The organism is Streptomyces sp. NPDC002994 (assembly GCF_040611155.1).
Lineage (GTDB): Bacteria > Actinomycetota > Actinomycetes > Streptomycetales > Streptomycetaceae > Streptomyces.
The window spans coordinates 1-54,738 of record NZ_JBEXNQ010000034.1 but is presented as its reverse complement, the minus strand read 5'-3'; the positions used below and the strand labels follow the sequence as shown (position 1 = coordinate 54,738).

Here is a 54,738-nt window from a genome sequence, read left to right as displayed (position 1 = left end):
GTACGGGCGCGCGGGGCTGCTGCACGATCGAGGACTCGCGCGACGCGCGCCGGGCCGCCGACGTCATCGGCATCCCCTTCTATGTCGAAGGCCCGTGCACCGCGTGCGGTTATGTCGGCAGAGGTCAGACGGCGAGCGCCTGGGCGCGCCGCTTCACCTCCGTGCCGCGATTCTCACTCAACGCCTGCGCCGGGCTACCGGGCAGGGTCGGGTCGGGAGTGAAGAGCCACTCGAGCATCTCTTCGTCGGAGAAGCCGTCGTCCCTCAGGAGCGTCAGGGTCCCTGCGAGACCCTTGACCACCTTGTCGCCGTCAATGAAGGCGGCAGGCACCTGAAGCGCCCGGTTCTCTCCACGGCGTACGGCGATCAGCTGGCCTTCCTTGACCAGCTGCCGGACGCGCGTCACCTCGACACCGAGCATTTCGGCGATGTCGGGGAGGTGGAGCCAGGCGGGGACGAGAGCATCGATCTTTGCGTCAATCTCGGTCACGGGACAAGCGTGCCACCTGGGACTGACAGCCGGTAGTCGGGGCCAGCCGTCCGGGCCGAGGTGACCGCCTAAAGGGTGGCGGACTTGAGCGGGACGGCCGGATCCGCGGCCCGCTCCGGGTCCAGCCGGACGCCCGACGCGATCAACCTGCGGCCCTGCGCGAGGTCGCGCGGCCGAGCCACGGTGAGCAGTGCGACGAGCGCCCCTTCGCGCAGCCAGCACACCGTCCAGGCGGCCTCGGCCGGGTCGCCGCGCCACACCGTCGTGTCGGCGTGGGCGTGGTGGCCCGCGTATTGCACGAAGCGGCCGAACTGCTCGGACCAGAAGTACGGGACGGGGTCGTAGTCCTGCGGTGTCTCGCCGGGGCTGTTCGCCGCGACGATGTTCGCCGCGACCGTGCGCGGCCCCTGGAGCGCGTTGTCCCAGTGGTGGACGAGCAGGCGTTCGCCGTAGCGGGCGGAGGGGAAGGAGGCGCAGTCCCCGACGGCGTACACGTCGGGCTGCGAGGTGCGCAGGCGCGCGTCGGCGGTGACGGAGCCGTCCGGGCCGAGCGCGATGCCGGAACCGGCGAGCCAGGCCGTCGCGGGCCTGGCACCGATGCCGACGACCACCGCGCCGGCCGCGAGCCGCCTGCCGTCGGCGAGGACGACCGTGCCGGGTTCGATCGCCGCGACGAGCGCGCCGGTGAGCAGTTCGGCGCCGCTCTCGGCGTACCAGGCGGCCATGGGCGCGGCGACCTCGGCGGGCATGGTGCCGGCGAGCGGCCGGTCCGCCGCCTCGACGACGGTCACCGCACAGCCGGCCTCGCGGGCGGCCGTGGTGAACTCAGCGCCGATCCAGCCGGCCCCGACGACCACGATGTCGTGCTTCCGGTCGAGCACGGGCCGCAGCCGGGCGGCGTCGTCGAGGGTGCGCAGGAGATGCACTCCCTGGATGCCTTCGCTGCCGGGCAGCGTGATGGGCACCGCTCCGGTGGCGAGGACCAGTACGTCGTACGGAACCGGGCCCGAGGGAGTGTCGATTTCGTGCGCCCCGGGGCGTACGCCCGTCACTTCGCGCCCCAGGTGGAGTTCGACGCCGAGCGCTTCGAAGTCGACGTCGAAGGCCGACTCCTCGGCCGTGCCGAGGAGCACCGCCTTGGACAGCGGCGGCCTGTCGTACGGCTGATGCGGCTCGGCGCCGATCAGCGTGACGGAGCCGTTCCAGCCCTGCTCGCGCAGGGCCACAGCGGTCTGCACGCCGGCCATTCCCGCGCCGACGATGACGACGCGCCGCTCTGCTGTCTGCCTCTGCCTCTGGTCGCTCACCCGGTCACTGTAGGGCGGCGTGTCCCGCTGCTCTCAAGACCACGAAGGAGAGATCTCTGACACACCGTCACACGGGCGGGGACGGCAGCTCCTCGACGACGCTCGTCCCGCTGCCCTCCTGGGACTCCCACGCCCAGGTCTCCTCCAGGCGCAGGCGCCCGTCGGGGAGGGCGACGACGGTGGACGTGCAGTGGCCCGACGAGGTGGTGCCGTCCTGCTTCAGCTGTACGTACCGGAAGTCCAGCGCGTCGCCCTCGCGCGTGCCGACAAGATGGCCCTGTACGACGTCGCCGCCGGCGTAGTCCGCCCAGATCCGGCCGTCCTGCTGGTGATACGTGAATCGGGTCTGTGTGCCCACCTGACCGGGGGCCTGGTCGGCGACCGGCGAGAGGACGAGTCCGTCGAGCGAGCGGGCCACTGGAGTTGCTCCCTTACAGCGCGTCGGGGCCGGGCATTAGGGTGGCCACGGTAAAGCACTCGCGGGAGTCCGGGCGTACCGGGCTGAGAGGGAGGCTGGGCGGCCTCCGACCGTACGAACCTGATCCGGGTCATGCCGGCGAAGGGAGGGGCTGGACGCCCATGTCGCGTACATCGGATACATCCGACACATCAGACGTCCTCGTCATCGGGGGCGGAATCATCGGCCTGGTCACGGCCTGGCGGGCGGCGCAGCGGGGGTTGCGCGTCGCTGTGGCCGATCCGGAGCCGGGCGGCGGGGCCGCGTGGGTCGCAGCCGGAATGCTCGCCGCCGTCACCGAGCTGCATTACGGCGAGCAGACGCTGCTCGGGCTCAATCTCGCGTCCGCGGAGCGCTATCCGGCGTTCGTCGCCGAGCTGGAGGCGGCGAGCGGGCAGGACACCGGTTACCGCTCGTGCGGCACGCTCGCGGTCGCGCTCGACACGGACGACCGCGCCCATCTGCGCGAGCTCCACGGGCTGCAACGCCGTTCCGGCCTGGAGTCGGAGTGGCTCACGGGGCGCGAATGCCGCCGCCTGGAGCCGATGCTCGCGCCGGGCGTGCGCGGGGGCCTGCGCGTGGACGGCGACCATCAGGTCGATCCGAGGCGGCTCGCCGCTGCCCTCCTGGCGGCCTGCGAGCGGGCCGGAGTGGCATTCCACCGCTGCTGGGTGGATCGGCTCTCTGTCGTACGGGAACGGGCCTGTGGGGCCGTACTGGCCGACGGGACGGACCTCGCGGCCGGCCAGGTGGTGCTGGCGGCCGGAAGCCTCAGCGGCAGGCTCGCGGGCGTACCCGAGGAGGTGCTGCCGCCGGTACGGCCGGTGAAGGGGCAGGTGGTGCGGCTGGCCGTGCCACCGGCGTACGCACCCTTCCTGAGCCGGACGGTGCGTGCGGTGGTGCGGGGCAGTCACGTTTATCTCGTGCCGCGCGAGAACGGCGAGCTGGTCGTCGGCGCGACGAGCGAGGAACTCGGCTGGGACACGACGGTCACGGCGGGCGGCGTGTACGAGCTGCTGCGCGACGCGCACGAGCTGGTGCCCGGGATCACCGAGCTGCCCCTCACGGAGACCCGCGCGGGGCTGCGGCCCGGCTCCCCGGACAACGCGCCGCTGCTGGGGCCGACCGCACTTCCGGGGCTTCATCTGGCCACTGGGCACTACCGCAACGGGGTACTGCTCACGCCGGTCACGGGCGATGCGATGGCCGCTGTGCTGACGGGCGGGGAGCTGCCTGAAGAGGCACGTGCGTTCAGCCCGCTGCGTTTCGCGCCGACACCGTCCGCCTTGACCCCCGCCTCCGTACCGCAGGAGCAGCCCGCATGACCATCTCCGTGAACGGCGAGACCCGTGAGGTCGTCGCCGGTACGACGCTGGGCGCGCTCGTCGCGACCCTCACCAAGGCCCCTTCGGGGGTCGCCGCAGCCCTCAACGAAACCGTCGTACCGCGGGGGCAGTGGGATGCCACCGAGCTCGGCGACGGTGACCGTATCGAAGTCCTCACCGCAGTCCAGGGAGGCTGAACCATGGCCGACGACCTTCTGACCATCGGCGACACGACGTTCTCCTCACGTCTGATCATGGGAACGGGCGGGGCGCCGAGCCTCGACGTACTGGAACGTTCACTTGTCGCGTCCGGGACCGAGCTGACGACCGTCGCGATGCGGCGGCTCGATCCGACGGTCCAGGGATCGGTACTTTCCGTTCTGGAGAAGCTCGGAATACGTGTGCTGCCGAATACGGCGGGGTGCTTTACGGCGGGCGAGGCCGTGCTGACGGCTCGGCTGGCGCGGGAGGCGCTGGGGACGGACTGGGTGAAGCTGGAGGTCGTCGCCGACGAGCGGACGCTGCTGCCCGACCCGATCGAGCTGCTGGAGGCGGCGGAGACGCTGGTGGACGACGGCTTCACCGTGCTGCCGTACACGAACGACGATCCGGTGCTCGCGCGGAAGCTGGAGGACGTGGGGTGTGCGGCGATCATGCCGCTGGGGTCGCCGATCGGGTCGGGTCTTGGCATCCGTAACCCGCACAATTTCCAGCTGATCGTGGAGCACGCGCGCGTGCCGGTCGTTCTGGACGCGGGAGCGGGTACGGCGTCGGACGCGACGCTGGCGATGGAGCTGGGGTGCGCGGCGGTGATGCTGGCGTCGGCGGTTACGCGGGCGCAGGACCCGGTGCTGATGGCGGAGGCGATGCGGCACGGGGTGGAGGCGGGGCGGCTGGCGTATCGGGCCGGCCGGATTCCTCGGCGCCACTTCGCCGAGGCGTCGTCGCCTGCGGCGGGCATGGCGACCCTGGACCCGGAACGCCCGGCGTTCTGACCGGTCCCCGGCCAACCGCTGCGCGGGGCCGTGACTGGGGCGCTGCCCCAGACCCCGCTCCTCAAACGCCGGAGGGGCTGGATAGTGCCCGCGTTGCGGCGACCATCCAGCCCGTCCGGCGTTTGAGGACACGCCCGTAGGGCGTCAGGGGGCCTGGGGGGCTTGCCCCCCAGTTCGGGAAGGGGCGGGGTGGGGAACAGGGCCGCCGCAGGCGTCAGCCCGGCCGCTGTCACAGGCGCGCTGCAATACCGCCCCGACCTCACCGCACCGGCAAGACCTGTCAGCGGCGGCTCGTAGACTCCACTCCGTGGATACGACCCTCCAGGACCCGCTCGTCGGGCACGTGCTCGACGGCCGCTACCGCATCGACGCGCGCATCGCCGTCGGCGGCATGGCCACGGTCTACCGGGCCGTCGACACCCGCCTCGACCGCGTGCTCGCCCTCAAGGTGATGCACCCCACCCTCGCCGCCGACGCCTCCTTCGTGGACCGGTTCATCCGGGAGGCGAAGTCGGTCGCCCGCCTCGCGCACCCGAACGTGGTCGGCGTCTTCGACCAGGGCACGGACGGGTCGTACGTCTACCTCGCGATGGAGTACGTCGCCGGCTGCACCCTGCGCGACGTCCTGCGCGAGCGCGGCGCCCTCCAGCCCCGCGCCGCCCTCGACATCCTGGAGCCCGTACTGGCCGCGCTCGGCGCCGCGCACCGCGCCGGCTTCGTGCACCGGGACATGAAGCCCGAGAACGTCCTCATCGGGGACGACGGGCGCGTCAAGGTCGCCGACTTCGGTCTCGTACGGGCCGTGGACACCGTCACCAGCACCACCGGGTCCATCCTCGGCACCGTCTCCTACCTCGCGCCCGAGCAGATAGAGCACGGCACCGCCGACACCCGCGCCGACGTCTACGCCTGCGGTGTCGTGCTGTACGAGATGCTGACCGGTGCCAAACCGCACACCGGCGGCACCCCCGCGCAGGTGCTCTACCAGCACCTGCACGAGGACGTGCCCGCCCCGTCCGCCGTCGTGCCCGGACTCGCCGTCGAGCTCGACGAGCTGGTCGCGGGCGCCACCGCACGCAACCCCGAGATCCGTCCGTACGACGCCGTGGCGCTCCTCGCGCAGGCCAGGGAAGCGCGCGCCACGCTCAGCGACGAACAGCTCGACGCCGTGCCGCCGCAGGCCCACGCCCAGGCGCACAACGGCGCGGAGGACCGTACGAGTGTCATTCCGCGGGCGATCACCGCAAGGCACGGCGAAAGGCACGGGGACGGCAACAGCGACGCCGCCGGCCTCAATCGCACCAGCCGGCTCCAGATGCCCGCGCCGCCGCCCGCGCCTCTGCGCCGGGCCCTCCCGCCCCGGCGCGGCGTCCTCGCGGCCGTCGTCGCCGTCCTGCTGCTCCTCGGGGGCGGCACCGGCGTCTGGTACATCAACTCCGGGCAGTTCACCCGCGTCCCCTCGCTCCTCGGCCAGACCGAGAAGGAGGCCGCCAAGCGGCTGTCCGCCGCCGGTCTCGACGTGAAGAAGGTCGAGCGCAAGTACAGCGCGACGTACGAACGCGGCACGGTCATGAACAGCGACCCGGCCTCCCGCGCCCGTATACGCGACAACGGGTCGGTCACGCTGGTCGTCTCACGCGGCCCCGAGACCGTGAAGGTCCCCGACGTCGAGGGCCTGCCGCTGGCCAAGGCCAAGAGTGAACTCAAGAAGGCCGGTCTCGCGCCCGGCATCGTCACCAGGACGTTCAGCGAGGACGTCCCGCAGGGCTCTGTCGTCAGTACGGACCCGGCCGCCGGCACCGAGCGGCGCCCGGACTCCGCGATCGCCGTCGTCGTCAGCAAGGGCTCCCCCGTGGAGGTCCCCGACGTGACCGGCGAGAGCGTGCAGGACGCCACCTCCGCACTGGAGGAGGCCGGATTCACCGTGAAGGTCGCGCCCGGGCGCATCACCTCCCAGGAGGAGGCAGGATCCGTCGCCAGGCAGTCCGCCGCCGAGGGCGCGGAGCTCGCCGAGGGCGACACCATCACGCTGACGGTCTCCAAGGGACCGCGCATGATCCCCGTGCCCGATGTGGTCGGTGACGACGTCGACGACGCGAAGAGCACGCTCGAAGAAGCCGGCTTCGAGGTTGAGGTCGACCGCCCCTTCCTCTCCTTCAGCGACAAGATCGCGAGCCAGTCGGTCGAGGAGGGCGACGAGGCTCCGGAGGGCAGCACCATCACCATCAGGACCAAGGGCCTGTAGGGGACAGGGGTACAGGGCGACAGGGAGACAGGGGCCACGCACCGTCCTGGCATGCTTGACGGCGATGAGCAACGCACCTTTCCCCTCCCGAAACCCCGTCGGCGGCCACGTCCCGGTGGCCGGCGGCCTCGCCACCAACGGTCTCGCGTACGCCCGTGAAATGGGCGCCGAAGCCGTTCAGGTCTTCGTCGCCAACCCGCGCGGCTGGGCGACGCCCTCCGGAAACCCGGCCCAGGACGAGCTGTTCCGCGCGGCGTGCGCCGCCGAACGGATACCGGCGTACGTCCATGCCCCGTACCTGATCAACTTCGGCTCGCACACCGAGGCGACCGCCGAGAAGTCCGTGGAGTCGCTGCGGCACTCGCTGCGCCGCGGTCGCGAGATCGGCGCGCTGGGCGTGGTGGTGCACACCGGCTCGGCGACCGGCGGGCGGCCGCGCTCCGAGGCGCTCGCGCAGGTACGCACCCACCTGCTGCCACTGCTGGACGAGCTGACGCACGACGACGACCCGTTCCTGCTGCTCGAATCGACGGCGGGGCAGGGCTCTTCGCTGTGCTCGCGCACCTGGGACTTCGGCCCGTACTTCGAGGCGCTCGACGCGCACCCCAAGCTGGGCGTGTGCCTCGACACGTGCCACATCTACGCGGCGGGACACGATCTCGCGGAGCCCGGCGGGATGAAGCAGACGCTGGACCTGCTGGTGGACACGGTCGGCGAGGGCCGGCTCAAGCTGATCCACGCCAACGACTCCAAGGAAGGCGTCGGCGCCCACAAGGACCGGCACGAGAACATCGGCTCCGGACACATTGGCGAGGAGCCGTTCCGGGAGCTGTTCTCGCACCCGGCGACCGAGGGCGTACCGCTGACGATCGAGACGCCGGGCGGCAAGGAGGGCCATGCGGCCGATGTGGCGCGGCTGAAGGAGCTGCGTGATTTCTGAGGGCTGCTGAAATCTCTTGAGGAATACCCCAGGGGGGTATAGCGTTCCTGTCTGTCGGCAGGACCGCTACCTGACTCTGGGGGATTCATGCAGCACGACGCGCACACACACGATATGCACCACGGGCACGAGGCGCAGGAGGGTCACGAAACTCACGAGGGCCACGAAGGCCACGAGGCGCATGGGGGCCACGGGGCGCATGGCGCTGACGCGGCCCACGCCGGTCACGGGGCACACGCCGGTCATGGCAAGGTCAGTTGGTCCATGGCCGCCCAGGCGACGCTCCACTGCCTCACCGGCTGCGCCATCGGCGAGGTGCTGGGCATGGTCATCGGCACCGCGCTCGGGTGGGGCAACATGCAGACGATGATCCTGGCGATCATCCTGGCGTTCTTCTTCGGTTACGCCCTGACCCTGCGCGGCATCCTCAAGGCCGGCGTCGACTTCAAGACCGCCTTCCGGGTCGCCCTCGCCGCCGACACCCTCTCCATCGCCGTGATGGAGCTGATCGACAACGGCGTGCTCGCACTGTGGCCCGGCGCGATGGACGCGCACCTGACCGACGGCATGTTCTGGGGCGTACTGGCCTTCGCGCTCTTCGCGGCCTTCATCATCACCACACCCGTCAACAAGTGGATGATCGGCCGCGGCAAGGGCCACGCGGTGGTCCACCAGTACCACCACTGACGACCTACAGCTCCGGGCCGTCCCCCGGCTCTTCCTGGTACGAGTACCGCTGCTCACGCCAGGGGTCGCCGACATTGTGATAGCCGCGCTCCTCCCAGAAGCCCCGGCGGTCCGCCGTCATGTACTCGACGCCCCGGACCCACTTGGGCCCCTTCCAGGCGTACAGATGCGGTACGACCAGGCGCAGCGGAAAGCCGTGCTCGGCGGTGAGCAGTTCACCGCCCTTGTGGGTGGCGAAAATGGTCCGCTCGGAAGTGAAGTCGGCGAGCCGCAGATTCGCGCTGAAGCCGTACTCGGCCCAGACCATGACATGGGTGACGCTCGGGGCGGGGGGCGCGAGTTCGACGAGCGTACGAGCGAGTACGCCACCCCATTCGGCCCCAAGCATGCTGAATTTCGTCACGCAGTGCAGATCGGCCTCGACCGTGGCGAACGGGAGCGCCGAAAACTGCTCGTGATTCCAGCAGTGCTTGTCACCGTCGGCCGTCGCGCCAAATATCCGGAACTCCCAGCGATCCGGCTTGAATTTGGGTACAGGACCGTAGTGGGTGACGGGCCAGCCACGCTGCAGCCGCTGTCCGGGCGGAAGCTCGGGCTGCTCTGATTCGTGACGTTCCCGGCTTTCCGGCTGACCCATGACTCCATGGTGACAGACGGCGAGGGGTGGTCATGACCAGGTGTGACCCGATTCAGGGCAACTCCTAATAAGCCTGCACTTACTGGACGCCTCTCACCCGCGATGCAAGGATGCGCGAAACCTGCCCAGTACCACGCCTGGAAGGAGCCTCTGCGATGCAGGGCGACCCCGAGGTCATCGAATTCCTCAACGAGCAGCTGACCGCCGAGCTGACTGCCATCAACCAGTACTTCCTGCACGCCAAGATGCAGGACAACTTCGGCTGGACGAAGCTCGCGAAATACACCCGGGCCGAGTCCTTCGACGAGATGAGGCACGCGGAGACACTGACCGACCGGATTCTCTTCCTGGACGGCCTGCCGAATTACCAGCGGCTCTTCCATGTGCGGGTGGGCCAGACCGTCACGGAGATGTTCCAGGCCGACCGGGAGATCGAGGTCGAGGCGATCGACCGCCTGAAGCGCGGCATCGAGGTGATGCGGGCGAAGGGGGACGTCACGTCGGCGAACATCTTCGAGGACATCCTCAAGGACGAAGAGCACCACATCGACTATCTCGACACCCAGCTGGAGCTCGTCAACAAGCTCGGCGAGTCGCTTTACATCGCCCAGCTGATCGAGCAGCCGGACAGCTGATCAATCGCTGATCAGGCCGCTTCCTGCAACGGCGCCTCGGCGAGTGCCGTCTCGCCCTGGTCGACCAGGGCGCGGCGCGGGCACGCGCCACGGCCGAGAAGCCCCTGGATCGTGCGTACGCAGGAGCCGCAGTCCGTCCCCGCCTTGCTCACCGACGCTATCTGGCGCGGCGTGCAGGCACCGGCAGCCGCGTGCTCCTTGATCTGCCGGTCTGTTACGCCGAAGCAAGAGCAGACGAACACGCGGAACACCTCCTGACACGGGTCTAGGGGTCCAGGGGGACGACTAATCGGTAAGGTCAACCTAACCTTACCCGCCGTCCCCCGCACGCAAAAGCCCCGCCCCGGATATGACTGTGGGGCGCGGATCACATTCGATCCGCGCCCCACAGGTGTTTCTTGCTTCTGCTGCTACTGCCTACTGGTCGCGGTACATCTCGGCGACCAGGAACGCCAGGTCCAGCGACTGGCTGCGGTTGAGCCGCGGGTCGCAGGCCGTCTCGTAACGCTGGTGCAGGTCGTCGACGAAGATCTCGTCGCCGCCGCCCACGCACTCGGTGACGTCGTCACCGGTCAGCTCGACGTGGATGCCGCCCGGGTGCGTACCGAGGCCCTTGTGCACCTCGAAGAAGCCCTTGACCTCATCGAGCACGTCGTCGAAGCGACGCGTCTTGTGGCCGGAGGCAGCCTCGTAGGTGTTGCCGTGCATCGGGTCGGTCACCCACGCCACAGCGGCGCCGGAGGCAGTGACCTTCTCGACCAGCTCGGGGAGCTTGTCGCGGACCTTGTCGGCGCCCATCCGGACGACGAAGGTCAGCCGGCCGGGCTCGCGGTCCGGGTCGAGCTTGTCGACGTAACTGAGCGCCTCGTCGACCGTGGTCGTCGGGCCGAGCTTCACACCGATCGGGTTGCGGATCTTCGACGCGAACTCGATGTGCGCGCCGTCGAGCTGGCGGGTGCGCTCACCGATCCACAGCATGTGACCCGATACGTCGTACAGGTGGCCCGTACGCGAGTCGACCCTGGTCAGGGCGGTCTCGTAGTCCATGAGCAGCGCTTCGTGCGAGGCGTAGAACTCGACCGTGCGGAACTCGGCGGGGTCGGTCCCCGCGGCCTTCATGAAGTTCAGCGCGTTGTCGATCTCGCGGGCCAGCTGCTCGTAACGCTGACCGGAGGGGGACGACTTCACGAAGTCCTGGTTCCAGGCGTGCACCTGGCGCAGGTCCGCGTAACCGCCGGTGGTGAAGGCGCGTACGAGGTTCAGCGTCGAGGCGGACGCGTGGTACATCCGCTTCAGCCGCTCGGGGTCCGGGATCCGGGCCTTCTCGGTGAACTCGAAGCCGTTGACCGAGTCACCGCGGTAGGTCGGCAGGGTGATGCCGTCGCGGGTCTCGGTGTTCTTGGAGCGCGGCTTGGAGTACTGGCCGGCGATCCGGCCCACCTTCACGACGGGCACGGAGGCGGCGTATGTCAGTACCGCGCCCATCTGGAGAAGGGTCTTGAGCTTGTTTCGGATGTGGTCGGCGGATACGGCATCGAAGGCCTCGGCACAGTCGCCACCCTGCAACAGGAACGCCTCGCCCTTGGCGACGGCTCCCAGTCGGGCGCGCAGCTGATCGCACTCGCCCGCGAAGACGAGCGGCGGATACGACTCGAGGTCCGCGATCACATCGCGCAGAGCCTCGGCATCGGGGTACTCAGGCTGCTGCGCCGCGGGAAGGTCTCGCCAGGTGTTGCCACCGTTAGGGGTGGTCTTAGCGTTCACGGTCACCTCGCCAACATTACGTCCTCAGCCCCGCTGTCCACGCCCTGGCCCACCAGATGAGACAGACGTGACAGACGTTACAGACGCGACAGTCCTGACAGCCGTGGCGCGCTCCCCCGCGCTGGGCGCGGCCAGCGCCAGCCTGCGGTGGGTGCGGCGCACCATGGCGCGGGCCATGAGGGGGTGCACCCGGCGCACGACACCCCAGTAGAGCCGCCCGCGCACGGTGTCGGCCTTCGCCACCGTGCTGAGCGTCACGTACCGCTCGTCGACCAGGATCGAGGCCCGCGCTTGCACGCCCGCCGTGTCGACATTCATCAGCAGCTCGCCGCCCTCGCGCGCCACGACGGGGAAGGCGTCCCGCAGGATTCCCGTCCAACTGTCCGGATCGCGCGGCATTCCGGGCAGCAGCTCCATCCGGTACGCGTCCTGATAGCCGGGCCGGTCGATGGCCGTCCGGATCAGCCGGGCGCTCTCCGGGATCTCGACCGCGACCGCCCTGCCCCATGCCAGCCGGTTGAGCAGCCGCACCCAGGGCGACCACCGCACGGGACGCTCCACGCCACCGGCCGCGACCCGCTCGATGTTGTCGAAGACCTCCTCGACCACCGTGCCGTGGACCGCCTTGACCACGGTCAGCCACAGCAGAAACTTGCCGCCCCGCAGGTCCTGCTCCAGCACGTGCCGTACGACGCAGCGCTCCGGGCCGAGCGGCTCCACCGTCATCTCGTGGAAGCCGTTGTCGGGCGCCGCGAAGGTGAAGCGGACATGGCGGCCCGGTTCGTACGCCGAGACGCTGTAGCGGACGGGACCGTGGCCGCCGACGGCGCCCAAGGCGAGCGGGCGGTCGAAGCGCATCGGTTCCCAGGCCGGCGTGGGAAAGATCGGGTCGCCCTCGGCGGAGAGTCGGTCGAGCAGGGCGCCCACCGCTTCCGCGGGGGCCTGGACGGTGCGTTCGTGGACATCGCGGATCGCACTCATGACGAACCTCCATACGCTGGCGTATGGTCAACCGTACGGTACCGTACGGTCATGGCACAACGGCAGCAGAGGAAGCCCCGGCTGAGCGCGCAGGACTGGGCGGACGCGGCGCTCACCGCGATCGGCGAAGGCGGTCTCGCGGCCGTCGCGGTGGAACCGCTCGCCGCCCGGCTCGGCACCACCAAGGGCAGCTTCTACTGGCACTTCACCAACCGGGAAGCGCTCATCGAGGCCGCGCTCGCCCGCTGGGCCGAGACCGACACCGAGGCGGCCATCGCCGAGATCGAGACCGAGCCCGACCCCGCCTCCCGCATCCGCCGGCTCTTCACCGAGGCCATCAAGTCGGCCGTCGCAGACCCCCTGGAGGTCTCCCTGCTGGCCACCGCCTCCCACCCGCAGGTCGCGGCGGCGCTGCGACGGGTGACCGAGCGCCGGGTCGGCTACGTGGCCCGGCTCTTCGCCGACCTCGGCTTCCCGGAGCCGGAGGCACGCCGCCGCGGACTTCTGGCGTACAGCGTCTACCTCGGACACAGCCAGCTGGGACACGCCGCCCCTTCCGTACTTCCCGAGGGCGACGAGCTGGCCTCGTACCTGGACGCGGCGCTCGACGCCCTGATGAGGCCCTGATGAGACGCCGACGCCTCGGTGAGACACGCGTGACGCGCCTGGTCGATTCCGCTAGGGTGCGGAGCATGTTCGCGCAGACGACTCAGACCTGGTGGTGGACCGCTCATCCGGCGGCCCACTGACAATCGCGCGCACACTGAATCGCGAAGGCCGCCCGAGGGGCGGCCTTTGGTGTTTCCAGGGGCTGTTCCTCTCCACCCGGACTCCACATCGGGCTCCACCCGGAAGGAACACCACCGATGCTCATCAGCACCCTCCTCGACGACACCCGCCCCTTCGCGCTGCTGCGCAGGCGGACCCCCGGCCATGACCACGACACGGTCGAGCTGCTGATCGGCGACGTGCACGAGGCCGCGCGCCTCGCCGACATCCCGGCCGGCGCCGACGACATGCCCGTGCTCGCGCTGGTGCCGTTCCGGCAGATCAGGGAGCGCGGGTTCGACGTACGCGACGACGGGACGCCACTGAGTGTGCTGGTCTCCGACGAGACCTACGCGCTGCCGCTCGACGACGTCCTCGCGCAGCTGCCCACCCACGACGTGCGCGTGCGGGGCGGGGCCTTCGACGTCGGCGACGAGGAGTACGCCGGGATCGTACGGCGGGTCATCGAGGACGAGATCGGGCGCGGCGAGGGCGCGAACTTCGTCATCCGTCGTACTTTCGAGGGCGAAATCCGGGGCTTCTCGCGAACGGACGCACTGGCGCTCTTCCGGCGACTGCTCGCCGGTGAGCGAGGCGCGTACTGGACCTTCGTCGTGCACACCGGGGAACGCACGCTGGTCGGCGCGAGCCCCGAGGTGCACGTGCGGATGAGCGGCGGAACAGTCGTGATGAACCCGATCAGCGGTACGTACCGCTACCCGGCGGACGGGCCGAGCACAGAGGGTCTGCTGGACTTCCTCGACGACGGCAAGGAGACCGCCGAGCTCTCGATGGTCGTCGACGAAGAGCTCAAGATGATGTGCACCGTCGGCGACAGGGGCGGGGTCGTGATCGGTCCCCGGCTCAAGGAAATGGCCCATCTCGCGCACACCGAGTACGAGTTGCGGGGCCGGTCTTCCCTCGATGTGCGCGAGGTACTGAAGGAAACGATGTTCGCGGCGACGGTCACCGGGTCGCCGGTGCAGAACGCCTGCCGGGTCATCGAGCGGTACGAGCCCGGGGGCCGGGGCTATTACGCGGGCGCGCTGGCCCTCATCGGCCGTGACGCGGGCGGGGCCCAGACCCTGGACTCGCCGATCCTGATCCGCAGCGCCGACATCGCGGCCGACGGCCGGCTGCGGGTGCCGGTCGGCGCGACGCTGGTGCGCGACTCGGACCCGCGCAGCGAGGTCGCCGAGACGCACGCGAAGGCGGCGGGGGTGCTGGCGGCGCTGGGGGTGCGTCCCGGCAGGCCGGCGGGCGAGGGAGTACGGCCGAAGCTGGCCGACGATCCGCGCGTGCGGGAGGCGCTGGACTCGCGACGGGCGTCGCTCGCGCCGTTCTGGCTGCGGATGCAGGAGCGTACGCCGGCCCTGAGCGGGCACGCGCTGGTGATCGACGCGGAGGACACCTTCACGGCGATGCTCGCGCATCTGCTGCGGTCGTCGGGGCTGGAGGTGAGCGTACGACGGTACGACGAGCCCGGCCTGCGGGAGGCGGCGCTCACGCACGAGGGGCCTGTGGTGCTCGGCCCGGGTCCCGGTGACCCGTCCGACGCGGGCGATCCCAAGATGCGGTTCCTGCGGGGGCTGGCTGCGGAACTGGTGCGCGGGCATCGCCACGGAGTGCTCGGGGTGTGCCTGGGGCATGAGTTGCTGGCGGCGGAGTTGGGGCTGGAGATCGTGCGTAAGCGGGTGCCGTACCAGGGGGCGCAGACCCGGATCGATCTCTTCGGGCGGCCGGAGACCGTCGGCTTCTACAACAGCTTTGTCGCTCACTGCGACGGGGAGCAGGCGGCGGAGCTGGCGGCGCACGGGATCGAGGTGGCGCGCGACGAGCACTCCGGCGAGGTGCACGCGCTCCGTGCGCCTGGCTTTGCGTCCGTACAGTTCCACCCGGAGTCGGTGCTGACGCTGCGCGGCGCGACCCTGCTCACGGACCTGCTGACGCCGTCGCTGCTGGGCCGGCGGTAGGGACCTGCCGTTGGGCCGCTGCGCGGGGCTTTCCCCAACCCGCCCCTTCCCGAACTGGGGCTCCGCCCCAGACCCCGCTCCTCAAACGCCGGAGGGGCTGGATAGTGCCGCGTTGCGGCAACCATTCAGCCCGAAGGGCGTCCCGGGGGTCTGGGGGCTTGCCCCCAATTCGGGAAGGGCGGGTCGGGGAAAGCCCGCGCAGCGGCAGCGGCACGCTCAGCCGAAGAAGACGCCGACCTCCGCGTAGAGCTCCGGATCCACCGTCTTCAGACGCGCCGTCGCCTCCCCCATCGGCACCCGCACGATGTCCGTCCCCTGCAGCGCGACCATCTTCCCGAAGTCCCCGTCCCGCACGGCCTCGATCGCGTGCAGCCCGAACCGCGTCGCCAGCCACCGGTCAAAGGCGCTCGGCGTACCGCCGCGCTGCACATGCCCCAGCACGGTCGTGCGCGCTTCCTTCCCCGTCCGTTTCTCGATCTCCTTGGCCAGCCACTCCCCCACGCCCGAGAGCCGCACGTGCCCGAACGAGTCGAGCGTGCCGTCCTTGAGCACCATCTCGCCGTCCTGCGGCATCGCGCCTTCCGCGACCACGACGATCGGCGCGTACGACGCCTTGAAGCGGGACGTGATCCAGCCGCACACCCGCTCGACGTCGAAGCGCTGCTCCGGGATGAGGATGACGTTCGCCCCGCCCGCCAGGCCCGAGTGCAGGGCGATCCAGCCCGCGTGCCGGCCCATGACCTCGACGACCAGGACGCGCATGTGCGATTCGGCGGTCGTGTGGAGGCGGTCGATCGCCTCGGTCGCGATGCCGACGGCGGTGTTGAAGCCGAAGGTGTAGTCGGTGGCGGACAGGTCGTTGTCGATGGTCTTCGGTACGCCGACACACTGGATGCCGTACTCGTCGGACAGCCGGGTGGCCACGCCCAGCGTGTCCTCGCCGCCTATCACGATGAGCGCCTCGACCTCGTGCTTGGCGAGGTTCTCCTTGACCCGGCGGATGCCGTTCTCCGCCTGGAGCGGGTTGGTGCGCGAGGAGCCGAGGATGGTGCCGCCACGGGGCAGGATGCCGCGTACGGCCGGAATGTCGAGCCGTACGGTGTCGCCTTCGAGCGGTCCGCGCCACCCGTCCCGGAAGCCGGTGAAGTCGTAGCCGTACTCCTGGACGCCCTTGCGGACGACGGCGCGGATGACCGCGTTGAGCCCGGGGCAGTCGCCACCCCCGGTCAGTACTCCGACCCGCATGAAATTGTCCCTTCGCCACATTCAGCGGAAGTGCCGTGTCGCCGCCACGCTAGTGGTGACTCAGGTCACAGCGACATGGGGCGTCGGGCAATTCAGGGCTCGTACTAAGCGTCGTCGAGGCCGCGTTCGATCGCGTAGCGGACGAGCTCCACGCGGTTGTGCAGCTGGAGCTTGCCGAGGGTGTTCTGCACGTGGTTCTGAACGGTGCGGTGCGAGATCACCAGGCGCTCGGCGATCTGCTTGTACGACAGGCCCTTGGCGACCAGCCGCAGCACCTCGGTCTCGCGATCGGTGAGCTGCGGCGCCTTCGGCTCGTTCGAGGAGGAGGCGGGGAGGGGATCCGAGGCCAGCCGCCGGTATTCGCCGAGGACCAGGCCCGCCAGCCCCGGCGTGAAGACCGGGTCGCCGGCGGCCGTGCGCCGTACCGCGTCGATGAGCTCGTCGGGCCCCGCCGACTTCAGCAGATAGCCCGTCGCCCCCGACTTCACCGCTTCCAGAACGTCGGCGTGCTCGCCACTCGCGGACAGCACCAGGACACGCAGGGCCGGGTCGGCGCCGACGAGCTCCTTGCAGACCTGGACGCCGGGCATGCCAGGGAGGTTGAGGTCCAGGACGAGGACCTGGGGTCCGACGGCCAGGGCGCGGCGTACCGCCTGTGGCCCGTCGCCCGCCGTGGCGACCACGTCGAAGCCCGCCGCGTCGAGGTCGCGGGCGACCGCGTCCCGCCACATCGGGTGGTCGTCGACCACCATGACCCTGATCGCCTGCTGTTCGTCGCTCATCGCGCCTGTCCTGCCTTCCCCCGTGGAACCTTCAGTTCAACTTCCGTGCCCTGACCCGGTACGGAGATCAGCTCGGCGGTGCCGCCGATGTCCCGCAGCCGCCCGCGGATCGACAGGGCGACGCCCAGGCGCCCCTCCCCCTCGGCCTGCGCGAGCCGCCCTTCCGGAATCCCCGGACCGTCGTCCCGTACCGTCACGATCACTTCTTCCGGCCAGTCCTCGACCAGAATCCACGCCTGGGCGTCTTCCCCGGCGTGCCTGCGCACATTGTCCAGTGCGGCACTGACAGCCGCCGCGAGCTCCATGGCCGCCGCCGCGTCCAGCAGCACCGGAGCGCCCGGCTCGGCGAAGCTGACCTTCGATCCGGCGTGCGGGGCGAGCAGGGAGCGCAGGTCGCAGGGGCGCGCGCCGCGCCCACCGCCGTCGTCATCGTCGTCGACCTCGACCGTACGGACCACCGCACCCTGCGCCGCATCCTCCGAAGCGCGCGTCGCCGGTACAAGCCCGCTCGACACCAGGGTGCGCAGGGCCACTTCCTGCTCCCCGGCCATCCTGCCGAGCTCGGCCGCCTCGCCGCCGAGCGCGGTGCCGCGCCGCTGCACCATGGCGAGCACCTGGAGCACGCTGTCGTGGATGTCGCGGGCGAGGCGTTCGCGCTCGCGGGTCGCGGCCTCGATCTCCAGGGCGCGGGCGAGGGTGCGTTCGGAGGCGCGGGCGACCTCGACGACGTAACCGATCGCGATGGAGGCGACCCACACCAGCAGGACGTTGTGGAGGGTGTCCTGGCTGGGGTGGCCGCGTTCGACGATGTTGGCGGCGGCGACGAAGGAGGAGGCGAAGGCCGCCCAGCGCCAGCCGCCCTTGATGGCGAACGCGAGGACGGAACCGGCGGTCCATATCGACGGCAGGGTGGGGCCGTCGATCTGCTGCGCGTGGAAGTCGGCGACCGGGGTGAGCATGACGCCGGTGAGGGCGATGGTGAGATCGGCGACGAGGAAGGGCTTGGTGCAGCTCGCCGCGTTCGCCACCTTGGGAAGCGTGACGAGGGTCCAGACGAACATCACGGCGAGGAATGCGACGGCCACCCACGGGCGCTCGAAGTTCTCCCGCGTGAAGACGAACAGGAGCACCGCGTAGAGCATCGTCAGGACGCGGTAGGCGGTGAGCGCACGCCACAGCGGCTGCTCGACCGACATGCGCACGACACGCTCGCGCTGAGCCTTGGCCATCATTCCCCCACCCCGGACGGACGCGGCTAAGCGCCGGCCCGTTCCGCCTTCTCGGCCTTGGCCGCCTTCTCCGCCTTGGCGGCCTTCTCCGCGTCGGCGATCTGGCGCTTCGCCGCCGTCGCGTAGATGTCGACGTACTCCTGGCCGGAGAGCTTCATGATTTCGTACATGACCTCGTCGGTCACCGACCGCAGGATGAACCGGTCGCTGTCCATGCCGTGATAGCGGCTGAAGTCCAGCGGCTTGCCGATCTTGATCCCCGGGCGCATCAGCTTGGGCACGACCTTGCCGGGCGGCTGGATCTTCTCGGTGTCGATCATCGCGACCGGGATCACGGGCGCACCGGTGGCAAGCGCCACGCGGGCCAGGCCGCCCGGCTTGCCGCGGTAGAGACGGCCGTCCGGCGAACGGGTGCCCTCCGGGTAGATGCCGAAGAGGCCACCGCCCTTGATGACGTCGATGCCGGCCTTGATCGCCGCCTCACCCGCGCCGCGAGCACCCGAGCGGTCCACCGGGAGCTGGCCGACGCCCTTGAAGAACGCGGCGGTGAGCTTCCCCTTCACACCGGGCGAGGTGAAGTACTCGGCCTTGGCGATAAAGGTGACCTTGCGGTCGAGGACCGCGGGCAGGAAGAAGGAGTCCGAGAAGGACAGGTGGTTGCTCGCGAGGATCGCGGGGCCCTCGGCGGGAATGTTCTCGAGGCCCTCCACCCAGGGCCTGAAGGCAACCTTCAGTGACCCTCCGATGGAGAACTTCATTGCGCCGTAGATCAACCGAGTGCCTTCCCTTGTCTGTCGACATGACCATAACCCGTGGCGGGCCTGCCCTCTCTACCGACAAGGCGGCCCGACGGACCTGGTCGGTGTCGGTCCGGTCGCGTACGGTGAAGTACATCTTCGCGCCCCCCTTCGCAGTCCAGGACTTCACACTCGGAGTCGGACTCACACTCATGAACAGGAGACCCCGGTGCCGGTCCTTCCTGGAGCCGAGCCGTTCCGCCACGAGGGCGGAGAGGTCGGCGTCCTCCTCTGTCACGGCTTCACCGGTTCCCCGCAGTCGCTGCGCCCCTGGGCGGACCATCTGGCCGAGCGCGGCCTGACCGTCTCTCTTCCGCTGCTGCCCGGGCACGGCACCCGCTGGGAGGACATGCAGCTCACGGGCTGGCAGGACTGGTACGCGGAGGTGGACCGCGAGCTGCGCGTACTGCGCGAGCAGTGCGGCCAGGTCTTCGTGTTCGGGCTCTCGATGGGCGGGGCGCTGACACTGCGGCTGGCCGCGAAGCACGGGGACGCGATCTCCGGGATCGCCGTGGTCAACCCGGCGAACAAGGTGCACGGCCTGTCGGCGTACGCGCTGCCGGTCGCGCGCCATCTCGTACGTACGACAAAGGGGCTGCGGAGCGACATCGCGAAGGCGGGGGCGGAGGAGGTCGGTTACGACCGCGTCCCGCTGCACGCGGCGCACTCCGTGCGGAACTTCTTCCGGCTCGTCGACGCGGAGCTGCCCCAGGTGACGCAGCCGATGCTGCTGCTGCACAGCCCGCAGGACCATGTGGTGCCGGCGGCGGACTCGGCCCGGATCCTCAGCCGGGTCTCGTCGACCGACGTTACCGAGGTCCTGCTGGAACAGAGCTACCACGTCGCGACGTTGGACCATGACGCGGAGCGGATCTTCGACGAGAGTTATGCGTTCATCGGCCGCCTCGCTCCGAGTGTCGGGAAGAAGGGGAGCACGACCGGTGGCTGAGCACGACGCGGAGCCTGCGGGCCGCGAGGAAGAGCGGGAGCCGGACGAGACGGCGGGGGCGTCCGGGGCTGCCGCCTCCGGCGAGTCCGCCGGGGAGTCCGTCGGGGAGTCCGTCGACGAGGACGCGGTGTGGGCCGCGATCGTCGCCGGGTACGGCGAGGAGCCGCCGGACCCGCCGGGTGCGAAGCCGTTCAAGTCGATCGACGACCTCTTCCTGCCGGAGGACGACATCAACAGCACGGGCGGCGACCGCCCGAAGAAGTCGCTCAAGAAGGACGCCGAGGCCGCCGAGGCCGCCGACGCGGCGGCCGACGGGGACGAGCCTGCCGCCGCCCCGGACGCGGACGGGGAGGCGGACCCTGACCCGGACCGGGACAGACCCCTGGGCAGCTCCGTCGTCTTCGCGCCCGGCGTCGGCGGCAGCGGCCCGCGAAGCTACTCGCTGGCGGAGCCGGGCGACGACGACCTCGACGAGAACGACGAGGGCCACTTCGTCCCGCCGGAGCCTCCCCCGCTGCCGCCCGCCGACACCACGGCGCGGTTCGCCTGGCTCGCGGTCATCGGGGGTCCGGTGCTGCTGCTCACGGCGGTCCTGTTGCAGTGGGACATGACGTGGTGGATGACGACGCTGGGCGTCGGCGGCTTCCTGGGCGGATTCGGCACGCTGGTCGCGCGGATGGCGCACGGTGACGACGAGGACGACGATCCGGGGCGCGGCGCGGTCGTCTGAAGCGCGTCCCGCTCAGCGGCACTATTCAGCCCCTCCGGCGTTTGAGGAGCGGGGTCTGGGGCGGAGCCCCAGTTCGGGCCCCGCCCCACCCCCGCGCCTAGGACGCGGGAACGCGCAGTGCCGCCAGTACCGGCAGGTGGTCCGTGGCCGCGCGTACGTCCGCCTCCGGGAGGCCCAACGGGACGCCGCAGCCCAGGACTTCGATCCCCGGCGTCGCGAAGACCGCGTCGATACGCTGGTGAGGGTTCTCCGGGGTCGACGTGTACTCGCCGCCCCACGGCTTCACCGCCCAGCAGTCCTGGAGCTCCCCCGCCAGCCGGCGGAACGTCCGGCCGTCGGGGCGTTCGTTGAGGTCGCCGCCCGCCACCGCGTGCGGTACGTCCATCTGCTGCAGCCGGTCGAGCAGCATCCCGCCCTGCGCGTACCGCTCCTCCCGCTGGAGGCTCAGGTGACAGCTCAGTACGCCGAGCCTCGCGCCCCCGATCCGCACCACCGCCGTCGCGAACCCCCGCCGGTGCAGCCCCGGCGTACGCGGAAGCAGCACATCCTCCGTACGCTCCACTGTCACCCGCAGCGAACTCAGCAGCAGCGGGCCCGCAGCGGTCGCTCCGCCGCCGAGCGTCACCAGGTCGCTGTGGGCGGCCAGCCACGCCGCGTGCTTTCGCCAGCGGAAGAACCGCGGCGCCTCCTGCACGAGCACAAGGTCGGGCTCACAGGCACTGATCACCCGGGCCAGCGCCTCGCGGTCGTCGCGCATCGAGCGGATGTTGTAGCTGAGAACACGGATCACGGCCGAACCGTCAGGCTCGGTACGGGACTCGGGCAGCGTACTGATCGGGCTCGTCGCCATGTGGATCACGATACGGAAATGCCCGCCGCACCCCAAGGGGGCACGGCGGGCACACAGGCAACGGCGTCAGCCCTGGCGCGCCAGGTCCGCCGCGCCGACCAGCCCGGCCTTGCCGCCCAGCTGAGCGGCGAGCACCTGCGCGTGCGGACGCCACTGGCCGCCGATCAGCCAGCGCCGGAAGGACTTGCGGATCGGGTCGAGAACGAGCTCGCCCTCGTCCGAGACGCCGCCGCCGACGATGAACGCCGACGGGTCGAAGAGCGAGGCCAGGTCGGCCAGGCCCGCGCCCGCCCAGCGGGCCAGCTCGCGGAACGCGTCGACGGCCACCGGGCAGCCCTGGCGGGCGGCGGCGCTGATGTGCTTGCCCTCGATGCCGCCGACCGTACCGTCGCCGAGGGCGAGGAGGATCTGGGCGTTCTCGGGGGTCGCGTTGGCGCGCTGCTTGGCGTAGCGGACGAGGGCTCGCCCGGACGCGTACTGCTCCCAGCAGCCCTGGCTTCCGCAGCCGCACAGCAGGCCGTCGGGGACGACCCGGATGTGGCCGAACTCGGCGGCCACGCCGAAGCGTCCGCGCCGGAGCTTGTTGCCGATGATGATGCCGCCGCCGAGGCCGGTGCCGAGAGTGATGCAGATGACGTCTTCGTGGCCCTGGCCGGCGCCGAACTTGTACTCGCCCCAGGCCGCCGCGTTCGCGTCGTTCTCGACGACGACCGGCAGCCCGACGCGCTGCTCGACCTTGTCCTTCAGCGGCTCGTGCCGCCAGTTGATGTTCGGCGCGAAGAGGACGGTGGCACGCTTGTCGTCGACGTACCCGGCGGCGCCGATGCCGACCGCCTCGATCTGGTGGCCCTTGCCGGCCTCGGAGACAGCCGCGCAGATCGCGTCGACGATGCCTTCGGCGGTCGGCGGCGTGGGCACCTTGTGCGTGTCGAGAATGGTGCCCTCTTCGTCGACCACGCCTGCCGCGATCTTCGTGCCGCCGATGTCGACGCCGATGGTGAGTCCCATGTGTCCCTCAGTTTTCGGTCGAGCCCCGCTAGGGCCAACCGTACCCGAGGCGCAGCTCAGTCCAGGTCGATGTGCGTGCTGGACGAGGGGCCTTCGGGGCCGTCGTCGCCGTCGTTCTTACGGTCCGTCGGCTGCGCGGGGCCGCGGGTCCAGCGGCCCTCCTGACCCTGTACGGCGGAGCGGTAGGCGGCGAGCAGTTCGTTGCCGGCGGCGGCCAGGTGGTCGAAGACCTCGGGGTTGCGCTCTATGACCGGCTCGACGGCGGACTTCGCCTGGTTGATCAACTGGTTGACCGTGCCCTGCGCGGCCATGCCGGGCAGAGCCGACTGGAGCGAGGTGACCTTGTCGGCGACGGCGTCGAGGAGCTTGCGCAGCTCCTCGGCGGCGGACCCGGGCTGCGCCCCACCGCTGCCGCTCTCGGCGCGACGGCGGGCCTTCTCGGCGGCGAGGTCCTCGGCGCATGCCTTCGCCCACGCGTCGGCGTCGGGGGCCTCGGCGGGCTCGGGCGACGGGCCCTCGGTGACATCGCTCATGGCGGACTCCTGCGGCAGGACGGCGGTTCGTACGGCACGTACGCCTCGTACCACCGACGTTACCCGAACGGCGGCACGCGGTTCACTTGGTCTGCGGCCACAGCTGCGGGTCCGGCGTGAACCGCACCCTCAGTACGCCGCCGGTCAGTCCCGCGCCCGAGACGTCGCAGCGGCGCAGGGCGGACGGCAGGGTCAGGATCCGGCGGAACCCACCCGCGTCGAGTACGAGTTCGTCGCCTCGGCGGACCAGGCCGAGCTCTTCCTTGACGGCCCCGGGGAGCGGCAGGTGCCACACGAGTACGCCATCCTCGGCGAGCCGGTCCTCCACGGGCCAGGGGTCCGCCGCGTCCTCGCTCCCCGGCTCCAGCGCCAGGGCCCCGTCGGCGGCCAGCGCGTCCAGGTCGTCGAGGCCGCGCGGGTCACCGCCGAGGTGGCGCACCTCGCGGACCGGCGCCATGGGCCGCCACTCGCCGTGCCACTCGGCCAGGCACTTCTGCTGCTGGGCGGCGAGCGTCGCGAGCCAGGTGTCCGGGGAGTCCTGCGGCAGGGTCCGGTTCGCGGTGACGGTCTCGACGCGGAGGCCGAAGAGGGCCAGTCCGGTGCGGGCGGTGCGCAGGGCGTCGGCTCCGGCGGGTCCGGGCTCGGCGACCAGCCGTACGGTCGTGCCGGGGTCCGCGAGCAGCGCCTCCACGGCGGCCAGCTCCCCGTCCCAGCGGGCGGCCGTCTCGTACAGCCACTGTGCGGGCATCGGGACGCCCGCGAGCTGGGCGAGCATGGGCCGCAGCGCACGGGCCGCCTGGCGCTCGGGCGGAAGCAGCCGGCGCAGGTAGCGGCGCAGCTGCTCGGGGAGCGCGAGGGCGTCAAGGGCGGCGTGCAGCGGCGGCAGGTCGACGACGACGAGGTCGTACGCCCCGGAACCACCCCCAGCGCCTTCACCGCACGTGCGCAGTGCGCGGAGCAGTGCGAATGGTTCGCTGCCGGGCAGTTCGGTCAGTTCCTCGGCGGCCAGGCGGTTGGCGCCGAGCAGGTCGAGTACGGAGCCGGCACGCTCCTGGAGGGCGAGGAGTTCGGCGCGGAAGTGGGCGCCGGAGTCGACCCGCGCGGCCCACAGGCCCGGCGCGGCCTCGGCCGGTGCGGAGCCGGTGGTTATACCCAGGGCCGCGCCCAGGGTGTCCGCCGGATCGGTGGACAGGACCAGGACGTGCTGCCCGCGCCGCGCGGCCGCCAGGGCGGTCGCCGCGGCGACGGTGGTGCGGCCCGCGCCGCCGGGGCCGGTGACGAGGACCGTACGCATCAGGACATCAGGCCTTCGGCCGGCTCGGGTTGCTCTCGACGCGCTTCTTCAGGCCCGCCAGAGCGCGGTCGATGATGACCTTCTCGGCCTTGCGCTTGATCATGCCGAGCATCGGGATCTTGACGTCGACGGTCAGTTGGTAGGTGACCTGGGTACGGTCGCCGCCGCCCACTGCCGCGAGGCTGTACGAGCCGTCGATGGCCCGCAGCATCTGCGACTTGACCAGCGTCCAGCTGACCTCGTGGTCGCCGGTCCAGGTGTACGCGAGGGTGTGGTCGTCCTTGATCGCGCCGGCGTCCAGCAGCAGGCGTACCTGCTCGGCGCGGCCCTTGGCGTCGGTGGCCAGGACCTCGGCCTCCTTCACCTCGCCGGTCCACTCCGGGTAGCGCGCGAAGTCGGCGATCACGCCCATCACGTCGGCCGGTGCCGCCTCGATCGTGATGCTCGAGCTGGTGTGTTCCGCCATCGCTGTGGCTCCTCCAGTGCGGTTCCGGTCAGGGGGCCCGTATCTCGGGGGACACGTCCGCGTGAAGGCTACCGCGACCGTCCGGGCCGCCCGTCACCACTCCAGCACCCACGGGCGGCCGGAGGAGGCGAAGTGACCGACGTTCACGCATTCCGTGGCGCCGACGCGCATCCGCTGGACCTGCGGCTGGTGGACGTGCCCGAAGAGCGCGTACTTGGGGCGGGTACGCCGGATCGCTTCCAGCAGCGCCCGGCTGCCGCGCTCGAACCGGCGGGCGACGGTGTCGTACACGAGCTCGGGAACCTCGGGCGGGATGTGCGAGCACAGCACGTCGACCCCACCCAGGGCCTCGACCTTGGCGGCGTACTCCTCGTCGTCGATCTCGTAGGGCGTACGCATCGCGGTCCTGAGCCCGCCGCCGACGAAGCCGAACACGCGGCCGCCGATCTCGACGCGCTCGCCGTCGAGGACGGTGGTGCCCGGCCGGGCGTACTCGGGCCACAGCGGCGGCATGTCGACGTTGCCGTACGTCGCGTATGTCGGAGTCGGGAACGCCGCGAAGAGTTCGGCGTACTGCCTGCGCACCGCCGCCTCGGTGGCGGCCGCCCGGTCGAGGCCCGCCCACAGCCTGCGGCCGAGCTCCCTGGCCTCCTCGAAGCGGCGGGCGGTGCGCAGTTCGACGATCAGGTCGGCGTTCTCGATGCCGAAGAGTTCGGGGAAGATGCCGCGCGAGTGGTCCGCGTAGTCGAGGAAGAGCACCAGGTCACCGAGGCAGACGAGCGCGTCCGCGCCGTCCCCCGCCCTGGCCAGATCCTTGGCGTTCCCGTGTACGTCGCTGACCACATGCACTCGCATGACGATCACCCTAGGACGCCTGGGTCCCGCCTGGGTAGAGGGGGCCGGACCTGCGGTTACTTCCGGGTCCCGGCATGGTTGGACTAGTCTGCCGGGAGCACCGCCACGGCGTGTGACGCAGCGAACATCTGGCCGGAACCCCCTATCGGGAACCGAGTACTGGTGGGTAACGTCCGGGCAGTCCAGCAGTTCAACGTGCTCACCCCACATGAGCACCTGCCCGGTCTTGGACCGCAGCCGACGCGCACACCGACGTGGCGCCGGCGCCCGATGAGGAGCAGCAGTCTTGCGCGAGTTCAGCCTTCCGGCCCTGTACGAGGTCCCCTCGGACGGCAACCTGACAGATCTCATCCGCCGCAACGCCACTCAGCATCCCGATGTGGCGGTCATGAGCCGCAAGGTCGCGGGCGCCTGGACGGATGTCACCGCCACCGAGTTCCTCGCCGAGGTCCGCGCCGCCGCCAAAGGCCTGATCGCAGCCGGCGTCCAGCCGGGCGACCGGGTCGCCCTGATGTCCCGTACCCGCTACGAGTGGGTGCAGATGGACTTCGCGATCTGGAGCGCCGGCGCGGTGACCGTGCCGGTGTACGAGACCAGCTCCGCCGAGCAGGTGCAGTGGATCCTGGGTGATTCCGGCGCGGTCGCCGTGATCGTCGAGAGTGAGGCACACGCCGCCGCCGTCGAGTCCGTACGCGACCGGCTGCCCGCTCTGCGGCACGTCTGGCAGTTCGACCAGGGAGCGGTGGAGCAGCTGCGCACCTCGGGCGCCGAGGTCACGGAAGAGACGGTCGACGAGCGCAGCACGAGCGCCAAGGCCGACGACCCGGCCACGATCGTCTACACCTCCGGCACGACGGGCCGCCCCAAGGGCTGCATGCTGACGCACCGCAGCTTCTTCGCGGAGTGCGGCAATGTCGTCGAGCGCCTGAAGCCGCTGTTCCGTACGGGCGAGTGTTCGGTGCTGCTCTTCCTGCCGGCCGCGCACGTCTTCGGCCGGCTGGTCGAGGTGGCGTCGGTCATGGCGCCGATCAAGCTCGGCTGCGTACCCGACATCAAGAACCTCACCGACGAGCTCGCCGCCTTCCGGCCGACCCTCATCCTGGGTGTGCCGCGCGTCTTCGAGAAGGTCTACAACTCGGCGCGGGCCAAGGCGCAGGCGGACGGCAAGGGCAAGATCTTCGACAAGGCCGCGGACACCGCGATCGCCTACAGCCGCGCGATCGGCAGCCCGCAGGGCGCGTCCCTCGGCCTGAAGCTCAAGCACAAGGTCTTCGACAAGCTGGTCTACAGCAAGCTGCGCGCGGTGCTCGGCGGCCGCGGCGAGTACGCGATCTCCGGTGGCGCCCCGCTGGGCGAGCGCCTGGGCCACTTCTTCCGGGGCATCGGCTTCACGGTGCTCGAGGGGTACGGCCTGACGGAGTCGTGCGCGGCCACCGCGTTCAATCCGTGGGACCGGCAGAAGATCGGTACGGTCGGCCAGCCGCTGCCCGGGTCGGTCGTGCGGATCGCGGACGACGGCGAGGTGCTGCTGCACGGCGAGCATCTCTTCTCGGGGTACTGGAACAACGAGGCGGCCACCGCCGAGGCGCTGACCGACGGCTGGTTCCACACCGGTGACATCGGCACGCTCGACGAGGACGGCTACCTCGCCATCACCGGCCGCAAGAAGGAGATCATCGTCACGGCGGGCGGCAAGAACGTCGCTCCCGCCGTGATCGAGGACCGTATCCGGGCGCACGCGCTGGTCGCGGAGTGCATGGTGGTCGGCGACGGGCGGCCGTTCGTCGCCGCGCTGGTCACCCTCGACGAGGAATTCCTGGGCCGCTGGGCCGCCGAGAACGGCAAGCCGGCCGGTTCGACGGCGGCGTCGCTGCGCGACGACGCGGAGCTGCTGGCGGTCGTCCAGCAGGCGGTGAACGACGGCAACTCGGCGGTGTCGAAGGCCGAGTCGGTGCGGAAGTTCCGCGTCCTGCCGGCCCAGTTCACCGAAGAGGCCGGTCACATCACGCCCTCGCTCAAGCTGAAGCGCAATGTGGTGGCGAAGGACTTCGCCGACGAGATCGAAGCGATCTACCAGGGCTGACGAGCCGTCACGGCGTGACGTGGTCCATCAGCCGGACCGGAGCCCGCAGGCCCGCCGTCATCGCGCACCACGCGCGGTGGCGGCGCAGCCCCGTCACGGCAGCGCCACCGACGACGAGCGCCACGAGGAGGGCCGCCACGACGGCGAGGCCGCCCCACCCGGCGAATGCCGCGCAGACGACGCAGACGACGGCCCGCAGCACGCCGGCCAAGAGGCCTTCGCCCGGGGTGACCCGGTCCCCGCAGACCCGTCGTGCCTCGCCGCGCCGGCAGTAGTGCCCCCGTGGCGCCCCCGCCGTCACAGCAGCGTCTTGAGCTTCTCCGCGAGCAGATCCCAGCGCCACTTCTCCTCGACCCACTCCCGGCCCCGCTCACCCATCCGGCGCCGCAGCTCCGGATCCTGGAGCAGTGCGACGATCCGGTCGGCGGACTCGTCGGCTGCGACGGCCGCGGGCCCGCCGCGCACCACCCACCCGGTCTGCCCGTCCAGTACGGCGTCGGGCGCCCCGCCCGAGTCGCCCGCCACCACCGGCAGTCCGGTCGCGGACGCCTCCAGGTAGACGATGCCGAGCCCTTCGACGTCGAGCCCGCCCCGGCGCGTACGGCACGGCATCGCGAAGACGTCACCCGCGCCGAAGTGCGCCGGCAGCTGTGCCCAGGGCACGGGCCCGGTGAAGCGCACCGAGTCCGTGACGCCGGTCTCGGCGGCCAGCTTCTTCAGCTCCTTGGCGTACGGTCCGCCGCCCACGATGAGCAGCACGGCGTCCGGCACCCCGCGCAGGATGCGGGGCATCGCCAGGATCAGCGTGTCCTGGCCCTTGCGGGGCACCAGGCGGGACACGCACACCACCACGGGCCGGTCGGCGAGCCCGAGCCGCTCGCGGACCTCGTCGCCGCCGGAGCCGGGGTGGAACGTCTTCTCGTTCACGCCGGGCGGCAGCTGGACCATGCGTGCGGCGGCCTCCGGCGTGAGCGCGGCGGCGATCCGCGAGCGCGTGTACTCACCGAGATAGGTGATCGTGTCCGTACCCTCGCCGATCCTGCGCAGCAGCTGCCGGGCGGCGGGCAGCTGGGCCCAGCCCGCCTCGTGGCCGTGCGTGGTGGCGACGATCCGCCGCGCCCCCGCCTTGCGCAGGGCGGGAGCCATCAGGGCGAGCGGGGCGGCCGCCCCGAACCACACCGACGTACAGCCGTGTTCGCGCAGCAGCCCGGCGGCCTGCCGGGTGACGCGCGGCGTCGGCAGCAGCATCGTCGTCCGGTCGCGTACGACGGTGAACGGCTGCTCGGCGTCGAAGGCGGCGGTGGCTTCCGCGCCCTCGCTGCCGCGCTTCCAGGTGGAGGCGTAGACGACGAGCTGCTCGGGGTCCAGGCGCAGCGCCATATTGTGCAGGAACGCCTGGATGCCGCCGGGGCGGGGCGGAAAGTCATTGGTCACGATCAGGGTCTTGTGCATCGCCGCAGACAGTACCGAACGGCCCAGCTCCTTGGCTCGCACAGCCGGGCCCTGCATCATGTCTCCGGCAGCTGTACGGGAAACATATGAGGTGGTCATGACGGGCGCAGGCAGCGCGAAGCCCATCGCGGTGTGGGTACTCACCAGAAGCTTGCTGCTGCTGTGTGTCTTCAAAGTGATCGAGGTGCCCGGCCCGGACGTCACCAGTGACGTCTCGGTGATCTACCAGGGCTGGTACGAGGTCCTGCGGACCGGCACCTTCCCGCTGGACGACATCACCTGGCAGTACCCGCCCGCGGCCGCCCTGGCGATCCTCTCTCCCGCCGTGCTGCCGTTCCTCGGCTACGCGACGGCCTTCTTCGTACTGGCGTGCCTGGCGGACGCCCTGGTCATGGGCCTGCTGCTGTACGCCGGGCAGCGCCCCGGAAAGCGGCTCGCCGGCGCGTGGGTGTGGGTGGCCGGCGTGCCGCTGCTCGGCCCGACGGCGTATGCCAGATACGACGTGATGGTCACCGCGGTCGCCGTCGCCGCGCTGCTGGCGGGGGCGCGCCATCCGCGTGTCATGGGGGCGCTCGCGGGCTTCGGAGCGCTCCTGAAGGTGTGGCCCGTCCTGCTGCTCGTCGGCACGGTACGGGGGCGCGGGACCCGCGCCGCGTGGACGGCGGCGACAGCGGCCGGGGCCGGCCTCGTGGTGGTGTTCTGCGCCACGATGCCGGGGGCGCTCGCCTTCCTCACCTTCCAGCGCGACCGAGGCACGGAGGTCGAGTCGCTGGGCGCGCTCGTGTTCCATGTCGCCCGGCACTTCGGCTGGGAGGGCGAGGTGCTGCTGAACTACGGATCGGTGGAGTTCGTCGGCCCGTACGTCCCGGTGGTCAGCACGGCCGCGATGGGGCTGACGGCCCTCGCGTTCGGCTGGCTGCTGCTGTGGCGGCTGCGGGCGGGGCGGTTCCGGGCGTCGACGCCGTGCGACGCGGCCTTCGCCGCCGTCCTGCTGTTCACGACGACCAGCCGGGTGATCAGCCCGCAGTATCTGCTGTGGCTGGTCGGCCTGGCCGCCGCCTGCCTGGTCTTCCGGGGCAGCCGGATGGACCGGCCGGCGCAGTTGGTCCTGGCCGCGACGGCGGTCACCCTGCTGGAGTTCCCGGTGTGGTTCTCGCACGTCGTGACGAGCGACGCGCTCGGCCTGCTGCTGCTCGTGGTGCGTAATGGGCTGCTGGTGGCCGCGACGCTGATGGCTTGCCGTCGGCTGTGGCAGGACACGGTGTCCGGGCCGCGCGACCCCGATGCGAGCCCGCTGCCGGCGCAGCGCGGCGAAGCCGCCGAGAAGCCGAAGCAACTGGCGTCGTAGGACGGCGCGGCCGATCGTGTCCTGCGGAGCTTTTCCCCGACCCGCCCCTTCCCGAGCTCCGGACGGGCTGGGCTTGCCGCGCAGCGGCAACTCTCAGCCCCTCCGGCGTTTGAGGAGCGGGGTCTGGGGCGGAGCCCCAGTCGCGGGAAGGGGCGGGTCGGGGAAAAGAAACCTCACGCCAGCTGCTGCCGCACGTACTCCCGCCACCGCACCGTGAAATCCTCCGGCGTCGTGCCGAGCACCTCGCGCATCGCCTGCTCCACCGCGCCCTCGCCCACCGCACGGTAGAACGCCCTCAGCCGCCCCTCCCCCCACTCCTGCGCGATCAGCGCACACGCCAGCCACCCACCCTCGTACGCCCGCCCCAACGCCCCCGCGTCCCCGCCGAAGCCGAAGTCCTCGTCGGTCGGCAGAGCCGCGGGCGCGTCCCCCGCCCGTACGGACCGTTCGAGCTCAGGGGCTGCCTGAGCAGCCGTGCGCCCCGTCCCCCGGTACGCCGCCCAGTCCGCAAAGCCCTCCGAGAGCCACATCGGCGTGGCGGCCGAGGTGTGGGCGCGGGTGGCGACATGCGTGGACTCGTGGGTGAGGACGACCTGCTGCCCGAACTCGCCCAGCACCGCGTACGCCTCCGGATTGACGACCACCCGGTCCGCCGGCGCCGCACCCGAACGGCCCGCGCCGCCCGCCTCCCCCGTAGTGACCGCCGCGATGCCCCGGTACCCGGCCGCCGGAGCGCCCAGCAGCGAGCCCATGCCGTCGAGCGACGTCGGCACCAGGATCAGCAGCCGACGCGCCCACCGGCCCGGCCAGGCCCGGTCGACCGCCGGCACCGCACGGTCGGCGGCGTCCGCTATGGCGCGCAGCCGCTTCTCGTCCTGGCCGGCGCCGAGGACCAGGCTGTGCGCGCCGCGTACGACCGTGACCTTGCCCTGCTCCCAGAGCTGACGCCCGCCGCTCCGGTCCGGGCGCTCGGCGGCGACGTACCAGCGCCCGCCGCGTCGCGTCAGGTCCAGCCGCTCGGCGGCCTTCACGGGGGCCTCGTCGTACCCGTCGAACCGGTACCGCAGCTCGACCAGGGCGGTGGCGCGCCCCGTGCCCGTACGGTCGAGGCCGGTCAGCCGGTACTCCCAGGAGCGCAGCGGCACCTGCGCGAGGTTCGCGAACTCCTCGCGCTCGGCCGCCCGCAGCCGCGTCGACTCCGGGTCGAGCTCCGCCAGATAGGCCGCCTCGTCGCGGTCGACGACGGCGGCCGCCCTGCGGTCCAGCGTCCGCTGGATGTCCCGGGCAGCGGTGTCCGCCGGCCTGCCGGGCGTCGTGCACGCGGAAACGGACGCGGACGCCAGCAGCAGCGCGGCGAGACCGGGTCCCGCCCACCGCTTCCACCGAGTCCCGCACCGCCGGCCTGCCATCTGGCCGATCGTACGGGCAGAGCGACAGGCTCGGCTCAGACCCGGGTCACCGACGAGACCGGCATCATGCCGACCGGGTCGTAGCGCACCGGGGCGCCGGGGTAGGGCGCGTGCACCACCTGGCCGTTGCCCACGTACATCCCGATGTGGCTCGCGTCGTCGCGGTACGCCACGAGGTCCCCGGGCTGCGCCTGGTCGAGGGAGACCTGCCGTCCGGCGTACCGCTGCGCCTGCGAGGTGCGCGGCAGGGAGACGCCCGCCTGCGCGTACGACCACTGGGTGAGGCCCGAACAGTCGAAGCCCGAAGGACCGTTCGCGCCCCAGATATACGGTTTGCCCACCGCCTGCTGCGCCGCCAGCACGGCGGCCCCGGCGCGCCCGGAGGCGGGTGCGCCGCCCAGCGCGGGCGGGGCCCCGCCGCGGTCGCCGGAACGCGAGGACCGGTCGTCGTACTCCTCCCGCTCGGCCTTCGGCAGCGAGTTGAGCAGTCGCCGCGCCGCGGCGAGCTTGCGCTCAACGGTGCGCTTGTGGCGGGCGACGGCGGCCCGGCTGCGCTCCAGCTCGCCGAGCTTGGCGGAGGCCTCGGCGCGCTGCTGGCCCAGCTTGCGCTGCGCGTCCTTGAGTTGGCTCAGGGCGCTCACCTGGCGTGCGCCGATGCGGTCGAGCGCCGCGGCCTTGGAGAGGTAGCTGTCGGGGTTCTCGGACAACAGCAGGGCGAGGGCCGGATCCAGGCCGCCCGCCCGGTACTGGGCGCCCGCGACCGCACCGAGCGCACCCCGCATGTGGTTGATGCGCTCCTGGCCGCGCGCGACCATGTCCTGGGCCTGGCCGACCTGTTCGCGCAGCTCGTCCGCGAGCTCGTCGGCCTTGTTGAACCGCTCGGTCGCCTGCTCGGCTTGCTCGAAGAGCCGGTCGACCCGCGCCTGGGTGGACGTGGCGGTGGCCGAGGACGTGGCCGAGGTGGCCGAGGTGGCCGAGGTGGCCGAGGTGGCCGAGGTGTCATGGGGATCTGCGCTCGCCGGGGACGTGATGAGCGCCGCCGCCGCCGTCGCCGCGGCAGCGGACAGAACTGTGACCCGGGCGCTCTGCGTGAGGCCGGACTGTGAGGAACGCCGGTGGGTCGCCACAGGAAGCCGCACTCCTTCCACTGCGTGCAGCCCCCTGCCGCCCGGACGGGCGGACCAATGGACCGGGGAGCTGCGCGAGCAGACAGTAGCGGTGCGATCACGCGGCGGCCAAAGATCTCGCCGGGCGCGGACCGGGCGCAAACAGCGGCGCCCCGCCGGAGAAGCAGGTCACCGGCGGGGCGGACAGTCAGCGGGAGTTGCCGGAATTCGCCCGAATGGGCGGTGTCGGCAACGGCCGTTGTGATTGGCGTTTGTCAGACACGCACGCCGAACTGGAACGTGCCCATGTAGTCCATCGACTCGTAGCGCACAACGGTGCCCGGCTTCGGCGCGTGCAGGATCTGGTTGTTGCCGGCGTAGAAGCCGACGTGCGCCAGGTTGTTGAAGAACACCATGTCGCCCGGCTGGAGCTGGCTCTTGCTGTACAGCTTCTGGCCGTCGTTGTGCTGGGTGAACGTGGTCCGGGAGATGGAGACACCGGCCTGGGCGAACGCCCACTGGGTCAGCCCGGAGCAGTCGTACGCGTTGGGCCCGGTCGCGCCGGAGATGTACGGCTTGCCGATCTGGGTGGCCGCGGCGCTCAGCGCGGCGGCGCCCCGGCCGGAGGCCGGCTTCTCGTTGCCGAGGTTCACGCGCTCGCTGGCCGCGCGGCTGGCGCGCTGCTCCTTCTCCCGCAGCTCTTCACGCTCGGCGGCGGTGAGCGTGTTCAGGAGCCGCTGCGCCTCGGCGAGCTTGCCCTGGAACTTCTTCTTCTTCTCGCCGAGTTCCTTGCGTACGTCCTCGAGGTCGTCGAGCTTGTCCGTCGCCTCGGCCCGCTGCTGTGCGAGGGTGCGCTGCTTCGCCTGGATCTTCTGGAGCGACTCGGCCTGCTTGGCGCTCAACTGGTCGATCGCGCCGGCCTTGTCGAGGTAGCTGTCCGGGTCGGCGGAGAGGAAGAGCTGCACGGAGGGGTCGATGCCGCCGGAGCGGTACTGCGCGCTGGCCACCGAACCGAGCTCGCCACGCAGGTCGTTGAGGTCCTCCTGGCCGCGGGCGACCTTGTCCTGGAGGTTGTCGACCTCTTCCTTGAGCTTGTCCTGCCGCTCCTTGGACAGGTTGTACTTCTCCGTCGCGGCTTCTGCCTCGTGGTAGAGCTTGTCGACCTTGGCCTTGACCTCGCTCTTGGTCGGCTTGGGGTCGGCCTGAGCGGTCTGGGACGTGAGAGCGACAGCTGCGGCTGCGGTCGCGGTGAGCACAGTCACACGAGTGCGGCTCGGCTGCTTGGGACGACGGTGGGACGCCACGAAGGCGAGCTCCTTCTTCCTCGAGCCGCCTACCGGGGTCGGGGACGTGATCCCCGGCTCCACGATTCGGTTCCCCCGCGGAAATTGGACCGAATTGAGTGGACTCGGCGGTACCTTCGCTGACACCCCGGATGGGTGATCAACCGTTCGAAGGTTCGAGGGCAGACCTTAGTGACCTTCTTGTGATCAGTTCAAATCCTCAGGTGTAAAAACTCACCCAGTGGTCACAATCTTTACTTACATCACACTGGCAGTAATGGCCACTTGACGTTGCGTTTCCCCAATTCGGGCATTACGCCGAGAAGTTATTAGACGCGCGAAAGCCTCTTCAGCAACAAGAGGGACGCGACGGGCCTCGCGCCCGATTTGGCGACTCCGTCGGCCACTTCGCGGTCCGTGGACACCACCACGACAGGCCGCCCCGGCGGTTCCGCCCGTACGAGCTGCCTGATGAGCTCGTCGGCGGTCACCCCCGCCTTGCTGAACAGCACCCGCACGCCGCGCGGCGGCGCGAGCAGCACCGGCGCCAACAGTTCCGCGCCGTCGAAGACGCACGTCACCTCGGCGCCCGTCTGCGCCGCGAGCATCGACAGGCCGCCGAGGAGCCGCAGCCGCTGCTTGTCGAGCGGCATCTGCGGATAGCCCGTCTTGGTGACGTTGTAGCCGTCCACGACCAGATGGCACTGCGGCAGTTCGAGGAGCTGGTCGAGCAGCGCCGGGTCGGTCTCGGAGAGCGCCCTGGCCGCGATGTCCTTGGGGGTCATACGGCCCGGCTCGACGGCGTCCACCGTGTCGGCGGGATGCACGGACGCGGGCGGCAGGGCCAGCTCGCGGCGCAGCCCCTGGGCGGCCTCCAGCACCGTGTCGAGCAGCAGCCGCACCCGCATGTCCTCGATGCTGCGGCCCTCGCGCACCGCCCTGCGGCTGGCCTCGACGGAGGCCTCCGCCTCACCGAGGCGGGTCCGCAGCCGCCGGGACTCGCTCTCGGCGGCGGTGACCCGGGCGGCGGCATCGGACTTGAGTGCCTCGGTCTCGGCGTTCGTACGCCGCAAGGCGGCCTCGCCGCGCTTCACATCACTCAGCGCGCTGCGCAGTTTCCGGCTGAGTACGTCGGCTTCCTTGCGGGCGGCCTCCAGCTCCGTGCGGAGCCGTTCCGTCTCGCTCTTCGTGTGCTCGCGCGCGTGCGCGAGCTCCTCGCGCAGCCGCTCCAGCTCCCGCTGGGCGGCCTCGTCGGCGCGCTCGGCGTCCGCCCGCAGAGCCTCCTCGCCCGCGGCGGCCACCAGCTTGACCCAGCCGGCGGGGCGCAGCACGTACGCGGCGGCGGCCACATCGACCGGGTCGGCGGCGGCCGGCGGAGAGCCGGACTCCAGCGCGCGCGAGAGCTCGGGCTGCGCCTCGCGCAGCTTCTCGCCGATGCGCTGGCGGAACAGCGGGTCGCCCTCCAGGGCCGCCGCCATCGCGTTGCCCGCGAACTTGGCGCGCCGGGTCGGGGTAAATCGGGCGTACTGCCTCAGCTGGGACGGAAGTTCAGCGACGGTGAGGCCGCCGAACGCGTCCGAGACCAGTGCGACGACCTTGTGCCGTACGCCTTCGGGCAGCGGGCGGTCGAGCACCTCGGCGGCGTCCCCGGCCGGTCCGGCCGGTTCAGCGCCGCTTGCATGCTCCACAATCCGTCACCCCACTACCCTTTCGGGCCGGTCCGCTCAGGAGCCGGCGCCCGGCCTGTCCACCAGTTCGATCTGGTCCACCGCGTTGCACCAGCGGCAGCGCACGGACTCGATGGTCTCACTGACCACCTCGCGTTCTTCGACCTTCGACTCTCCGGCCAGGTCGAGGTGGACGTACTCGATCACCTTCGACGAGCGGGTCACATCGAAACGCGTGAGATTGCCGCACAGGGCGCAGCGCCACCGGGTCTCGGCAGTCGGCAGGGGAACCGTGGTCATCGTGCGTCCTCTTTCGTCGTGCCTACTGCCCGTAACCCTACGGCCTCGCAGGTACCCCCTGCGGCGGACCGTCCACGGTGCGGGACGGGGCCCGGCGAGGCGGTCTGTCCTGTCCGGTCCCGTTACGGGATGATCCGGGCATGATCAATTGGCGGGAAGCGGCGCGGGGACCCGTGGTGACGTACGGCGCGATCGGTCTGTGCTGCCTGATCTTCGTCATCGGTCCCCTCTCCGGGCTCAATGCGGTCTACGGCACGGGCGACTTCCTCCTCGCCGCGCAGAGCGGATATTTCGAGCGCTGGGGGGTCATCCCGAGCGAACTGCTGAGCGGCGCCCCGGCCGCGCTCGTCACGCCGCTCACCGCCCTGTTCGTACACGGCAGCTGGCTGCATCTGCTGGGCAACATGCTCTTCCTGTTCGTCTTCGGGGCGATGGCCGAGGAACGGATGGGCCGCATGCAGTTCGCCCTGTTCTACGTGGGCTGCGGCTACCTGGCCCTCGTCGTGTACGCCGTCGCGCATGCCGGCTCGGACCAGACGCTGGTGGGGGCTTCGGGAGCGATCTCGGCCGTGCTCGGGGCCTTCCTCTATCTCTTTCCCCGAGCGCGCGTCACGAGTCTGTTCCCCTTCCTCTTCTTCCTGCCGCTGCGCTTCCCCGCCTGGATCGTGCTGATCTTCTGGTTCGTCCTGCAATGGCTGGCGGCGCGGAGCGCCGGTTCGGGGCCCGGGGTGGCGTATCTCGCGCATGTGGCGGGGTTCTGCGCGGGCTTCCTCTACGCCTGGGGGCGTAGTCGCCGTACGACTAGAGTGAGGACTTCAGCGCCGCCGGCCACCGAGGGAGAAAGCCAACCGTGATCACCGCGATCGTGCTCATCAAGACCAGCGTGGACCGGATCCCCGAGATCGCCGAGTCGATCGCCGCGCTGGACAGCGTCAGCGAAGTCTTCTCGGTCACCGGTACGTACGACCTGATCGCCATGGTCCGGGTCGCCAGGCACGACGACCTGGCGGACGTCATCCCCGGCCGGATCAGCAAGATCCCGGGCGTCGAGGGCACGGACACGCATGTCGCGTTCCGTACGTACTCGCAGCACGACCTGGAAGCGGCCTTCGCGATCGGCCTCGACGCCTGACGCGGCTACCGGGCGCGCGGCTCCCGGCGACATGAAGGATTCTTCATCAGGGCCTCATCAAGGCTCCACGCGCCGGCGGCACGATGGCTGTCATGGCCTTCTCCCACCGTCTGGCGACGCTCGCGGCGGTCGTCGCGATACCGCTCGGCATCGCCGCGACCAGCTACGCCCTGACCGACACCCCCCAGGCGCCGAAGGTGCCGCCCAGGGTCGAGCTGGAGAGCACGGCTCCGGGCACCCGGCCGCCGACGCCACCTACTACGCCGAGCACCACCCCGAGCGACGCGGTGGTCCCGGGCCCGACGGCCACCGACGCCGACGCCGACGATGACGGCGACCGGAGTTTTAGTGCGTTCTGGTGACAGGCGATGACTGCTCCTTCTCCTGTGGCCGCGTCCGGGGGCTCGTTGCTGTGCGTTGAGATCCGGGAGTGTGTGGTCGGTGGGGAACTGGGGTTTGCGAGCCGAATGCGTGACCTTGTGCTGGGTGGCTCGTTGGGCGGGGTGGCAGAGCCCCTTGCGACGAGGCCGGAAGGGGGGCGGGGTGCGGGAGTTGGCGGCTTCGTTCGTGGTGCCGGGCCCTTCGGGGGTGGCCATCCGGGACCGGTTGCGGGTCTCGGATGCGGATAAGCGTGTGCTGAGCGAGGTGGGGATGTTCCTCGGCGCGCTGGCCTCGGGGGATCTCGCGGCCCGCGCCCGGCAGGGCCTGGAGCACGACGGATCGTCGTGGACATCGCGGAAGCGGGAGCTGACGGGCCGTTCGTCGTCGCGGTGGGCGGGGAGTATCACCAAGGCCACCCATGACCTGTGGGCGCTGGCCCGGCGGGGCCAGGCGGCCCACGTCACCACGCTACGGGCGGGGATTGCTGCGATCGAGGCGCGGCTGGCCCAGCCGTTGGGAGCGAAGGCGAACAAGAAGGAAGGCACCCCACGCGGGTATGGCTCGCGTCGCGAGTGGCATGCCAAGTGCCGCCGCCTGCACACCCTCAAGACGCGCCTCGCTGGCGTGGAGACGGAGCGGGACGCGGGCCGCGTCCATGTCGTGCGCGGCGGGAAGGGGCTGGCGAACTCCCGCCACCACCTCGCGGAGGCCGGTCTCGATCTTCCGGAGTGGCAGGCACGCTGGGCGGCGGCGCGGATGTTCCTGGCTGCGGACGGGGAGTCCGGGAAGCGTTTCGGTAACGAGACGATCCGCATCACCGTCACCGGACAGGTCGCGGTCAGACTCCCCACCCCGCTGGCACATTTGGCGAACGCGCCGCACGGCCGGTACATCCTGGACGCCACGGTGACCTTCCCGCATCGGGGTGCGGAGTGGCGTGACCGGATCGGCATGAACCGGGCGGTCGCGTACCGCATCCACCACGACGTGGAGCGGGGACGGTGGTACGTGACCGCGTCCTGGCAGCGCACCTGCGCCCCCACCCTCCCGCTGGACGCAACCCTGGTGCGGGGGTTGGTGGGTGTGGACGTGAACGACGACCACCTCGCCGCATGGCACCTCGACCCGCACGGCAACCCGACCGGCGAACCGCAGCGGTTCTTCTACGACCTGTCGGGCAACGCCGCCCACCGGGACGCCCAGATCCGCCACGCGCTGAGCCGGCTGCTGCACTTCACCCGGCGCTGCGGCGCGGTAGCGATCGCCGTCGAGAACCTCGACTTCAGCCAGGACAAGACACGGGAGAAGCACGGCCGGAGCAAACGCTTCCGCCGCCTGATCTCCCGCTTCCCGACCGCGAAACTCCGCGCCCGGCTCGTCTCCATGGCCGCCGAGCAGAATGTGGCAATCGTCGCGGTCGACCCGGCCTACACCAGCAGGTGGGGTGCCCAGCACTGGCAAAAACCGCTGACGACACCCCGCCGTGAAACGTCCCGGCACGATGCCGCAGGCATCGCGATCGGGCGACGTGCCCAGGGATACCCGATCCGGCGACGGACGGCACCGCCCCGCTGTGACCAGAGTGATCGCAGCGGGCATCGGACCGCCCAGGCCGCAGCGGACGCCCCTGGGCGTGAGGGAAACCGCCCACCCGCCACGGACCGGCCCCCTGGAGGGCCGTCGCCGAGCGGGACGCGAAAGCGGAGACCCAGCGCGTCCAGCACCGTTCGGGACGCGCGCAGTGACCACGGACTCGCTCATGCTCACTGATAAGGAACGGTACGACTTCGACCCCGGCTCGAACATCGTGGACGTGTACGTCCGCGCACTGCGCAAGAAGCTGGGCCCGCGCCTGGATCGCCACCCCCGTGGACGACACCTACATCGCTCTCGGCGCCGGACTCGCACTCCGGTACGTGGACGGGGGCGCCGGCGCCCTCCAGGCCCTCGGCGCCCGCCTGCTGGACGCGGACGGACATGAACTCCCGCCGGGTGGAAGGGCATTGACGCGACTCCACGGCATCGACGCGACCCGCCTCGACCCGCGCCTCAAGGACGTCGACATCCTGGTCGCCTGCAACCCGTACAACATCCTCTGCGGCCCCCGCGGTGTAGCCCGCGTCTTCGGCCCCCAGAAAGGCGCGACCCCCGCTCAGGTGGAGGAGCTCGCCGCCGCCCTCGACCAGTGGGCGTACGTCCTGGAACGCGCCCTCGGCCCCGCCTCCACCGACCTGCGCTTCGGCGCCGGCACCGGCGCTTCCGGCGGCCTCGGCGCCGGGCTCGCCGCGTTGGGTGCCCGGCTGCTCCCGCGCTTCGACGTGCTCCTGGACCACGTCGGCCTGGACGCCCGCCTGGCCCGGGCCGACCTGGTCGTCACGGCCGAGGGCGCCCTGGACCACCAGAGCTCGCGCGGCAAGATCCCGGCCGAAGTGGCCCGCCGCGCCAAGCTGTCCGGCCGCCCCGTGCTCGCGCTGGCGGGCACGATCGGAGAGGGCGCGCACGAAGTACGGGCGGCGGGCGTGGACGCGTACAGCTCGATCCTGCCCGCGCCGATGTCACTGACCGAAGCGCTCGGCCGTGGGGCTGAGTTCCTTACCGACGCGACCGAGCGGGCCCTGCGGATGATCCTCCTCGGAGCGAGGACGACTCAGACCGCCGGGACGCAACGACCTTCCTCGGTACGGTAATTCCACTTCGCACCGTCCTTCACGAGCTCCTTCACCGCGCCCACGAACCGCTCGACGTGCTCGTCGGGCGTACCGGCGCCGAAGCTCACGCGGATCGCGTTCAGCGAACGCTCGCCCGGCTCGGCCTCCGGCGCACCGCACTCGCCCGGGTCCTGCGGGTCGCTGCCGAGCAGGGTGCGGACCAGCGGGTGAGCGCAGAAGAGGCCGTCCCGTACGCCGATTCCGTACTCGGCGGAGAGCGCGGCGGCGAAGTGCGAGCTGTTCCAGCCCTCGACGACGAAGGAGATGACGCCGACGCGCGGGGCGTCGTCCCCGAAGAGGGACAGCACCCTCACCGCGTCAACCTCGGCCAGGCCGTCCAGCACCTTCGTCACCAGCTGCTGCTCGCGCTCGACCAGCGAGTCGAAGCCCGCCTCCGTCAGGGCCTTGCAGGCGGAGGCGATCGAGTACACGCCGATGACGTTGGGTGAACCGGCCTCGTGGCGGGCGGCCGTGGTGTGCCACTCGACGTCCACGCCGCCGTCGGCGCGGCGGGCGACCTTGCGCGAGGCGCCGCCGCCCGCGAGGTACGGCTCGGCGCTCTGCAGCCAGTCGGCGCGGCCCGCGAGTACGCCGGAGCCGAACGGCGCGTACAGCTTGTGCCCGGAGAAGGCGACCCAGTCGACGTCCAACTCCGCGATGTCCAGGGGGTGGTGGGGCGCGAGCTGCGCGGCGTCGAGCACGATCCGCGCGCCGTGGGCGTGGGCGGCGGCGGCGAGCTCCTTCACCGGCCACAGCTCACCGGTGACGTTCGAAGCGCCCGTGACGCAGACAAGAGCAGGACCGTACGGGTCACGGTCGGCCAGGGCGCGCTCCAGGGTCTCGACGGCCTGGGCCGGAGTGCGGGGCGCGTTCAGGAAGTTGACCTCGGCGCCCCGCCAGGGCAGCAGCGAGGCGTGGTGCTCGGTCTCGAAGACGAACACCTGGCAGTCGGCGGGCAGGGCCGCGGCCAGCAGGTTGAGCGAGTCGGTGGTGGATCGGGTGAAGACGACCTGGTCGCTCTCGCGGCAGCCGAGGAACTCGGCGACGGTGGCGCGGCTGTTCTCGAAGAGGTCCGTCGACAGCTGCGAGAGGTACCCGGCGCCGCGGTGCACGCTGCCGTAGTACGGGGCGTACGCCGCGACGTCGTCCCACACGCGCTGGAGGGCCGGGGCGCTGGCCGCGTAGTCGAGAGCGGCGTACGTGACCTCCCCACCCGTCACGAGCGGCACGAGGACATCTCGCCCGAGAACGGGCAACGGCGCACAAAGCGTCTGGTCGGCGGCAACGGTGGAGACAGACATGGCGAACTCCCGAAAAAGGCAGGCGAATTCCCCGCGCCGGCGGATACGCGGCAGCGCTGGAGGAGAAAAGAAAAAGGGGTGTGCGAAGAAGGGGCGAAAGGCCCTATCGCATTCGCTTGCTCACAAGAGGCTCCCTGAGAACCAGGACCCCAAGTCTTCGAGGGGTCCGCGCTTGCCGTAGACCTTTCTGTCTACGACCTGGTCTTCACCCGGGGCACCCCGCCACGGACGGAGGGTTGCCGGACAGCAAGCCGGGGCCAAAACGCTGTCACTCATGACCTGCCAAGCATCTTGCCACACGATCAAGAAGACGCAAGGCGTAGTCCACTGTTTGAGACCAAAGGGGCTGGACTACGCCTTGCGTCACACACCATTCGCGCTCAGCTGTTGCTGGCAGCCACCCAGCGCTCCAGCGCCGCCCGCGCCGCCCCCGAGTCGATCGCCTCGGCGGCCTTGGCGATCCCCGCGGCGAGCTGGTCGTTCAGGGACGCGTCCGTCGGGTCCAGCGCGACCAGCGCCGCCGCCGTGTTCAGCAGCACCGCATCGCGCACCGGACCGGTCTCGCCGCCCAGCAGCCGCCTCGCGACATCCGCGTTGTACGACGCGTCCGCGCCGCGCAGCGCCTCGACGGGCACGATCTCCAGGCCCACGTCGCGCGGGTCGAAGGCCTGCTCCGTGACCGCCCCGTTCCGTACGATCCACACCCGCGAAGTCGCGGTCGTGGTCAGCTCGTCGAGACCGTCGTCGCCCCGGAAGACGAGCGCGGAATTCCCCCGTTCGGCGAGCACACCCGCCACGATGGGGGCCATCCGGGCATCCGCGACACCGACCGCCTGCGCCTTCACCCGCGCCGGGTTGGTCAGCGGGCCGAGGATGTTGAACGTCGTCTGCGCGCCCAGCTCCTTGCGCGCCTTCGCGGCGTACCGCAGGGCGGGGTGGAACTTCACCGCGAAGCAGAAGGTGATGCCCGCTTCCTCCGCGACCTGGGCGACGCGCTGCGGCGTCAGCTCCAGATTGACGCCGAGCTTCTCCAGGACGTCCGAGGCCCCGCTCGCGGACGAGGCGGCCCGGTTGCCGTGCTTGACGACCTTGGCGCCGGTGCCGGCCACGACGATCGCGGACATCGTGGAGATGTTGACCGTCTTGGCGAGGTCGCCGCCCGTACCCACGATGTCGACCGTACGGCCCGGCACCTCGATGGTGTTGGCGTGCGCGTACATCGCCCGTACGAGACCGGTGACCTCGTCGACCGTCTCACCCTTGGCGCGCAGCGCGACCGCGAAACCCGCGATCTGGGCGTCCGTCGCCTCGCCGCTCATGATGCGGTCCATGGCCCAGGCGGTGTCGTCCGCGGAGAGATTCTCGCCGCGCAGCAGGGCGTTCAGCACACCCGGCCAGGAGCCGGCCGCCACGCTGTCGCCGCCAACCGGGGTCACAACGTTCATGGTCCGCTCCAGGGTCCACAGCCAGTAAGGATGCCTCCTACCCTATCCAGCCGGGCGGACAGCGAAGAGCCCCGTCCGACGATTGGACGGGGCTCCTGCTGTGGCGACCTGTGTGTCAGGTCAGAGATCAGTGGTGGCCGTGGCCGCTGGTGATCTCCTGGTACTCGTCGGCGGTCGGCTTGGGGATCTGGTTCCCCTCGCCGAAGTAGCCCTTGCTGAGCTTGGCCCGCAGCTTCTGGCCACGCGTCACCTTGCGCTTGACACCGTTCTCGTCGACCTCCGGGCCGATCTCGACCGGCGCGTACTGCTCGTGCGCCGTGAGGCCGTGCAGCTGCGCCTGGCTGATCGGCTCGTGGATCTCCACGAACTCACCGTGCGGCAGACGCTTGATGATGCCGGACTCGCGTCCGTGCAGCACCTTGTCCTTGTCGCGCCGCTGAAGGCCGAGGCAGATCCGCCTGGTGATGATGAACGCGAGGACCGGTCCCACGAAGTAGGAGATCCGCACGAACCAGGTGATCGCGTTGAGCGACATGTGGAAGTGGGTGGCGAAGATGTCGTTGCCACCACCGAGCAGCATGATCATGTACCCGGTGATCCAGGCGACGCCCAGACCGGTCCTGGTCGGCGCGTTGCGCGGCCGGTCCAGGATGTGGTGCTCGCGCTTGTCGCCGGTGATCCACGACTCGATGAACGGGTAGACCGCGATCGCGACGAGGACCAGACCGAAGACGGTCAGCGGGATGAACACGCCCAGGGCGAGCGTGTGGCCCCAGAAGTTGATCTCCCAGCCGGGCATGACACGGATCAGGCCTTCGGCGAAGCCCATGTACCAGTCGGGCTGGGCGCCGGTCGACACCTGGTCCGGACGGTACGGGCCGAGCGCCCAGACCGGGTTGATCGTGAACAGCGCCGAGATGGCCGCGATGACACCGAAGACCAGGAAGAAGAAACCTCCGGCCTTGGCCATGTAGACCGGCAGCAGCGGCATGCCGACGACGTTCTTGTTCGTACGGCCGGGGCCCGCGAACTGCGTGTGCTTGTGGTAGAAGACCAGGATCAGGTGCGCCACCACGAGGCCGAGCATGATGCCCGGCAGCAGCAGGATGTGGATGGAGTAGAACCTGGCCACCATGTCGTGGCCGGGGAACTCCCCGCCGAACAGGAAGAACGAGATGTACGTGCCGACGACGGGCGTCGCCAGGATCGCGCCCTGCGTGAAGCGGACACCGGTGCCGGAGAGCAGGTCGTCCGGGAGCGAGTAGCCGGTGAAACCGGTGAACATGCCCAGGACGAACAGCAGGAAGCCGAACAGCCAGTTGATCTCACGCGGCTTGCGGAACGCGCCCGTGAAGAACACGCGCATCATGTGCACGAACATGCCCGCGAGGAAGATCAGCGCGGCCCAGTGGTGGATCTGCCGGATGAGCAGACCGCCACGGACGTCGAAGCTGATCTCCAGGGTCGACGCGTAGGCCTCCGTCATCCGGATGCCCTGCATCGGCACGTACGAGCCGTGGTACACGACCTCGTTCATGCTCGGGTGGAAGAACAGCGTCAGATACACACCCGTGAGGATGATGATGATGAAGCTGTAGAGGCAGATCTCACCCAGCATGAAGGACCAGTGGTCCGGGAAGATCTTGCGCATGTTGGCCTTGGCGAGGCTGTAGATGCCCAGCCGGCCGTCCGCCCAGTCGGCGACCCGCTCACCCGCGGGCGCGTCCTTGCGCTTGTCGTCGTCGCTCACGGTGCTCATCCGCGCTCCCAGAAACTAGGACCGACGGGCTCTTCGAAGTCGCTGAGCGCTTCGAGGAAACCTTCGTCATTCACACCGATCCGCAGCTGCGGGAGGGCGTGACCGGCCGGGCCGAAGATGACGCGGGCACCGTCGGAGAGGTCGAAAGTGGACTGGTGGCACGGGCAGAGCACGTGATGCGTCTGCTGCTCGTACAGGCTGATCGGGCAGCCGACGTGGGTGCAGATCTTCGAGAACGCCACGATGCCCTGGTGGGACCAGTCGAGTTCGCGCTTGTCCTTGATGTCCGCCGGCTGGAGCCGGACGATCATCAGGGCCGCCTTGGCGATCTCGTTGTTGAACTCGTGGTCGTCCTCCTCCAGGCCTTCCGGCTTGGCGAAGGTCAGCGAACCGACCGCGACGTCCTCGGGACGCAGCGGCTCGTTCGTGTTCATGTTGATGAGCTGCTTGCCCGCGCCCCACAGGGTGTGGCGCAGCTTCTCCTCGGGCAGCGGACCCAGGTCGCGCAGCAGCACCACACCGGAGAGCGGCACCATGGCCAGCGCGCCGAACATCGTGGTGCGGATCAGCTTGCGGCGGCCGATCACGGACTCCTCGGCGCCTGCCTTGAAGTCGGCCATGACCTTGGCCTTGACCTCGGGCTCGGCCGAGATGGGGTGACGCTCGTCGGCGACCTCGTGGTCGGACATCAGGGTGCGGGCCCAGTGGACCGCGCCCGCGCCGATGCAGAAGAGCGCGAGGCCGAGGGTCAGACCCAGCGACAGGTTCAGCGCGCTCACGTGCCCGAGCGGCCAGACGTACACGATCTTGTCGACCGGGAACGCCACGAACGAGGCGATGAAGCCGATCGTGGACAGCATCGAAAGCGTGAACAGCAGGGCGACTGTGCGCTCGGAGCGCTTGGCGGCCCGCTCGTCGATGTCCTGGATACGCGGCTTGTGGGGCGGCAGCCCCGGGTCCGCGAACGGGTCTTCCGCCACGGCTACCGCGCCGTGCGCGGTGTCCTGCTCACTGGGCAGGTTCTTCTCTGGAATCTCTTGGCTACTCATGACTTCTTGGCCTTAGCGGTGTGGGCCGCGACCCAGACGGCGATAGCGATCAGCGAACCGAGACCGAAGATCCAGCCGAAGAGGCCCTCGCTGACGGGGCCGAGGCCACCCAGCGCGAAGCCGCCGGGCGTCTCCGTCTCCTCGCCGTTCACGGTCTTGACGTACGCGATGATGTCCTTCTTCTGCTGCTCCGGCAGCGTCGTGTCGGGGAAGGACGGCATGTTCTGCGGGCCGGTCTGCATGGCCTCGTAGAGGTGCTTCGGGCTCACGTCTTCAAGACTCGGGGCGTACTTGCCGTTCGTCAGGGCACCGCCCTCGCCCGTGAAGTTGTGGCACTGGGCGCAGTTGGTACGGAACAGGTCGCCACCCTTGGCGATGTCCGCACCCTCGGGGCTGTACTGCTTCTCGGTCGGCGTGATCGGGCCGGCGCCGAGAGAAGCGACGTACGCGGCGAGCTGGTCGATCTCGGCCTGCGAGTAGACCTTCGGCTTCTCCGGCACCTGGGCGCCGGGCTGCTGCGCCGGCATACGTCCGGTGCCGACCTGGAAGTCCACTGCGGCAGAGCCGACGCCCACCAGGGACGGGCCGTCGGAGCTGCCCTGACCGCCGGTGCCGTGGCAGCTGGAGCAGCCGACGGCGTAGAGCTTCTTGCCCTCCTCGATGGCGAGGGACTGGGCGGTTTCATCGGCCTGGGCCTTGCCCGCGGGCGCGAACGCGGCGTACAGCCCCCCGGTGGCCGCCAGCGCGAGGAGTAGTACGACGACCGCCGCCAGCGGATGGCGTCGTCGTGCGGAGAGCTTTTTCACGGATTACCCCGGTGTCAGGATCTTCTGCGTCGATGGGTGCTGGATGTGGGCCGGGTTTCGGACCCGACCTACTTGATCATGTAGATCGTGGCGAAGAGGCCGATCCAGACGACATCGACGAAGTGCCAGTAGTAGGACACGACGATGGCGGCGGTTGCCTGCTCGTGGGTGAATCTCTTGGCCGCGTAGGTACGGCCGAGGACCAGCAGGAAGGCGATGAGTCCGCCCGTCACATGCAGTCCGTGGAAGCCGGTCGTCAGGTAGAACACCGAGCCGTACGGGTCGGACGAGAGCGAGAGGCCCGCGTCCTTCACCAGCTCGGTGTACTCGAGGACCTGGCCTCCGATGAAGATCGCACCCATCACGAACGTGATGATGAACCACGCCCGGAGCTTCTTCACGTCCCCGCGCTCGGCGGCGAAGACGCCGAGCTGGCAGGTGAGGGAGGAGAGCACCAGGATGGTGGTGTTCGTCGCCGAGAACGGGAAGTTCAGGTGTGCTGCCTGTGTCTTCCAGAAGTCGGGACCCGTCACCGATCGCAGGGTGAAGTACATCGCGAAGAGGGCCGCGAAGAACATCAGCTCGGAACTCAACCAGATGATGGTTCCGACGCTGGTGAGGTTCGGTCGATTGACCGACGGGTGCGCGAGCCCTTTGTCTACTGTCGTTGCTGTCGCCACGACCGACATTATGTCGGTCGCTTATCCCGCCCTCACTCCCGGGGGTGCCATTCGGTGTGTCCATGCTCTGAGAAGGCCCTGTGACCTGAGCCGAACGGCCCATCGGGAGTACCGTCGAAGGCAGATACGAACCCCTGCTGACCGGCTGTCGGACGGAGTAGCATCCGCGCATCGGTTCCTGATCCAACACCGAGCCTTCGAGGGCTCCTCGATGCATGGAGGAACAATGACCGCCACGGTCCTGGTCTACAGCGACAACGCGAACACCCGCGAACAGGTGCGGCTGGCGGCGGGTCGCAGGCCCGCCGCGGACGTGCCGCCGGTCGAGTTCCTCGAGTGCGCCACGCTGCCGGCCGTTCTCAAGGCGCTGGACAAGGGCGGTATCGACGTCTGTGTGCTCGACGGCGAGGCGGTGCCGGCGGGCGGTATGGGCGTATGCCGGCAGATCAAGGACGAGGTCTTCAACTGCCCGCCCGTACTGCTGCTGATCGGGCGCCCGCAGGACTCCTGGCTGGCCACCTGGAGCCGCGCCGAGAGGGCTGTGACCCTTCCGGTCGACCCCGTGGAGTTCGCGGACGCACTGGCCGCCCTGTTGCGTGGCAGGCTCACCGTCGAGGCGTGACACCCGGGCGGACACCCGCGCGAGGCCCCGTCACACCTCCGGCCGCAGCCTGGCCGCGTCGACGGGGCTCGCGCCTTCCCCGATGCCGGCCAGCACGGCGCTGCCCTTGCGCCACTTGTCCCAGGGCACGTTCCAGTCGCCGAAGCCGTTGCCGAACGGGTCCATCATGTCGCCCGAGCTGTTGACCACTTGCACGATGTCGCCCTCGCGGACGGTTTTGAAGAACCACTCGGCGTTGCTCGTGCTCATGCCGGTGCAGCCGTGGCTGACGTTGGCGGACCCCTGCGAGCCGACCGACCAGGGCGCGGCATGGACGTACTCGCCGCTCCAGGTGACCCGCGTCGCGTAGTAGACGGGCAGGTCGTACGAGTCCGCTGAGCCCTCCGCGATGCCGACGGTCGTACCGCGCATCCGTACGAAGTACTCCTTGCCCAGTACGACCTTGACGCCGTTGCGGGTGGAGAAGCCGGGCTTGCCCGTGGTCACCGGAATGGTGTTGATCACCTTGCCGTTGCGCTTCACCGTCATCTGGTGCGAGCCGGCGTCCGTGATGGCCTCCAGCCGGTCCCCGGTGGTGAGCCGCAACGGCTTCGCGGGGCCTCCGTAGAGCCTGTCGGCCACCTTGATGCCTTCGAGGGTGCTGCGCACCGTGATGGTGGCGTTGGCGGGCCAGTACTCCTTCGGACGGAAGTGCAGTTTCTTGTCGTCCACCCAGTGCCAGGAACCCTGCACGGCGGGCTGGGAGCGCACCTTCAGGGCCCGCTCGACGACCGCTCTGGCCGCCTCGCCCTTTACGGGCGCGCTGAGTTCGGCGGTGACGGGCTGGCCGACGCCGTACTTGCCGGCCTTGGGGCCGAAGGTGACCTGCAGGCGCTTCTGCGGGGGGACGGACGTCTCGAAGGCGAGGGTGCGCGCACCGGGCTCGCCGTCCTCGTCCTCGGTGGCGACCTTGACCGTGTAGCGCGCTCCTGCCGCCAGTGGGGCGGTGCTGTGCCAGCGGGAGCCGTCGGCGGAGAGCTCGCCCGCCAGATAGCGTCCTGCGGCGTCGGAGGCCGTCACATCCGTGATCCGGTTGTCGCTGTTCCTGGCGGTGATCTCCAGGGGCTTCTCGGGATCCACCTTGGACGTTCCGGTGTCCGTATTGAAGGAGACCTGGTCCGCGGCGTCGTACGGTGCCGCGGAGAGCGGGTGTCCCCCGCCGGCTCCGCTGCACGCCGTCCCGGCCGCCGCGAGGGACGCGACCAGCAAGGAGCAGCTCAGAACCGTCCGGGGGCGAAGTGCGTGGGTCATGATCACACATTAGGAAGATTTCACGCGTACGGCGCGCCGGGAGTAGCCAAACGAGGGACCCGCCCACCTGACGTACAGGTGGGCGGGTCCCTCGGGCGTGTTGCGACTGCTTGTGCTGGTTCTACTGGTTCTGGTTCTCACCGCGGTAGTACTCGAAGACCCAGCCGAAGAGGCCGATGAGGATCAGCGGCAGCGAGAAGAACAGCAGCCACCAGCCGAGGGCGACGCCCAGGAAGGCGAACGCGCCACCGATGGCCAGCGAGAGCGGCTGCCAGCTGTGCGGCGAGAAGAAGCCGACATCGCCGGCCTCGTCCGCCACGTCGGCCTCCTTGTTGTCCTGAGCCATGGCGTCCACACGCTTGGCCGTGAAGGCCAGGTAGTAGCCGATCATGATGCTCAGGCCGAAGGCCAGGAAGAGCGCCGTGGTTCCGGCGGGCTCCTTCGACCACACGCCGTAGACGATCGCCATGGCGAGGATGAAGACACCCAGCCAGATGAACATGTTGCCCTGGATCTTCACTTGCCGGCCTCCTTGCCGCCGAGCAGCGCGGTGTCCTTGTGGCCGACGTTCTCGAGCTGGTCGAGAGCGGCGATCTCAGGGTGGTGCAGGTCGAATGCCGGGGATTCGGAACGGATCCGCGGCAGCGTGAGGAAGTTGTGCCGCGGGGGCGGGCAGGAGGTCGCCCACTCCAGCGAACGCCCGTAGCCCCACGGGTCGTCGACCTCGATCTTCTCGCCGTACCTCGCGGTCTTCCAGACGTTGTAGAAGAACGGAAGGATCGACAGGCCCAGCACGAACGAGGCGATCGTCGAGATCGTGTTCAGCAGGGTGAAACCGTCGGCCGCGAGGTAGTCGGCGTAACGACGGGGCATGCCCTCGGCGCCGAGCCAGTGCTGCACCAGGAACGTGCCGTGGAAGCCCACGAACAGCGTCCAGAAGGTCATCTTGCCGAGGCGCTCGTCCAGCATCTTGCCGGTGAACTTCGGCCACCAGAAGTGGAATCCGGCGAACATCGCGAAGACCACGGTGCCGAAGACGACGTAGTGGAAGTGCGCCACGACGAAGTACGAGTCGGAGACGTGGAAGTCCATCGGGGGCGACGCCAGGATGACACCGGTCAGACCACCGAAGGCGAAGGTGATCAGGAAGCCGACCGTCCAGAGCATCGGTGTCTCGAAGGACAACGATCCCTTCCACATGGTGCCGATCCAGTTGAAGAACTTCACACCGGTCGGTACCGCGATAAGGAAGGTCATGAACGAGAAGAACGGCAGTAGCACGCCGCCCGTGACGTACATGTGGTGCGCCCAGACCGTGACCGAGAGGCCCGCGATCGCGATCGTCGCGGCGATCAGACCGATGTAACCGAACATCGGCTTGCGGCTGAAGACCGGGATGATCTCGGAAACGATTCCGAAGAACGGCAGCGCGATGATGTAGACCTCGGGATGCCCGAAGAACCAGAACAAGTGCTGCCACAGAAGCGATCCGCCGTTGGCCGCGTCGAAGATGTGCGCACCGAATTTACGGTCCGCCTCCAGCGCGAAGAGCGCGGCAGCCAGCACCGGGAAGGCGAGCAGGACCAGGACACCGGTCAGCAGCACGTTCCAGGTGAAGATCGGCATACGGAACATCGTCATGCCGGGCGCGCGCATGCAGATGATCGTGGTGATGAAGTTGACCGAACCGAGGATCGTGCCGAAGCCGGAGAAGGCCAGACCCATGATCCACATGTCGGCGCCGATGCCCGGCGAACGGACCGCGTCCGACAGCGGGGCGTAGGCGAACCAGCCGAAGTCCGCCGCACCCTGCGGGGTGAGGAAGCCGGCCACCGCGATGAGCGAGCCGAAGAGGTACAGCCAGTACGCGAACATGTTCAGCCGCGGGAACGCCACATCGGGCGCGCCGATCTGCAGCGGCATGATCCAGTTCGCGAATCCGGCGAACAGCGGCGTCGCGAACATCAGCAGCATGATCGTGCCGTGCATCGTGAACGCCTGATTGAACTGCTCGTTCGACATGATCTGCGTGCCGGGACGGGCGAGTTCGGCGCGCATGAAGAGCGCCATTACGCCGCCGACGCAGAAGAACATGAACGACGTGATCAGGTAGAGCGAGCCGATGGTCTTGTGGTCAGTGGTGGTCAGCCACTTGATGACGACATTTCCCGGCTGCTTGCGCCGTACCGGCAGTTGGTTCTCGTAGTACGAGCCGTCTGCCGCCGCGGCACCCTTGGGTTCGTTGAGGATGCTCACAGTTTGTTCGTCTCCGCATTCCTGGCCGGGTCGGTCTGCTCGATACCGGCCGGGATGTAGCCGGTCTGGCCCTTCTCCGCCAGCTCCTTGAGGTGCTGCTGGTAACGCTCCGGGGAGACGACCTTCACGTTGAAGAGCATCCGGGAGTGGTCGACACCGCAGAGCTCGGCACACTTGCCCTTGAAGGTGCCCTCACGCGTGGGGGTCACCTCGAAGACGTTGGTGTGGCCGGGAATGACGTCCTGCTTCATCAGGAACGGCACCACCCAGAAGGAGTGGATGACGTCACGCGAAGTCAGGACGAAGCGGACCTTCTCGCCCTTCGGCAGCCACAGGGTCGGACCCGGGTTGCCGTTCTGCGGGTTCTCCTCGCCCGGAGTACCGACCGCGTAGACGCCTTCGGCGCCTGCCGGGAACTGCTTGGTGTACATGTCCGGGATGGCGTCGAGCTCCTTGGGGGGCTTGACGCCCGTGGCGGCGTCGCCGTCCACGTTCTCCACGTAGTTGAAGCCCCAGCTCCACTGGAAGCCGACCACGTTGACGGTGTGGGCCGGCTTGTCCGAGAGCGCGAGGAGCTTCGACTCGTCGCGCGCGGTGAAGTAGAAGAGGACCGAGACGATGATCAGCGGAACCACGGTGTACAGCGCCTCGATGGGCATGTTGTACCGGGTCTGCGGAGGTACTTCGATCTTGGTGCGGCTACGCCGGTGGAAGATGACGCTCCACACGATCAGACCCCATACCAGGACGCCCGTGACGAGCGCTGCCGCCCACGAGCCCTGCCAGAGGGACAGAATGATGGGAGCCTCTTCGGTGACCGGGGTAGGCATCCCGAGGCGGGGGAAGTCTTCCCATGTGTACGAGCAACCAGAGGCGGTCGCCAGGACCACGCCCGCGGTCAGCACCTGGAGCAGCTTCCGCCGCATCGGGCGCCGCGACGAGCGGTCGGAGCCGTTGGGACTCACGTAGCGCCTTCCCGAGAGTCTCGCCCGCGCGGTTGGTTGCGGCCGTCTCACTGGTCGGTCGCCGGCCCTGACGCGGGCAGGGGTTTGGATGTTTATGCGGACCAAACCCTACTGGACGCTATTTGGGGTCGCGCGGGGAGGGTGCCCAACGCGCCGTACCCCTCCACGAAGGGATGGCTTATCGGTGGAATCCCGGCCTCCGCCCGCCATCTGACCGGCCATCCGAGGGGCCGTACCGGTGCGGCGCGGATGGGGGATTAGCGTGGCAGTGTGCCCTACTTCGACGCCGCCTCCTCAGCCCCGCTGCACCCCGTCGCCCGGCAGGCCCTGCTGGCCTCGCTCGACGAGGGATGGGCCGACCCTTCCCGTCTCTACCGCGAGGGGCGGCGCGCCAGGATGCTGCTCGACGCGGCGAGGGAGGCGGCGGCGGAAGCGGTGGGCTGCCGCCCCGACGAGCTCGTATTCACTTCTTCCGGCACTCGCGCGGTGCACTCCGGAGTCTCCGGCGCACTCGCCGCCCGTCGGCGTGTCGGCCGCCACCTGGTCGTCTCCGCCGTAGAGCACTCCTCGGTGCTGCACTCGGCCGCCGAGCACGAGGCGGCGGGCGGTACGACGACCGAGGTCCCGGTGGACCGGGCGGGCCGGGTGGACCCCGCGGCGTACGCGCGAGCTCTTCGCGACGACACCGCGCTGGCCTGCCTGCAGTCCGCCAACCACGAGGTCGGCACCGAGCAGCCGGTGACGGAAATCGCACAGCAGTGCCGGGCGGTGGGTGTGCCGCTGCTGGTGGACGCGGCGCAGTCGCTGGCGTGGGGACCGGTGGAGGGCGACTGGTCGCTGCTTACGGCAAGTGCCCACAAATGGGGTGGGCCGGCGGGCGTCGGGCTGCTGGTCGTGCGCAAGGGCGTGCGGTTCGCCGCGCAAGGGCCCGCCGACGAGCGGGAGTCCGGGCGGGCGGCCGGCTTCGAGAACCTGCCGGCGATCGTGGCGGCGGCCGCGTCGCTCCGGGCCGTACGGACGGAGGCGGCCGCCGAGGCGGCGCGGCTGCGGGCACTGGTGGACCGGATCCGGGCCCGGGTGCCGGAGCTCGTACCGGATGTGGAGGTGGTCGGCGATCCGGTGCGGCGGCTGCCGCACGTGGTCACCTTCTCGTGTCTGTACGTCGACGGGGAGACGCTGCTGCACGAGCTGGACCTGGCCGGTTTCTCCGTATCGTCAGGTTCGTCCTGCACGAGCAGCACGCTCACGCCGAGCCATGTGCTGCGGGCGATGGGGGTGCTGACGGAAGGCAACGTCCGGATTTCGCTCCCGCCCGGGACGGCGGCGGAGGACGTGGACCGCTTCCTGGAGGTGCTGCCGGGGGCGGTGGCGGGGGTGCGGGAGCGGCTGGGGGCGCCGGTCGAGGCTGCGGGGCCGGCCGATGTGGAGTCGCTGGTCGTGGACTCGCTCGGCAAGCGGTGCCCGATCCCGGTGATCGAGCTGGCGAAGGTGATCGGCGATGTGCCGGTCGGGGGGACGGTGACTGTGCTGTCGGACGACGAGGCGGCTCGGCTGGACATTCCGGCGTGGTGCGGGATGCGGGGGCAGGAGTACGTCGGGGAGCGGCCGGCCGAGCGGGGCGTGGCGTATGTGGTGCGGCGCGTGAGCTGACGGGTGCGGGCCCCTGGACGCCCTCCGGGCGTGTCCTCAAACGCCGGACGGGCTGGAATTGCCGGGCGGGGCTGAGATTTGCCGCGCAGCGGCAAATCTCAGCC

General features: G+C 70.1%; 54 protein-coding genes, 2 pseudogenes and 2 riboswitches. Of the genes and pseudogenes, 22 read left to right on the top strand and 34 right to left on the bottom strand.

All coding sequences use genetic code 11. The features are described 5' to 3' along the window. Positions 1–124: 124 nt before the first annotated feature. The 3 genes from ABZX79_RS32965 to ABZX79_RS32955 all read right to left on the bottom strand — a co-directional run bounded on the left by ABZX79_RS32965 (position 125) and on the right by ABZX79_RS32955 (position 2,215). A complete protein-coding gene (locus ABZX79_RS32965) occupies positions 125–490 on the bottom strand; it encodes an Rv2175c family DNA-binding protein (RefSeq protein ID WP_355266061.1) in 366 nt (121 codons plus the stop codon). Positions 491–558: 68 nt separating this feature from the next. After that, the gene (locus ABZX79_RS32960) at positions 559–1,797 is read right to left on the bottom strand and encodes an FAD-dependent oxidoreductase (RefSeq protein WP_355266058.1); all 1,239 of its coding nucleotides are present in this window, start codon (positions 1,795–1,797) and stop codon (positions 559–561) included. A 67-nt stretch (positions 1,798–1,864) separates the two neighbouring features. Continuing rightward, positions 1,865–2,215: a hypothetical protein gene (locus ABZX79_RS32955; RefSeq protein ID WP_355266055.1), complete on the bottom strand. Its 351-nt coding sequence runs from the start codon at positions 2,213–2,215 to the stop codon at positions 1,865–1,867. Between the two features lie 51 nt (positions 2,216–2,266). Continuing rightward, positions 2,267–2,379, top strand: a riboswitch (TPP riboswitch). Between ABZX79_RS32955 and thiO the strand changes: the two genes are divergently transcribed. From thiO to ABZX79_RS32925, 6 genes are all read left to right on the top strand, one after another. Continuing rightward, entirely contained in the window at positions 2,377–3,579 is a 1,203-nt protein-coding gene (gene thiO, locus ABZX79_RS32950; protein WP_355266052.1) for a glycine oxidase ThiO, read from the top strand. (Overlaps the previous riboswitch by 3 nt.) Beyond that, entirely contained in the window at positions 3,576–3,776 is a 201-nt protein-coding gene (thiS, locus tag ABZX79_RS32945) for a sulfur carrier protein ThiS (protein WP_355266049.1), read from the top strand. Before thiO ends, thiS begins: the two co-directional genes overlap by 4 nt. A 3-nt stretch (positions 3,777–3,779) precedes the next feature. Next, complete coding sequence (locus tag ABZX79_RS32940) at positions 3,780–4,574, top strand: thiazole synthase (RefSeq protein WP_355266046.1); 795 nt, start codon at positions 3,780–3,782, stop codon at positions 4,572–4,574. A 307-nt stretch (positions 4,575–4,881) separates the two neighbouring features. Next, positions 4,882–6,819, top strand: a complete 1,938-nt coding sequence (gene pknB / locus ABZX79_RS32935; RefSeq protein ID WP_355266044.1) for a Stk1 family PASTA domain-containing Ser/Thr kinase — start codon at positions 4,882–4,884, stop codon at positions 6,817–6,819. Between the two features lie 64 nt (positions 6,820–6,883). Beyond that, entirely contained in the window at positions 6,884–7,759 is an 876-nt protein-coding gene (locus tag ABZX79_RS32930) for a deoxyribonuclease IV (protein WP_355266041.1), read from the top strand. Positions 7,760–7,846: 87 nt separating this feature from the next. Beyond that, the gene (locus ABZX79_RS32925) at positions 7,847–8,446 is read left to right on the top strand and encodes a DUF4396 domain-containing protein (protein ID WP_355266038.1); all 600 of its coding nucleotides are present in this window, start codon (positions 7,847–7,849) and stop codon (positions 8,444–8,446) included. A 4-nt stretch (positions 8,447–8,450) separates the two neighbouring features. Here ABZX79_RS32925 and ABZX79_RS32920 read toward each other — a convergent pair whose 3' ends face one another. Beyond that, positions 8,451–9,083, bottom strand: a complete 633-nt coding sequence (locus tag ABZX79_RS32920) for a sulfite oxidase-like oxidoreductase (protein ID WP_355266035.1) — start codon at positions 9,081–9,083, stop codon at positions 8,451–8,453. 155 nt (positions 9,084–9,238) lie between these two features. Between ABZX79_RS32920 and bfr the strand changes: the two genes are divergently transcribed. Then, positions 9,239–9,718, top strand: coding sequence for a bacterioferritin (gene bfr / locus ABZX79_RS32915; protein ID WP_214977485.1), 480 nt, complete (start codon positions 9,239–9,241; stop codon positions 9,716–9,718). Positions 9,719–9,729: 11 nt separating this feature from the next. On the opposite strand, the gene ABZX79_RS32910 is transcribed toward bfr, so the two are convergent. The 3 genes from ABZX79_RS32910 to ABZX79_RS32900 all read right to left on the bottom strand — a co-directional run bounded on the left by ABZX79_RS32910 (position 9,730) and on the right by ABZX79_RS32900 (position 12,463). Beyond that, a complete protein-coding gene (locus ABZX79_RS32910) occupies positions 9,730–9,960 on the bottom strand; it encodes a (2Fe-2S)-binding protein (RefSeq protein WP_355266032.1) in 231 nt (76 codons plus the stop codon). Between the two features lie 175 nt (positions 9,961–10,135). Further along, the gene (locus tag ABZX79_RS32905) at positions 10,136–11,488 is read right to left on the bottom strand and encodes a class II 3-deoxy-7-phosphoheptulonate synthase (RefSeq protein WP_215126313.1); all 1,353 of its coding nucleotides are present in this window, start codon (positions 11,486–11,488) and stop codon (positions 10,136–10,138) included. 18 nt (positions 11,489–11,506) lie between these two features. Continuing rightward, positions 11,507–12,463, bottom strand: coding sequence for a DUF2867 domain-containing protein (locus ABZX79_RS32900; RefSeq protein ID WP_355266029.1), 957 nt, complete (start codon positions 12,461–12,463; stop codon positions 11,507–11,509). 51 nt (positions 12,464–12,514) lie between these two features. Between ABZX79_RS32900 and ABZX79_RS32895 the strand changes: the two genes are divergently transcribed. The 3 genes from ABZX79_RS32895 (at position 12,515) to ABZX79_RS32885 (ending at position 15,204) form a co-directional block, all read left to right on the top strand. Further along, the gene (locus tag ABZX79_RS32895) at positions 12,515–13,090 is read left to right on the top strand and encodes a TetR/AcrR family transcriptional regulator (RefSeq protein WP_355266026.1); all 576 of its coding nucleotides are present in this window, start codon (positions 12,515–12,517) and stop codon (positions 13,088–13,090) included. Further along, positions 13,090–13,212 (top strand): trp operon leader peptide, encoded by a 123-nt coding sequence (locus ABZX79_RS32890; RefSeq protein ID WP_355266023.1) that lies wholly within the window; start codon positions 13,090–13,092, stop codon positions 13,210–13,212. The genes ABZX79_RS32895 and ABZX79_RS32890 overlap by 1 nt, the downstream gene beginning before the upstream one ends. 117 nt (positions 13,213–13,329) lie before the next feature. Then, complete coding sequence (locus ABZX79_RS32885) at positions 13,330–15,204, top strand: anthranilate synthase family protein (protein ID WP_355266020.1); 1,875 nt, start codon at positions 13,330–13,332, stop codon at positions 15,202–15,204. A gap of 216 nt (positions 15,205–15,420) precedes the next feature. Here the strand turns inward: ABZX79_RS32885 and ABZX79_RS32880 are convergent, their stop codons facing one another. From ABZX79_RS32880 to ABZX79_RS32865, 4 genes are all read right to left on the bottom strand, one after another. Then, positions 15,421–16,449: a 6-phosphofructokinase gene (locus ABZX79_RS32880; RefSeq protein WP_355266017.1), complete on the bottom strand. Its 1,029-nt coding sequence runs from the start codon at positions 16,447–16,449 to the stop codon at positions 15,421–15,423. Positions 16,450–16,553: 104 nt separating this feature from the next. After that, a complete protein-coding gene (locus ABZX79_RS32875; RefSeq protein ID WP_355266014.1) occupies positions 16,554–17,231 on the bottom strand; it encodes a response regulator transcription factor in 678 nt (225 codons plus the stop codon). Beyond that, positions 17,228–18,463 carry a DUF5931 domain-containing protein gene (locus ABZX79_RS32870; protein ID WP_355266011.1) on the bottom strand — a complete coding sequence of 412 codons (1,236 nt, stop codon included), beginning with the start codon at positions 18,461–18,463 and terminating at the stop codon, positions 17,228–17,230. Before ABZX79_RS32870 ends, ABZX79_RS32875 begins: the two co-directional genes overlap by 4 nt. Positions 18,464–18,486: 23 nt before the next feature. Then, positions 18,487–19,218: a lysophospholipid acyltransferase family protein gene (locus ABZX79_RS32865; RefSeq protein WP_028811421.1), complete on the bottom strand. Its 732-nt coding sequence runs from the start codon at positions 19,216–19,218 to the stop codon at positions 18,487–18,489. A gap of 208 nt (positions 19,219–19,426) precedes the next feature. Here ABZX79_RS32865 and ABZX79_RS32860 point away from each other — a divergent pair, with 208 nt between their 5' ends. Together ABZX79_RS32860 and ABZX79_RS32855 are read left to right on the top strand one after the other, a co-directional pair. Then, complete coding sequence (locus ABZX79_RS32860; RefSeq protein WP_355266008.1) at positions 19,427–20,206, top strand: alpha/beta fold hydrolase; 780 nt, start codon at positions 19,427–19,429, stop codon at positions 20,204–20,206. Continuing rightward, positions 20,199–20,936: a hypothetical protein gene (locus ABZX79_RS32855; RefSeq protein WP_355266005.1), complete on the top strand. Its 738-nt coding sequence runs from the start codon at positions 20,199–20,201 to the stop codon at positions 20,934–20,936. Before ABZX79_RS32860 ends, ABZX79_RS32855 begins: the two co-directional genes overlap by 8 nt. A gap of 97 nt (positions 20,937–21,033) precedes the next feature. Here ABZX79_RS32855 and ABZX79_RS32850 read toward each other — a convergent pair whose 3' ends face one another. The 6 genes from ABZX79_RS32850 to ABZX79_RS32825 all read right to left on the bottom strand — a co-directional run bounded on the left by ABZX79_RS32850 (position 21,034) and on the right by ABZX79_RS32825 (position 25,942). Further along, positions 21,034–21,786, bottom strand: a complete 753-nt coding sequence (locus tag ABZX79_RS32850) for an endonuclease/exonuclease/phosphatase family protein (protein ID WP_355266002.1) — start codon at positions 21,784–21,786, stop codon at positions 21,034–21,036. A 66-nt stretch (positions 21,787–21,852) separates the two neighbouring features. After that, complete coding sequence (locus ABZX79_RS32845; protein WP_355265999.1) at positions 21,853–22,794, bottom strand: ROK family glucokinase; 942 nt, start codon at positions 22,792–22,794, stop codon at positions 21,853–21,855. 56 nt (positions 22,795–22,850) lie between these two features. Beyond that, positions 22,851–23,327: a DUF5304 domain-containing protein gene (locus ABZX79_RS32840; protein ID WP_355265996.1), complete on the bottom strand. Its 477-nt coding sequence runs from the start codon at positions 23,325–23,327 to the stop codon at positions 22,851–22,853. Positions 23,328–23,409: 82 nt separating this feature from the next. Beyond that, complete coding sequence (locus tag ABZX79_RS32835; RefSeq protein ID WP_355265993.1) at positions 23,410–24,621, bottom strand: ArsA-related P-loop ATPase; 1,212 nt, start codon at positions 24,619–24,621, stop codon at positions 23,410–23,412. A gap of 7 nt (positions 24,622–24,628) precedes the next feature. After that, the gene (locus tag ABZX79_RS32830; RefSeq protein ID WP_355265990.1) at positions 24,629–25,087 is read right to left on the bottom strand and encodes an SRPBCC family protein; all 459 of its coding nucleotides are present in this window, start codon (positions 25,085–25,087) and stop codon (positions 24,629–24,631) included. Between the two features lie 93 nt (positions 25,088–25,180). Continuing rightward, positions 25,181–25,942 (bottom strand): metallophosphoesterase, encoded by a 762-nt coding sequence (locus ABZX79_RS32825; protein ID WP_355265987.1) that lies wholly within the window; start codon positions 25,940–25,942, stop codon positions 25,181–25,183. A gap of 286 nt (positions 25,943–26,228) precedes the next feature. Here ABZX79_RS32825 and ABZX79_RS32820 point away from each other — a divergent pair, with 286 nt between their 5' ends. Then, complete coding sequence (locus tag ABZX79_RS32820; protein ID WP_355265984.1) at positions 26,229–28,025, top strand: AMP-dependent synthetase/ligase; 1,797 nt, start codon at positions 26,229–26,231, stop codon at positions 28,023–28,025. 7 nt (positions 28,026–28,032) lie between these two features. Here the strand turns inward: ABZX79_RS32820 and ABZX79_RS32815 are convergent, their stop codons facing one another. Together ABZX79_RS32815 and ABZX79_RS32810 are read right to left on the bottom strand one after the other, a co-directional pair. After that, positions 28,033–28,236: a hypothetical protein gene (locus ABZX79_RS32815; RefSeq protein ID WP_355265981.1), complete on the bottom strand. Its 204-nt coding sequence runs from the start codon at positions 28,234–28,236 to the stop codon at positions 28,033–28,035. Between the two features lie 86 nt (positions 28,237–28,322). Next, complete coding sequence (locus ABZX79_RS32810) at positions 28,323–29,477, bottom strand: glycosyltransferase family 4 protein (RefSeq protein ID WP_355265978.1); 1,155 nt, start codon at positions 29,475–29,477, stop codon at positions 28,323–28,325. Positions 29,478–29,574: 97 nt separating this feature from the next. Between ABZX79_RS32810 and ABZX79_RS32805 the strand changes: the two genes are divergently transcribed. Further along, positions 29,575–30,825 (top strand): glycosyltransferase family 87 protein, encoded by a 1,251-nt coding sequence (locus ABZX79_RS32805; protein ID WP_355265975.1) that lies wholly within the window; start codon positions 29,575–29,577, stop codon positions 30,823–30,825. A 173-nt stretch (positions 30,826–30,998) separates the two neighbouring features. On the opposite strand, the gene ABZX79_RS32800 is transcribed toward ABZX79_RS32805, so the two are convergent. From ABZX79_RS32800 to ABZX79_RS32780, 5 genes are all read right to left on the bottom strand, one after another. Beyond that, entirely contained in the window at positions 30,999–32,234 is a 1,236-nt protein-coding gene (locus ABZX79_RS32800; RefSeq protein WP_355265972.1) for a hypothetical protein, read from the bottom strand. Positions 32,235–32,269: 35 nt separating this feature from the next. Further along, a complete protein-coding gene (locus ABZX79_RS32795; protein ID WP_355265969.1) occupies positions 32,270–33,361 on the bottom strand; it encodes an NlpC/P60 family protein in 1,092 nt (363 codons plus the stop codon). Between the two features lie 254 nt (positions 33,362–33,615). Beyond that, positions 33,616–34,644: an NlpC/P60 family protein gene (locus ABZX79_RS32790; protein WP_355265966.1), complete on the bottom strand. Its 1,029-nt coding sequence runs from the start codon at positions 34,642–34,644 to the stop codon at positions 33,616–33,618. A 308-nt stretch (positions 34,645–34,952) separates the two neighbouring features. Then, complete coding sequence (locus ABZX79_RS32785; protein ID WP_355266141.1) at positions 34,953–36,314, bottom strand: NYN domain-containing protein; 1,362 nt, start codon at positions 36,312–36,314, stop codon at positions 34,953–34,955. Positions 36,315–36,347: 33 nt separating this feature from the next. Continuing rightward, positions 36,348–36,590, bottom strand: a complete 243-nt coding sequence (locus tag ABZX79_RS32780; protein ID WP_028811405.1) for a hypothetical protein — start codon at positions 36,588–36,590, stop codon at positions 36,348–36,350. 140 nt (positions 36,591–36,730) lie between these two features. Here ABZX79_RS32780 and ABZX79_RS32775 point away from each other — a divergent pair, with 140 nt between their 5' ends. The 6 genes and pseudogenes from ABZX79_RS32775 to ABZX79_RS32750 form a co-directional block, all read left to right on the top strand. Beyond that, a complete protein-coding gene (locus ABZX79_RS32775; RefSeq protein WP_355265962.1) occupies positions 36,731–37,444 on the top strand; it encodes a rhomboid family intramembrane serine protease in 714 nt (237 codons plus the stop codon). Further along, positions 37,441–37,722 (top strand): Lrp/AsnC ligand binding domain-containing protein, encoded by a 282-nt coding sequence (locus ABZX79_RS32770; protein WP_065488891.1) that lies wholly within the window; start codon positions 37,441–37,443, stop codon positions 37,720–37,722. Before ABZX79_RS32775 ends, ABZX79_RS32770 begins: the two co-directional genes overlap by 4 nt. 92 nt (positions 37,723–37,814) lie before the next feature. Further along, complete coding sequence (locus tag ABZX79_RS32765) at positions 37,815–38,084, top strand: small hydrophilic protein (RefSeq protein WP_355265958.1); 270 nt, start codon at positions 37,815–37,817, stop codon at positions 38,082–38,084. A gap of 181 nt (positions 38,085–38,265) precedes the next feature. Then, complete coding sequence (locus ABZX79_RS32760; protein ID WP_355265955.1) at positions 38,266–39,873, top strand: IS200/IS605 family accessory protein TnpB-related protein; 1,608 nt, start codon at positions 38,266–38,268, stop codon at positions 39,871–39,873. 10 nt (positions 39,874–39,883) lie between these two features. Next, positions 39,884–40,084, top strand: a pseudogene (locus ABZX79_RS32755) (hypothetical protein); the annotation flags it as partial. Beyond that, a pseudogene (locus ABZX79_RS32750) lies at positions 40,023–40,790 on the top strand (glycerate kinase); the annotation flags it as partial. The pseudogenes ABZX79_RS32755 and ABZX79_RS32750, both read left to right, overlap by 62 nt. Here ABZX79_RS32750 and ABZX79_RS32745 read toward each other — a convergent pair. From ABZX79_RS32745 to ABZX79_RS32720, 6 genes are all read right to left on the bottom strand, one after another. After that, a complete protein-coding gene (locus tag ABZX79_RS32745; protein WP_355265952.1) occupies positions 40,751–42,112 on the bottom strand; it encodes an aminotransferase class V-fold PLP-dependent enzyme in 1,362 nt (453 codons plus the stop codon). The pseudogene ABZX79_RS32750 and the gene ABZX79_RS32745 overlap by 40 nt on opposite strands. Positions 42,113–42,275: 163 nt before the next feature. Further along, positions 42,276–42,392: riboswitch (SAM riboswitch) on the bottom strand. A 100-nt stretch (positions 42,393–42,492) separates the two neighbouring features. Continuing rightward, positions 42,493–43,557: an anthranilate phosphoribosyltransferase gene (gene trpD / locus ABZX79_RS32740; protein WP_355265949.1), complete on the bottom strand. Its 1,065-nt coding sequence runs from the start codon at positions 43,555–43,557 to the stop codon at positions 42,493–42,495. A gap of 127 nt (positions 43,558–43,684) precedes the next feature. Next, the gene (locus ABZX79_RS32735; RefSeq protein ID WP_355265946.1) at positions 43,685–45,316 is read right to left on the bottom strand and encodes a cytochrome bc complex cytochrome b subunit; all 1,632 of its coding nucleotides are present in this window, start codon (positions 45,314–45,316) and stop codon (positions 43,685–43,687) included. Beyond that, entirely contained in the window at positions 45,313–46,365 is a 1,053-nt protein-coding gene (locus ABZX79_RS32730; RefSeq protein ID WP_355265944.1) for a Rieske 2Fe-2S domain-containing protein, read from the bottom strand. Before ABZX79_RS32730 ends, ABZX79_RS32735 begins: the two co-directional genes overlap by 4 nt. After that, entirely contained in the window at positions 46,362–47,171 is an 810-nt protein-coding gene (locus ABZX79_RS32725) for a c-type cytochrome (RefSeq protein WP_355265941.1), read from the bottom strand. The genes ABZX79_RS32730 and ABZX79_RS32725 overlap by 4 nt, the downstream gene beginning before the upstream one ends. A 68-nt stretch (positions 47,172–47,239) precedes the next feature. Continuing rightward, positions 47,240–47,860, bottom strand: a complete 621-nt coding sequence (locus ABZX79_RS32720) for a heme-copper oxidase subunit III (protein WP_355265938.1) — start codon at positions 47,858–47,860, stop codon at positions 47,240–47,242. Between the two features lie 217 nt (positions 47,861–48,077). Here ABZX79_RS32720 and ABZX79_RS32715 point away from each other — a divergent pair, with 217 nt between their 5' ends. Next, positions 48,078–48,473 carry a hypothetical protein gene (locus tag ABZX79_RS32715; RefSeq protein WP_355265935.1) on the top strand — a complete coding sequence of 132 codons (396 nt, stop codon included), beginning with the start codon at positions 48,078–48,080 and terminating at the stop codon, positions 48,471–48,473. A 30-nt stretch (positions 48,474–48,503) separates the two neighbouring features. On the opposite strand, the gene ABZX79_RS32710 is transcribed toward ABZX79_RS32715, so the two are convergent. The 4 genes from ABZX79_RS32710 to coxB all read right to left on the bottom strand — a co-directional run bounded on the left by ABZX79_RS32710 (position 48,504) and on the right by coxB (position 52,984). Next, complete coding sequence (locus tag ABZX79_RS32710) at positions 48,504–49,763, bottom strand: Ig-like domain-containing protein (RefSeq protein ID WP_355265932.1); 1,260 nt, start codon at positions 49,761–49,763, stop codon at positions 48,504–48,506. A 121-nt stretch (positions 49,764–49,884) separates the two neighbouring features. Continuing rightward, on the bottom strand, positions 49,885–50,283 hold the full coding sequence (locus tag ABZX79_RS32705; RefSeq protein ID WP_355265929.1) for a cytochrome c oxidase subunit 4: 399 nt from the start codon (positions 50,281–50,283) through the stop codon (positions 49,885–49,887). Continuing rightward, positions 50,280–52,019 (bottom strand): cytochrome c oxidase subunit I, encoded by a 1,740-nt coding sequence (ctaD, locus tag ABZX79_RS32700; protein WP_355265926.1) that lies wholly within the window; start codon positions 52,017–52,019, stop codon positions 50,280–50,282. Before ctaD ends, ABZX79_RS32705 begins: the two co-directional genes overlap by 4 nt. Continuing rightward, positions 52,016–52,984 carry a cytochrome c oxidase subunit II gene (gene coxB, locus ABZX79_RS32695; RefSeq protein ID WP_355265923.1) on the bottom strand — a complete coding sequence of 323 codons (969 nt, stop codon included), beginning with the start codon at positions 52,982–52,984 and terminating at the stop codon, positions 52,016–52,018. Before coxB ends, ctaD begins: the two co-directional genes overlap by 4 nt. A gap of 270 nt (positions 52,985–53,254) precedes the next feature. Here coxB and ABZX79_RS32690 point away from each other — a divergent pair, with 270 nt between their 5' ends. Further along, the gene (locus ABZX79_RS32690; protein ID WP_355265921.1) at positions 53,255–54,634 is read left to right on the top strand and encodes an aminotransferase class V-fold PLP-dependent enzyme; all 1,380 of its coding nucleotides are present in this window, start codon (positions 53,255–53,257) and stop codon (positions 54,632–54,634) included. The last annotated feature ends 104 nt before the right edge of the window (positions 54,635–54,738 follow it).

Excerpts from the sequence above, each read along its gene's own strand:
- ABZX79_RS32805 (WP_355265975.1), top strand. The coding sequence starts at position 29,575 with ATGACGGGCGCAGGCAGCGCGAAGCCCATCGCGGTGTGGGTACTCACC.
- ABZX79_RS32835 (WP_355265993.1), bottom strand. The coding sequence starts at position 24,621 with ATGCGTACGGTCCTCGTCACCGGCCCCGGCGGCGCGGGCCGCACCACC.
- ABZX79_RS32730 (WP_355265944.1), bottom strand. The coding sequence starts at position 46,365 with ATGAGTAGCCAAGAGATTCCAGAGAAGAACCTGCCCAGTGAGCAGGAC.
- ABZX79_RS32870 (WP_355266011.1), bottom strand. The coding sequence starts at position 18,463 with ATGATGGCCAAGGCTCAGCGCGAGCGTGTCGTGCGCATGTCGGTCGAG.
- ABZX79_RS32890 (WP_355266023.1), top strand. The coding sequence starts at position 13,090 with ATGAGACGCCGACGCCTCGGTGAGACACGCGTGACGCGCCTGGTCGAT.
- ABZX79_RS32720 (WP_355265938.1), bottom strand. The coding sequence starts at position 47,860 with ATGTCGGTCGTGGCGACAGCAACGACAGTAGACAAAGGGCTCGCGCAC.
- ABZX79_RS32925 (WP_355266038.1), top strand. The coding sequence starts at position 7,847 with ATGCAGCACGACGCGCACACACACGATATGCACCACGGGCACGAGGCG.
- ABZX79_RS32895 (WP_355266026.1), top strand. The coding sequence starts at position 12,515 with ATGGCACAACGGCAGCAGAGGAAGCCCCGGCTGAGCGCGCAGGACTGG.
- ABZX79_RS32840 (WP_355265996.1), bottom strand. The coding sequence starts at position 23,327 with ATGAGCGATGTCACCGAGGGCCCGTCGCCCGAGCCCGCCGAGGCCCCC.
- ABZX79_RS32745 (WP_355265952.1), bottom strand. The coding sequence starts at position 42,112 with ATGTCTGTCTCCACCGTTGCCGCCGACCAGACGCTTTGTGCGCCGTTG.
- trpD (WP_355265949.1), bottom strand. The coding sequence starts at position 43,557 with ATGAACGTTGTGACCCCGGTTGGCGGCGACAGCGTGGCGGCCGGCTCC.
- ABZX79_RS32930 (WP_355266041.1), top strand. The coding sequence starts at position 6,884 with ATGAGCAACGCACCTTTCCCCTCCCGAAACCCCGTCGGCGGCCACGTC.
- ABZX79_RS32875 (WP_355266014.1), bottom strand. The coding sequence starts at position 17,231 with ATGAGCGACGAACAGCAGGCGATCAGGGTCATGGTGGTCGACGACCAC.
- ABZX79_RS32865 (WP_028811421.1), bottom strand. The coding sequence starts at position 19,218 with ATGAAGTTCTCCATCGGAGGGTCACTGAAGGTTGCCTTCAGGCCCTGG.
- ABZX79_RS32765 (WP_355265958.1), top strand. The coding sequence starts at position 37,815 with ATGGCCTTCTCCCACCGTCTGGCGACGCTCGCGGCGGTCGTCGCGATA.
- ABZX79_RS32850 (WP_355266002.1), bottom strand. The coding sequence starts at position 21,786 with ATGGCGACGAGCCCGATCAGTACGCTGCCCGAGTCCCGTACCGAGCCT.
- ABZX79_RS32845 (WP_355265999.1), bottom strand. The coding sequence starts at position 22,794 with ATGGGACTCACCATCGGCGTCGACATCGGCGGCACGAAGATCGCGGCA.
- ABZX79_RS32920 (WP_355266035.1), bottom strand. The coding sequence starts at position 9,083 with ATGGGTCAGCCGGAAAGCCGGGAACGTCACGAATCAGAGCAGCCCGAG.
- ABZX79_RS32900 (WP_355266029.1), bottom strand. The coding sequence starts at position 12,463 with ATGAGTGCGATCCGCGATGTCCACGAACGCACCGTCCAGGCCCCCGCG.
- bfr (WP_214977485.1), top strand. The coding sequence starts at position 9,239 with ATGCAGGGCGACCCCGAGGTCATCGAATTCCTCAACGAGCAGCTGACC.
- ABZX79_RS32715 (WP_355265935.1), top strand. The coding sequence starts at position 48,078 with ATGACCGCCACGGTCCTGGTCTACAGCGACAACGCGAACACCCGCGAA.
- ABZX79_RS32780 (WP_028811405.1), bottom strand. The coding sequence starts at position 36,590 with ATGACCACGGTTCCCCTGCCGACTGCCGAGACCCGGTGGCGCTGCGCC.
- ABZX79_RS32830 (WP_355265990.1), bottom strand. The coding sequence starts at position 25,087 with ATGGCGGAACACACCAGCTCGAGCATCACGATCGAGGCGGCACCGGCC.
- ABZX79_RS32885 (WP_355266020.1), top strand. The coding sequence starts at position 13,330 with ATGCTCATCAGCACCCTCCTCGACGACACCCGCCCCTTCGCGCTGCTG.
- thiO (WP_355266052.1), top strand. The coding sequence starts at position 2,377 with ATGTCGCGTACATCGGATACATCCGACACATCAGACGTCCTCGTCATC.
- ABZX79_RS32825 (WP_355265987.1), bottom strand. The coding sequence starts at position 25,942 with ATGCGAGTGCATGTGGTCAGCGACGTACACGGGAACGCCAAGGATCTG.
- ABZX79_RS32735 (WP_355265946.1), bottom strand. The coding sequence starts at position 45,316 with ATGAGCACCGTGAGCGACGACGACAAGCGCAAGGACGCGCCCGCGGGT.
- ABZX79_RS32940 (WP_355266046.1), top strand. The coding sequence starts at position 3,780 with ATGGCCGACGACCTTCTGACCATCGGCGACACGACGTTCTCCTCACGT.
- thiS (WP_355266049.1), top strand. The coding sequence starts at position 3,576 with ATGACCATCTCCGTGAACGGCGAGACCCGTGAGGTCGTCGCCGGTACG.
- ABZX79_RS32800 (WP_355265972.1), bottom strand. The coding sequence starts at position 32,234 with ATGGCAGGCCGGCGGTGCGGGACTCGGTGGAAGCGGTGGGCGGGACCC.
- ABZX79_RS32880 (WP_355266017.1), bottom strand. The coding sequence starts at position 16,449 with ATGCGGGTCGGAGTACTGACCGGGGGTGGCGACTGCCCCGGGCTCAAC.
- ABZX79_RS32775 (WP_355265962.1), top strand. The coding sequence starts at position 36,731 with ATGATCAATTGGCGGGAAGCGGCGCGGGGACCCGTGGTGACGTACGGC.
- ABZX79_RS32710 (WP_355265932.1), bottom strand. The coding sequence starts at position 49,763 with ATGACCCACGCACTTCGCCCCCGGACGGTTCTGAGCTGCTCCTTGCTG.
- ABZX79_RS32810 (WP_355265978.1), bottom strand. The coding sequence starts at position 29,477 with ATGCACAAGACCCTGATCGTGACCAATGACTTTCCGCCCCGCCCCGGC.